The organism is Paenibacillus chibensis, from assembly GCF_004001045.1.
GTDB classification, from domain to species: domain Bacteria; phylum Bacillota; class Bacilli; order Paenibacillales; family Paenibacillaceae; genus Paenibacillus_AQ; species Paenibacillus_AQ chibensis.
The window spans coordinates 1-57,671 of sequence record NZ_BIMK01000003.1; the positions used below are offsets into that span (position 1 = coordinate 1).

56 protein-coding genes (1 of these 56 running past the window's edge) are annotated in these 57,671 nt (G+C 52.3%); 12 read left to right on the plus strand and 44 right to left on the minus strand.

Going from position 1 to position 57,671, the window contains the following annotated elements; genetic code table 11:
• The first annotated feature begins 100 nt into the window (after nt 1–100).
• Nucleotides 101–625 (plus strand): GNAT family N-acetyltransferase, encoded by a 525-nt coding sequence (locus PCH05_RS02425; protein WP_164766514.1) that lies wholly within the window; start codon nt 101–103, stop codon nt 623–625.
• Complete coding sequence (locus tag PCH05_RS02430; protein WP_127600317.1) at nt 607–1,731, plus strand: YheC/YheD family endospore coat-associated protein; 1,125 nt, start codon at nt 607–609, stop codon at nt 1,729–1,731. The genes PCH05_RS02425 and PCH05_RS02430 overlap by 19 nt, the downstream gene beginning before the upstream one ends.
• Nucleotides 1,732–1,779: 48 nt before the next feature.
• Here the strand turns inward: PCH05_RS02430 and PCH05_RS02435 are convergent, their stop codons facing one another.
• The 11 genes from PCH05_RS02435 to PCH05_RS02485 form a co-directional block, all read right to left on the minus strand.
• Nucleotides 1,780–2,469 (minus strand): HAD family hydrolase, encoded by a 690-nt coding sequence (locus PCH05_RS02435; protein WP_127600829.1) that lies wholly within the window; start codon nt 2,467–2,469, stop codon nt 1,780–1,782.
• 133 nt (nt 2,470–2,602) lie between these two features.
• The gene (locus tag PCH05_RS02440) at nt 2,603–3,172 is read right to left on the minus strand and encodes a manganese catalase family protein (RefSeq protein WP_127600319.1); all 570 of its coding nucleotides are present in this window, start codon (nt 3,170–3,172) and stop codon (nt 2,603–2,605) included.
• Between the two features lie 41 nt (nt 3,173–3,213).
• Entirely contained in the window at nt 3,214–3,483 is a 270-nt protein-coding gene (locus PCH05_RS02445) for a spore coat protein CotJB (RefSeq protein WP_127600831.1), read from the minus strand.
• Between the two features lie 164 nt (nt 3,484–3,647).
• Nucleotides 3,648–3,812: a spore coat associated protein CotJA gene (locus PCH05_RS02450; RefSeq protein ID WP_127600833.1), complete on the minus strand. Its 165-nt coding sequence runs from the start codon at nt 3,810–3,812 to the stop codon at nt 3,648–3,650.
• 248 nt (nt 3,813–4,060) lie between these two features.
• Nucleotides 4,061–5,092, minus strand: coding sequence for a sporulation integral membrane protein YtvI (ytvI, locus tag PCH05_RS02455; protein ID WP_127600321.1), 1,032 nt, complete (start codon nt 5,090–5,092; stop codon nt 4,061–4,063).
• Between the two features lie 11 nt (nt 5,093–5,103).
• Nucleotides 5,104–6,459 (minus strand): hemolysin family protein, encoded by a 1,356-nt coding sequence (locus PCH05_RS02460; RefSeq protein WP_127600323.1) that lies wholly within the window; start codon nt 6,457–6,459, stop codon nt 5,104–5,106.
• Between the two features lie 30 nt (nt 6,460–6,489).
• Nucleotides 6,490–7,599, minus strand: a complete 1,110-nt coding sequence (yfkAB, locus tag PCH05_RS02465) for a radical SAM/CxCxxxxC motif protein YfkAB (RefSeq protein WP_127600325.1) — start codon at nt 7,597–7,599, stop codon at nt 6,490–6,492.
• Nucleotides 7,600–7,779: 180 nt separating this feature from the next.
• Nucleotides 7,780–9,987, minus strand: a complete 2,208-nt coding sequence (locus PCH05_RS02470; protein WP_127600327.1) for an MMPL family transporter — start codon at nt 9,985–9,987, stop codon at nt 7,780–7,782.
• Nucleotides 9,988–10,000: 13 nt separating this feature from the next.
• Nucleotides 10,001–11,110: an HD-GYP domain-containing protein gene (locus PCH05_RS02475; protein WP_127600329.1), complete on the minus strand. Its 1,110-nt coding sequence runs from the start codon at nt 11,108–11,110 to the stop codon at nt 10,001–10,003.
• A gap of 139 nt (nt 11,111–11,249) precedes the next feature.
• A complete protein-coding gene (locus PCH05_RS02480; protein ID WP_127600331.1) occupies nt 11,250–12,077 on the minus strand; it encodes an undecaprenyl-diphosphate phosphatase in 828 nt (275 codons plus the stop codon).
• A gap of 21 nt (nt 12,078–12,098) precedes the next feature.
• Nucleotides 12,099–13,535, minus strand: a complete 1,437-nt coding sequence (locus PCH05_RS02485) for a bifunctional metallophosphatase/5'-nucleotidase (RefSeq protein WP_127600333.1) — start codon at nt 13,533–13,535, stop codon at nt 12,099–12,101.
• Nucleotides 13,536–13,667: 132 nt separating this feature from the next.
• Between PCH05_RS02485 and moaD the strand changes: the two genes are divergently transcribed.
• Nucleotides 13,668–14,390: a molybdopterin converting factor subunit 1 gene (gene moaD, locus PCH05_RS02490; protein WP_127600835.1), complete on the plus strand. Its 723-nt coding sequence runs from the start codon at nt 13,668–13,670 to the stop codon at nt 14,388–14,390.
• A gap of 93 nt (nt 14,391–14,483) precedes the next feature.
• A complete protein-coding gene (locus PCH05_RS02495; protein WP_127600335.1) occupies nt 14,484–15,533 on the plus strand; it encodes an HD-GYP domain-containing protein in 1,050 nt (349 codons plus the stop codon).
• 94 nt (nt 15,534–15,627) lie between these two features.
• On the opposite strand, the gene sufB is transcribed toward PCH05_RS02495, so the two are convergent.
• The 8 genes from sufB to PCH05_RS02535 all read right to left on the minus strand — a co-directional run bounded on the left by sufB (nt 15,628) and on the right by PCH05_RS02535 (nt 22,705).
• Entirely contained in the window at nt 15,628–17,025 is a 1,398-nt protein-coding gene (gene sufB, locus PCH05_RS02500) for a Fe-S cluster assembly protein SufB (protein WP_127600337.1), read from the minus strand.
• Nucleotides 17,026–17,042: 17 nt separating this feature from the next.
• Nucleotides 17,043–17,477 (minus strand): Fe-S cluster assembly sulfur transfer protein SufU, encoded by a 435-nt coding sequence (gene sufU, locus PCH05_RS02505; protein ID WP_127600339.1) that lies wholly within the window; start codon nt 17,475–17,477, stop codon nt 17,043–17,045.
• Entirely contained in the window at nt 17,477–18,688 is a 1,212-nt protein-coding gene (locus tag PCH05_RS02510; protein ID WP_127600341.1) for a cysteine desulfurase, read from the minus strand. Before PCH05_RS02510 ends, sufU begins: the two co-directional genes overlap by 1 nt.
• Nucleotides 18,685–19,986 carry a Fe-S cluster assembly protein SufD gene (gene sufD, locus PCH05_RS02515; RefSeq protein ID WP_127600343.1) on the minus strand — a complete coding sequence of 434 codons (1,302 nt, stop codon included), beginning with the start codon at nt 19,984–19,986 and terminating at the stop codon, nt 18,685–18,687. Before sufD ends, PCH05_RS02510 begins: the two co-directional genes overlap by 4 nt.
• A 24-nt stretch (nt 19,987–20,010) precedes the next feature.
• Nucleotides 20,011–20,793, minus strand: coding sequence for a Fe-S cluster assembly ATPase SufC (gene sufC, locus PCH05_RS02520; protein ID WP_127600345.1), 783 nt, complete (start codon nt 20,791–20,793; stop codon nt 20,011–20,013).
• A gap of 138 nt (nt 20,794–20,931) precedes the next feature.
• Nucleotides 20,932–21,216, minus strand: a complete 285-nt coding sequence (locus PCH05_RS02525) for a hypothetical protein (protein ID WP_127600347.1) — start codon at nt 21,214–21,216, stop codon at nt 20,932–20,934.
• Nucleotides 21,217–21,501: 285 nt separating this feature from the next.
• Nucleotides 21,502–21,963 (minus strand): Dps family protein, encoded by a 462-nt coding sequence (locus PCH05_RS02530; protein WP_127600349.1) that lies wholly within the window; start codon nt 21,961–21,963, stop codon nt 21,502–21,504.
• A 439-nt stretch (nt 21,964–22,402) separates the two neighbouring features.
• Nucleotides 22,403–22,705: a YunC family protein gene (locus tag PCH05_RS02535; RefSeq protein ID WP_127600351.1), complete on the minus strand. Its 303-nt coding sequence runs from the start codon at nt 22,703–22,705 to the stop codon at nt 22,403–22,405.
• A 213-nt stretch (nt 22,706–22,918) separates the two neighbouring features.
• Between PCH05_RS02535 and PCH05_RS02540 the strand changes: the two genes are divergently transcribed.
• A complete protein-coding gene (locus PCH05_RS02540) occupies nt 22,919–23,455 on the plus strand; it encodes a YolD-like family protein (protein WP_127600353.1) in 537 nt (178 codons plus the stop codon).
• Nucleotides 23,456–23,508: 53 nt separating this feature from the next.
• Here the strand turns inward: PCH05_RS02540 and PCH05_RS02545 are convergent, their stop codons facing one another.
• Nucleotides 23,509–23,889: a DUF423 domain-containing protein gene (locus PCH05_RS02545; protein WP_127600355.1), complete on the minus strand. Its 381-nt coding sequence runs from the start codon at nt 23,887–23,889 to the stop codon at nt 23,509–23,511.
• A 192-nt stretch (nt 23,890–24,081) separates the two neighbouring features.
• Between PCH05_RS02545 and PCH05_RS02550 the strand changes: the two genes are divergently transcribed.
• From PCH05_RS02550 to PCH05_RS02560, 3 genes are all read left to right on the plus strand, one after another.
• Complete coding sequence (locus PCH05_RS02550; RefSeq protein ID WP_127600357.1) at nt 24,082–24,465, plus strand: hypothetical protein; 384 nt, start codon at nt 24,082–24,084, stop codon at nt 24,463–24,465.
• Between the two features lie 3 nt (nt 24,466–24,468).
• The gene (locus PCH05_RS02555) at nt 24,469–25,320 is read left to right on the plus strand and encodes a DegV family protein (protein WP_127600359.1); all 852 of its coding nucleotides are present in this window, start codon (nt 24,469–24,471) and stop codon (nt 25,318–25,320) included.
• Between the two features lie 305 nt (nt 25,321–25,625).
• On the plus strand, nt 25,626–26,477 hold the full coding sequence (locus tag PCH05_RS02560) for a DegV family protein (RefSeq protein WP_127600361.1): 852 nt from the start codon (nt 25,626–25,628) through the stop codon (nt 26,475–26,477).
• 104 nt (nt 26,478–26,581) lie between these two features.
• Here the strand turns inward: PCH05_RS02560 and PCH05_RS02565 are convergent, their stop codons facing one another.
• The 5 genes from PCH05_RS02565 to PCH05_RS02585 form a co-directional block, all read right to left on the minus strand.
• Complete coding sequence (locus tag PCH05_RS02565) at nt 26,582–27,739, minus strand: phosphodiester glycosidase family protein (RefSeq protein WP_127600364.1); 1,158 nt, start codon at nt 27,737–27,739, stop codon at nt 26,582–26,584.
• Between the two features lie 118 nt (nt 27,740–27,857).
• On the minus strand, nt 27,858–28,382 hold the full coding sequence (locus PCH05_RS02570) for an undecaprenyl-diphosphatase (RefSeq protein ID WP_246049331.1): 525 nt from the start codon (nt 28,380–28,382) through the stop codon (nt 27,858–27,860).
• 235 nt (nt 28,383–28,617) lie between these two features.
• Nucleotides 28,618–29,763, minus strand: coding sequence for a family 10 glycosylhydrolase (locus PCH05_RS02575; RefSeq protein WP_127600368.1), 1,146 nt, complete (start codon nt 29,761–29,763; stop codon nt 28,618–28,620).
• Nucleotides 29,764–29,872: 109 nt separating this feature from the next.
• On the minus strand, nt 29,873–31,651 hold the full coding sequence (locus tag PCH05_RS02580) for a sensor histidine kinase (protein ID WP_127600370.1): 1,779 nt from the start codon (nt 31,649–31,651) through the stop codon (nt 29,873–29,875).
• 22 nt (nt 31,652–31,673) lie between these two features.
• Entirely contained in the window at nt 31,674–33,257 is a 1,584-nt protein-coding gene (locus PCH05_RS02585; protein ID WP_127600372.1) for a response regulator, read from the minus strand.
• Nucleotides 33,258–33,459: 202 nt separating this feature from the next.
• Between PCH05_RS02585 and PCH05_RS02590 the strand changes: the two genes are divergently transcribed.
• The 3 genes from PCH05_RS02590 to PCH05_RS02600 all read left to right on the plus strand — a co-directional run bounded on the left by PCH05_RS02590 (nt 33,460) and on the right by PCH05_RS02600 (nt 37,073).
• Nucleotides 33,460–34,410 (plus strand): ABC transporter permease, encoded by a 951-nt coding sequence (locus tag PCH05_RS02590; protein WP_246049332.1) that lies wholly within the window; start codon nt 33,460–33,462, stop codon nt 34,408–34,410.
• Between the two features lie 49 nt (nt 34,411–34,459).
• On the plus strand, nt 34,460–35,353 hold the full coding sequence (locus tag PCH05_RS02595) for a carbohydrate ABC transporter permease (protein WP_127600374.1): 894 nt from the start codon (nt 34,460–34,462) through the stop codon (nt 35,351–35,353).
• A 73-nt stretch (nt 35,354–35,426) separates the two neighbouring features.
• Nucleotides 35,427–37,073, plus strand: a complete 1,647-nt coding sequence (locus PCH05_RS02600) for an extracellular solute-binding protein (RefSeq protein WP_127600376.1) — start codon at nt 35,427–35,429, stop codon at nt 37,071–37,073.
• Between the two features lie 73 nt (nt 37,074–37,146).
• On the opposite strand, the gene pdaA is transcribed toward PCH05_RS02600, so the two are convergent.
• From pdaA to PCH05_RS02635, 7 genes are all read right to left on the minus strand, one after another.
• Nucleotides 37,147–37,920: a delta-lactam-biosynthetic de-N-acetylase gene (pdaA, locus tag PCH05_RS02605; RefSeq protein ID WP_127600378.1), complete on the minus strand. Its 774-nt coding sequence runs from the start codon at nt 37,918–37,920 to the stop codon at nt 37,147–37,149.
• A gap of 91 nt (nt 37,921–38,011) precedes the next feature.
• Nucleotides 38,012–39,763 carry a sodium:solute symporter family protein gene (locus tag PCH05_RS02610; protein WP_127600380.1) on the minus strand — a complete coding sequence of 584 codons (1,752 nt, stop codon included), beginning with the start codon at nt 39,761–39,763 and terminating at the stop codon, nt 38,012–38,014.
• The gene (locus PCH05_RS02615) at nt 39,764–40,630 is read right to left on the minus strand and encodes an alpha/beta fold hydrolase (protein ID WP_127600382.1); all 867 of its coding nucleotides are present in this window, start codon (nt 40,628–40,630) and stop codon (nt 39,764–39,766) included. It abuts the gene before it with no gap.
• A 221-nt stretch (nt 40,631–40,851) separates the two neighbouring features.
• On the minus strand, nt 40,852–41,253 hold the full coding sequence (locus PCH05_RS02620; RefSeq protein ID WP_164766515.1) for a response regulator: 402 nt from the start codon (nt 41,251–41,253) through the stop codon (nt 40,852–40,854).
• Nucleotides 41,254–41,399: 146 nt separating this feature from the next.
• Nucleotides 41,400–42,080 carry a Na-translocating system protein MpsC family protein gene (locus PCH05_RS02625; RefSeq protein WP_127600386.1) on the minus strand — a complete coding sequence of 227 codons (681 nt, stop codon included), beginning with the start codon at nt 42,078–42,080 and terminating at the stop codon, nt 41,400–41,402.
• A 169-nt stretch (nt 42,081–42,249) separates the two neighbouring features.
• Complete coding sequence (locus PCH05_RS02630) at nt 42,250–43,350, minus strand: DUF4349 domain-containing protein (RefSeq protein ID WP_127600388.1); 1,101 nt, start codon at nt 43,348–43,350, stop codon at nt 42,250–42,252.
• 127 nt (nt 43,351–43,477) lie between these two features.
• Nucleotides 43,478–44,230: an SDR family NAD(P)-dependent oxidoreductase gene (locus PCH05_RS02635; protein ID WP_127600390.1), complete on the minus strand. Its 753-nt coding sequence runs from the start codon at nt 44,228–44,230 to the stop codon at nt 43,478–43,480.
• A gap of 298 nt (nt 44,231–44,528) precedes the next feature.
• Between PCH05_RS02635 and PCH05_RS02640 the strand changes: the two genes are divergently transcribed.
• Nucleotides 44,529–45,185: a TetR/AcrR family transcriptional regulator gene (locus tag PCH05_RS02640; protein ID WP_127600392.1), complete on the plus strand. Its 657-nt coding sequence runs from the start codon at nt 44,529–44,531 to the stop codon at nt 45,183–45,185.
• 100 nt (nt 45,186–45,285) lie between these two features.
• On the opposite strand, the gene fba is transcribed toward PCH05_RS02640, so the two are convergent.
• From fba to PCH05_RS02700, 12 genes are all read right to left on the minus strand, one after another.
• Nucleotides 45,286–46,152 (minus strand): class II fructose-1,6-bisphosphate aldolase, encoded by an 867-nt coding sequence (gene fba / locus PCH05_RS02645; RefSeq protein ID WP_127600394.1) that lies wholly within the window; start codon nt 46,150–46,152, stop codon nt 45,286–45,288.
• Nucleotides 46,153–46,202: 50 nt separating this feature from the next.
• A complete protein-coding gene (locus PCH05_RS02650; protein WP_127600396.1) occupies nt 46,203–47,186 on the minus strand; it encodes an ROK family protein in 984 nt (327 codons plus the stop codon).
• 50 nt (nt 47,187–47,236) lie between these two features.
• Nucleotides 47,237–48,025 carry a DeoR/GlpR family DNA-binding transcription regulator gene (locus PCH05_RS02655; protein ID WP_127600398.1) on the minus strand — a complete coding sequence of 263 codons (789 nt, stop codon included), beginning with the start codon at nt 48,023–48,025 and terminating at the stop codon, nt 47,237–47,239.
• A 22-nt stretch (nt 48,026–48,047) separates the two neighbouring features.
• Complete coding sequence (locus PCH05_RS02660; protein ID WP_127600400.1) at nt 48,048–49,109, minus strand: SIS domain-containing protein; 1,062 nt, start codon at nt 49,107–49,109, stop codon at nt 48,048–48,050.
• A 209-nt stretch (nt 49,110–49,318) separates the two neighbouring features.
• Nucleotides 49,319–50,290 (minus strand): ROK family protein, encoded by a 972-nt coding sequence (locus PCH05_RS02665; protein WP_127600402.1) that lies wholly within the window; start codon nt 50,288–50,290, stop codon nt 49,319–49,321.
• A gap of 21 nt (nt 50,291–50,311) precedes the next feature.
• Nucleotides 50,312–51,019 carry a copper homeostasis protein CutC gene (locus tag PCH05_RS02670; protein ID WP_127600404.1) on the minus strand — a complete coding sequence of 236 codons (708 nt, stop codon included), beginning with the start codon at nt 51,017–51,019 and terminating at the stop codon, nt 50,312–50,314.
• Nucleotides 51,016–52,476: a M17 family metallopeptidase gene (locus PCH05_RS02675; RefSeq protein ID WP_246049333.1), complete on the minus strand. Its 1,461-nt coding sequence runs from the start codon at nt 52,474–52,476 to the stop codon at nt 51,016–51,018. Before PCH05_RS02675 ends, PCH05_RS02670 begins: the two co-directional genes overlap by 4 nt.
• Before the next feature lie 41 nt (nt 52,477–52,517).
• Entirely contained in the window at nt 52,518–53,945 is a 1,428-nt protein-coding gene (gene pepV, locus PCH05_RS02680) for a dipeptidase PepV (RefSeq protein WP_127600406.1), read from the minus strand.
• The gene (locus PCH05_RS02685; protein WP_127600408.1) at nt 53,932–54,966 is read right to left on the minus strand and encodes an ABC transporter ATP-binding protein; all 1,035 of its coding nucleotides are present in this window, start codon (nt 54,964–54,966) and stop codon (nt 53,932–53,934) included. Before PCH05_RS02685 ends, pepV begins: the two co-directional genes overlap by 14 nt.
• Nucleotides 54,966–55,973 carry an ABC transporter ATP-binding protein gene (locus PCH05_RS02690; protein WP_127600410.1) on the minus strand — a complete coding sequence of 336 codons (1,008 nt, stop codon included), beginning with the start codon at nt 55,971–55,973 and terminating at the stop codon, nt 54,966–54,968. Before PCH05_RS02690 ends, PCH05_RS02685 begins: the two co-directional genes overlap by 1 nt.
• A gap of 12 nt (nt 55,974–55,985) precedes the next feature.
• Nucleotides 55,986–56,912, minus strand: a complete 927-nt coding sequence (locus PCH05_RS02695) for an ABC transporter permease (RefSeq protein ID WP_127600412.1) — start codon at nt 56,910–56,912, stop codon at nt 55,986–55,988.
• A 4-nt stretch (nt 56,913–56,916) separates the two neighbouring features.
• A protein-coding gene (locus PCH05_RS02700) for an ABC transporter permease (protein ID WP_127600414.1) crosses the window boundary here: on the minus strand, nt 56,917–57,671 show its 3' portion. It continues 181 nt past the right edge of the window; 755 of the gene's 936 nt are visible here — the last part of the coding sequence; the start codon falls outside the window, past its right edge; the stop codon is at nt 56,917–56,919.

Genomic DNA, 57,671 nt, shown 5'->3' on the forward strand with positions numbered 1-57,671 from the left:
AGAAGACAGACCGCGATCAGCGGAAGTTTTTTTGCGAGATAAGGATGTTTTACCTCGAATGTCAGTACTTTCTTATCTCTTAAAGGAAGTGAATTCACCCATGCAAGTTGACTCCCTGCACGATTACCCCCGCAACGAATGGAGCCGCCAACAGGCCCGCGTCTTGCGGTTTATGTTCGAGCACGGCGGAAAGCGGGCTCTGCACGAAGATTATGTCAAGCTCGCCTGCGCGACTGAATCCATCCTGCAGCAGACCGGCACCTCTTTGCTTACGGCAACCGTACGCGGAGAGGCCGGCCCCTTTCTGATCGGAGCAAGCTATGCTCAGAATTTCGGAAGCGATGCTTTTCTGATTGCCGTCCATCCGCTTTACCGGCGGAGAGGGATTGGCTCACGGCTTATGACGGAACAGATGGCTCAGCTTGGACATATACAATGCAGCGCCGGTCTCAAACAGATACCGTTCCTCGGGATGTGCTTCCGGGCAGGACTTACTGCCTCCGCCATGGTTCAGGAGCAGCCGGGTAGATATGTCCTGAACCTCATAGGAGAAAACAACAATCCGGTTCGCCTTCAGGCGGTCCCGAGCGAAGAAGGTGAAACGATGTGCCGGTTCCCGTCTTAGGGATTTTGACGCTTTATTTGAACGATAAAAAGGTTTTGGAGGAAAAGGCTGTTTACCAGAAAATGATTATCGAAGGCCGCAAAATCGGCTTGGATGTTTATGTATTCACGCCGATGGATGTCAACGACAGCAAACGCAGAATTTTCGCTATGGAGTATGATGCCAAAAAAGGTACATGGGGACGCAGCTGGCGGCACTTCCCGGATATGATCTATGACCGATGCCGAATTCAAAAAGGATACCGTTTCTCGCAGCTGATTGAGTTTCGGCGCAGATACAGCCATCTTCTGTTTCTGAACAGGCCGCTCCGGAATAAATGGACGATCTACGAGGTGCTTTCCCGAAGGCCCGAATTCCGGAAATATCTTCCCGAAACCCATCTTTATCATGGACTGTCCGATGTACACCAGATGATGAAAAAAAAGCCTGTCGTTTATTTAAAACCTATCAACGGCACAGGCGGGCGCGGGATTTTACGGGTTGAGCGGCTCAAAGAACGTCATCAGTATTATATTCAGGGCCGGAATCAGGAACGGAAAATCATTACTCCGCAAAAAATCCACACCTCCCGGCTGGGTGCCATCCTGAACAGCTGGCATATGAAGGAACGTTATCTCGTGCAGGAAGGCATCCCGGTAGATCTGCCGGACGGACGCGTTCACGATTACCGGATGCTGGTGCAAAAAAACGGCGAGGGATATTGGCAGCTTACCGGCATCGCCGGCCGGGTCGGAGCACCCCGAAGCGTCACGTCCAATTTACACGGCGGTGGGCATGCCGTATCCATGAATGTCATCCTGGAGAAATGGATTGATAACGAGGAGAACCGTGCCAAAGTAAGGAGAAACTGCGAGGAGCTGGGAATCGGCGTCGCGGCGTATCTGGAAAGACAGTACGGCGCTTTGTGCGAGCTGGCTCTTGATCTGGCGATCAACCGAAAGGGAGAAATTTATTTGCTGGAGGTCAATCCCAAGCCCGCCAGAGAGGTATTCTCGCAAATCGGCGATGCCGAGCTGTACCGGCAGGCGATCGTAAGGCCTCTTGAATATGCCGCCTGGCTGTACAATCAAAAAAAAGAAGCTCCAAAAACCAACCAGCCGCAGTAACTCTGCGGCTGGTTGGTTTTTGGTTCGGAAATGTCATGCTATATGTACTTAGGAACCCGATTCCTCATACAGCTTCAATAAGTCGGAGAATGACGAGATCAGTACATCGGAACCCTTCAGTTCATCATGATTGCCAAAGCCGGCATACGCGCAGCCAATCACGCTAAGACCGTTTTTCTGCCCGGCCTCCACGTCCGAAGAACGGTCTCCCACCATCCAGGCGGATTTGACCTGCTCTTGTTCCAGCAGCAGCTTAACCAGGTCCACTTTGGTCAGGGTGCCGTTCTTGCCGGCGCTGTACAAACCGCTGAAAAGCGTTGAAAGCTCATGCGTATCCACAATGCCGCTGATATAATGCTCGAGCCCATTGCTCGCGACATACAGCTTAACGTCCTGCCGGTGCAGCGTCTCCAGCGTTTCCTTGACTTCGGGATACAGCAGCGTCTCTCCGCCCGCCAGCCCTTCCAGCTCCAGCTGGAGCAGCAGCTCGTTGGCACGGTTGTGAGCCTCAGGGCTTCCGTCAGGCATCACGACCTTCCAAATATCCTCCAAAAGCATGCCCAAACTGCCGAGCATCCGTTCTTCCGGAGGGGTGGGCGACGTATACAGACCTTCGCTGCGCAGGGTGTCAAACAGCTTATGATATGCGGGTAGCAGGACGGATTCCGTCTGAAACAGCGTGCCGTCCATATCAAAAATCATGGCCTCGGGCCGGGTTAACTTGCTTGAAGAATTCATCGTCAGCTTCGTCCCTTCTGTGACTTCGGTATCTTGCGTCATAGCCTATCATAAGGGAAGGCCCGGAGGATGTAAACCGCGCAAAACAGGCGTTCCCTCAAGGGAACGCCTGTCACTCCAACCATTGTCGCGGTCAAAATATTCTTTTTTGCATGCGATCATCCTTGATGATTTCGACGGCTTCCCTGAAGCGGGTGGCATGGACGATCTCACGTTCCCGCAGAAACTTGAGGCTATCCTGCAGATCCACGTCATCCGTCATGTCGATCAGCCATTGGTATGTAGCCCTGGCCTTTTCTTCAGCCGCAATATCTTCGTACAAGTCCGCCAGCGGGTCCCCTTTGGCCTGGATATAAGCCGCCGTCCAAGGTACGCCGGACGCATTCTCATAGAAGAGGGCCTTATCATGCGCAGCGTAATGGGCGCCGAGGCCTGCATTTTCCAGCTGTTCGACGGTGGCATCCTTGGTGAGCTTGTAAACCATCGTTGCGATCATTTCGAGATGGGCAAATTCTTCGGTGCCGATATCATTCAACAAACCGATGACTCTGTCGGGAATGGTGTAACGCTGATTCAAATATCTTAGGGCCGCGGCCAATTCGCCGTCAGCACCGCCATACTGCTCAAGCAAATACTTCGCCATTTTCGGATCACATTTACTGACGCGAACCGGATACTGGAGCTTCTTCTCATATACCCACATGCGCTTGAGACCGCCTCCTTCAAGAAAATGAATTTACACGCTCATACCTGCCATGGCCATGGCGTCTGCGGCCATTCAAAGGGAAACCTGGAATAGGCATGGCCGAAGTTCATCAAGGGCCCGTAGAGCTCCTGAAACTTTCTGACGAGCGGAATGCGCTCCTGGGCGAGCTGATTGTACTGCTCAACGCTTTTTAGATCATCGGGATGCGTATCCAGATATAAATTCAGCTCGACCAGTGCAAAATCAACAACCTGGATTCGCTCCAGCAGCTCGTAATAATGCTGATCGATCGCCGCTCCCTTCACCATTTCCGGTTTAACGCTAGATTTGTCCGGCTTCATGTGAGCGGGACCGACGTTGCTCGGCATCACGTTGGCCGGACTCACATTGCTCGGCATCACATTAGCCGGGTTCACATTGTTCGGCATCATGTGAGCAGGGCCCAAATTTCCTGAGTTTGCATTTTCCGACATTAGGATCCCCCTTCCTGTACATTGCGGTTGGGATGATACGGGCTGAACAAATTCGGCCATAGCGTTCCTCTCGTCAATGCTTCCTCCAGGCTGAACTGCGGCCAATTCAGCGGCTGAAAGGTAATATATTGGTTCGGGGGAACGACATAAGTCCGGTATAGCATTGGCGGGCATGGATCAAAAGGTCCGATAAAGGGCTTGTAGACGCGTACCTGGTTGCTGTTCACATTCACCCAAGGCTCCTCCTTTTACAACATGATATAAGACCGATGACACCAAGAGCCCATCAGCCTCTTCGTAACTAACATATGAGGCATTCGTGGAAACTGAACAAAAAATCGCAAAAAAAACAAAAGAACTCCCTCGAAACAAGCCGAAACTTGTCCAAAGAAGTTCATGGAATACCCTATAGCTAAAATTTGATTTTGATCTGAAATAATCCCGCTTTGCGGACAGCCGAATAGATGATGACAACCAGGGGCCCGATAAAGACGCCGATGACGCCGACCAGCTTGAAGCCGATATACATGCTCACCAGCGCCGAGAGCGCCCCGATGCCGACGGAATCGCCGATGACCTTGGGTTCGATGACCCGCCTTGCCACTGTGATGACAATAAACAAGAGGGACAGCCCGAAGCCGGTATAGGAATCGCCGACAATGAACAGATAGACCGCCCAGGGAATCAGGACCGATCCTACACCGAGGATCGGCAAAATGTCCACAAACATGATCAGCATGGCGATCGCCAGCGGGTAATTGATCTGCAGAATAAGGAGACCCGTCAACGTAACGATATACGTAAAAGCACTAAGGATCATCTGAGCTTGTATAAACCCGAATATCGACCTTTTCAGACTGGCGAGCACCTCCTGGATCTGTCCCTGCATCTCATCCTCAAACAGGGACAAAAGACCGGTGCGGAGTGCAGGCAGTCCAAAGCTGAACAGGTACAAGGCAACGAAAAAAACGACGAAAAAGATAAACATGCCGGGAATCCCTTTGGCAAAGTTCAAAAAAGCCGAAGATAATGAATTCACAAAGGATTCCGCATACTGCGTGACGTTGGACAGCAGAACGCGCAGGCTCTCAGCCAGGTCAGGCTGAATCCGGTCGAGCCACCCCCTGGCTTGTATCATCGTATTTTGCGCAAAATCGTTGGCGGCGGCAAAATACGATGGGGCGTTCTTCCAATACTCCACCAATTGACCGAATACCTGCAGCCCCATCATGTACACCAGGAGCAGAACGAGAAGCAAAAACAAGGTACATGTGAGGGAAGCGGCCGCGACCCGGTTCCATTTCAGCTTTTGCATCATCATGCCATGGATGGGCTCCAGCGAAATGGCCACCAGGGCAGCCAGCAAAAACGGCGCTCCTGCCGTAAACAGAATATACAGCAGCAGCAGCCCGATTCCGACGAGAAGCAGCTGTTTCCCTGACACAAGCTCCCCCCTTAATCCCCGTCTGCCGCACCTCCCTCTTCGGTGACCGTATCGGCTGCGGCAACGCGGTGGATGTTGACCCGGGTGATCCGGAGTCTCGTTGATTCCTCAACTTCAAATATGAAATTGTTCAGTTGAATCATTTTGCCTTTGACCGGATTGCCCTCCAGCTCTTTGAAAAGCCACCCTCCGATGGAATCGACCTCATCGTCCTCGATCACCACACCGGTAAGATCATTGACGTCTTCAATCAGCATGCGGCCATCCACGGAGATAAAATCCTCTTGAATTTCCACATCGGGCCGTTCATCCTCGAATTCGTCGTACAGCTCGCCGACGATCTCTTCCAGGATTTCTTCCGCGGTAAGCATTCCCGCCGTTCCCCCATACTCGTCCACGACCAGCGTGAGCTGCGCATGCTTTTTCTGCATCAAGCGCAGTACATGGCTGATTTCCATGGATTCCGGCACATTCAGGATCGGACGCACCAGCGTCGTAAGCTCTTTTTGATGTTCCTCGTCCGCCATCAGAAAATCGGTAATATGTACAAAGCCGAGAATCTGGTCCTTGTCCTCCACGGCAACGGGATAACGCGAGTGCTTCGTGTCGCTGATGATTTTGAGGTTCTCTTCCAGCGTGTTGTTCGTGTACAGACAATCCATGTCGGTACGGGGCAGCATAATTTCGCGTGCCAGCAGATCGGAGAATTCGAAGATGTTGTCCATCAGCTTCATCTCATCCTTGTCGATCACTCCGCTTTTGGCACTCTGATTCATTAATATGCGGATTTCCTCTTCAGAATGCGCAGCTTCTGATTCCGTGGCCGGCTGAACGCCTACCAGTCTCAAAATAACATTGGCGGATGCGTTCAGGAGCCATATGAACGGGAAAAATATTTTATAGAAAAGCATCAGCGGTGCGGACAGCAGCAGGGCTGCGCCTTCCGTTTTCTGAATCGCCAGCGACTTAGGAGCCAGCTCTCCCAGTACGATATGCAAAAACGTGATAATACAGAATCCCAGAATGACAGAAACCGTCGCAGTCAGCGTAGTGTCCGTGATTCCCGCTTTATACATGAGCGGCTGTACCAGGAGATGCGAGATGGCAGGCTCGCCAATCCAGCCGAGTCCCAGGGATGCCAGCGTAATACCGAACTGCGTTGCGGATAAATAGGCATCCAGCTTATTGTTTACTCTCAAAGCATAATTCGCCATGCGGTTGCCCTCGCTCACCAGCTGCGTCAGCCGGGACTGACGCATTTTGACGAGCGAAAACTCCGCCGCGACAAATACTCCGTTAAAGAATACAAGCAGCAAAACCAGGAAAAGGTTGAATAATAGCTTGCCTATTTCTAACTCGCCGTCCAAATGAAACGCCCCATTTCTTATGATTTCTGATTAGATGTTAGCTTGCCTGATGCTGAAATCGATATCTTTGTAGTACATATCCTTCACCAGCAGATTCGGTCCGCAGCAGCCTGCGGCGTCACAGTGGCAGTTGATCGTTTTATTCAGCGGATGATCCGTTTGCCATGCATTAAAAATATCGTCCAGCCGACTGCTTTGAATGTTCCCGAACGCGGGAACATCGGAAAAGTCAGTCACATAGACATCGCCGGAGAACAAATTGACATTCACGCGGTTTCTGCCGTCCGGATCATTGCGAACCGTTACGTTCGGTTCCGACGCAAGCCGGCGGATCAGTTTCATGTCATCCGAATGGTCGCTGCACGCAAAAAAAGGCAGCGTGCCGAACAGCATCCACATATCCGGATCACGGACATCGAGCAGCGAGTGAATGGCTGCACGGGTTTCATCAAGCGAAAGAACCGGCAGGGCAGTTGCGAAATTGGATGCGTACATCGGATGAACCTCATGGCGCTTGCATCCCATTTCCTGTATTAGTTTGTGAATTCCGGCCAGCTTTGTATGCGTACGATAATTAATCATCGATTCAGCCGATATAAACATGCCCGCTTCACTAAGCTTGATGGCATTTTCAATCATTTTGTCGTACATGCGGTAAGCCGTTTCTTTGGGAACCGGATGGTTGCTGTTGGCGAAGCCCACTTCATGGAAATCATCGCCGTTCAAATAGTTGAATGAAATATGCATCACATCCAAATACGGAAGCATCTTCTCGTATCGGCTGATATCCAAAGTCAAATTGGAGTTGATCTGCGTCCGCACGCCTCGTTCCTTCGCATACTTGAGCAGCGGTACAATGACCTCGTTCACGGTTTTTTCGCGGAAGGAAGGTTCTCCTCCAGTCAGGCTGATCGTCTGCAGATGCTCGACCTCATCCAGACGCTTCAGCATGAGCTCCAGCGGCAAAAACTCGGCTTCCTTCATGACGAGCATATCTCCTACAGCGCAGTGCTCACAGCGCATGTTGCATAAATGAGTGACTGTCATTTCCACGCTCGTCAGCACATGACTGCCGTAAGTACGGAGCGAGCCGATCGGATCCCAGGGATCATTCTTGGGCGACAGTTGTAATGTATTCATGTTTTTCCTCACCTTATTTCTTTATTTAAACCATCCAAGCAGGCATTCCGCCATACTGTCTGCGGTGATTCTCAGGGAATTTCCGGCTGAAAGTCACCGCATGGACAAGAGGCTTCCTTTTATCATACCATGAAGCAGGCAAAAACTCTCCCGCCAACCTTCATGCAAGCCATGTTCTCCTTAGCCTTCATCCCTTTCCGTCCTTGCCAAAAACGACATCCAGCGGGGAATCCACCAGTTGGCTCTGCCCATCAGCTTCATCAAAGCAGGAACCAGCAGAATGCGAACGACGGTCACATCAATCAGCACGGATGCGGTCAGCCCGAGCCCAAGCGCCTTCATCAGCTCATTATCCGTAAACATGAAAGCACCCGCGACAACGGCAAGAATCAGCGCCGCCCCAGTGATCATGCCTCCGGTTCTCTGCAATCCTATGGCCGTGCTGCGTTCATTATTCCTTTCATTATGATAAGCCTCCGAAATGCGCGAGAGCATCATCACTTCATAGTCCATCGAAATACCGAATACCACGCAAAAAATCAATACCGGCAGTACCGCGAACACGCTGCCTGTATAAGTAACATGAAGCCATTCGGCTCCGAATCCCCGCTGAAAAACGAGCGTGACTAACCCGAAGCTGGCTCCAAGGCTCAGCAGATTCATGACCACCGCTTTCAACGGCAGCAAGACGGAGCGGAAGGCAGCAAAAAGAATGATATAAGTCAGGATCAGAACGGTAGCGAGTACATAAGGAATACCGCTCTGAATCCGATCCATAATATCCAGCTTATAGGCCGGCGGACCTGTCACGTAAAAAGCATGTACGCCACCCGGCGGCTGCTGCCGAAGCTCCCGCACCAGCGTGACCGTTTCCGGATCTGTTTCTCCGCCCTCAGGCACGACGGCGATAAGCACCGCATGACCTTTCGCAGCATGACGCTGTTCGATCTCGCTGCGAAGCTCGTCGCTGACGACGGCATCATCCTCCTTCAGGAAGCTTGCATAGCTTTCAACCCGGTGGACTCCCGGGTGATTCCGCAGCGAAGACATATATGACTTGACCAGCTTGATCGAGGAGGAATCCTCATAGGGCCGATCCAGTTCGATCGCGATCGTGATGGCGCTTAGTTCTTTCATGTCGTAAGCCTTTTTCATCAGCTCCGATCCATAACGGGAAGCATACGTCGGGGGAAGCACTTCTGCTGAAGGAATCCCGAGCTTCATATGTAGAGCAGGCAGCATGGCTGCGAGCAGTGCAGCCACAACCATAACGGAGACGATCGCAGGCCGGGCCATGATAAGATCCGAGATGCGTACCCATGCCCGGCCGCTCTCTTCCCTTTTCACCTTGAGCCTGACCGGCCAGGCAAATATCCGGTGTCCCAAAATGGCAAGCAGCGCCGGCAGCAGCGTGCTGGCGGCCAGCACAGACACCAGGACGACCAGCATGCCGCCAAGCGCCAGCGACCTGAAAACGGGAAGCGGGATGAAATTCAGGGCCAGAAGTCCGGCCATGACGGCCCCTCCGGAATAAAGCACCGACCTGCCCGCAGTCCGGCATGCCGCATTCAGCGCTCCCTCTACTTCGCCCTTTTTCAGTTCCTCGCGAAAGCGGCTCACCATGAACAGCGCATAATCGATGCCTACGGCAAGGCCGAGCATCGTAACCATATTCGGCAGAAAATTACTCAGCGGCACGCCCCGGGCCGCTACAAAATAGAGACTGCCCAGGGTTACCGCCACACTGCCAAGCCCGACCGCTACCGGCAGCAACGCAGCCGGGAAACTGCCAAACAACAGCAGCAAAATCAAAAACGCCGCTGGAATCCCGAAGGATTCAGCGCGGAAAATATCTTGCCTTACCGCACTGCTCATATCGTGATACACCGCCAAGTTGCCGGTGATATAAGCACGGGTTCCGCTCACTTCGGGAACGGCTGCTTTGATCTCCTCAAAATGGCCCAGCGCATCACCGGATGGCTCATTGAGCAGGACGGTAAAGGCCGTAATGGAATCCTCGGCGGTCTGCCGTGACGCAATGCTTGCATACATGTCCCGGACAAACGGCTGGGCGCGCAGCGGGGCTAGTTCTTCCCACAGCCTTTTCTGCGCTGCGGATGTGGTCAAATTCTCTCCGTTCGTGCTCTCAAGCACGATCTCCAGCGAAGCGGCGGACATGCCCAGCTTATCCTCAAGAAAGGCAATCCCCCGCTCGGAGGAGCTTCCGGTCGGCGTAAAGCCGCTGTCCTGCAGCATCGAAGGCGTACGGACAGCGAAAAACCCGAGAAGACAAATCAAAAAGACCCATGCCAGAGCGACAGCCCAGCGGTAGCGGAACATGATGCTGCCCCACTGCCGGTTTGGTGCTTTGTTCTGTCGCTCCATCATGGGATCTGCCTCCTTAATACTCCAAAGAAACGGGCATGGCATCTGTTCCGTCCACATCCGTGATAATGACGGATAGCTTACGGGCCAAGTCCATTTCATACGGCGTCTGCAGCGTTTGACCTTCCGCGTCGCCGAATATTCGAATGACAGGCCGATGCGGCGTGCTCAGATGAATCTTTGATACGACGCCCGTTTCGCCCGTGCTCAGTTTTACGGTTAATCCCGGCGGATAGATCACGACCCTGTCCCGGAACAGCTCCAGCTTTTTCTGATCATATAACGTGCCCGAACCGGCGTACAGAACCTCCGCTGCCTGATGAGGAAGCATCGCCGGTCGATAAACCCGATGCGAGGTCATCGCATCATAGGAATCGGCAAGGGCTACCCACTGCGCGTATTCGTGGATATCGTTGCCTTTGATGCCGCGCGGATACCCGCTTCCATTCAGCCGTTCATGATGCTGGAAAGCACAGTGCGCCGCCAAGAGGGGGATGTTGGGCTCATCTTTTAATATTTTGTATCCAATCTCTGTGTGTGCCTGCATCATATGGAACTCTTCATCCGTCAGCTTCTGCGGCTTAAGCAGAATACGCTGCGGTATCTGGGTCTTGCCGATATCATGCAATAAAGCCCCCAGACCGAGCACCATCAGCTGATCCTCCGAGTAGCCGTTAGCGATCCCGAGAATGAGTGAATACACGCATACGTTAAGCGAATGCTTATACAGATAATGGTCTGCCGTATTCATATCCATTAGCAAAATCATCGATTCCTCTTGGGAACTGACATCCTTCAGGATGGATTCCATGACTTTGCTGAAGTCCTTTCCCAGGTGAAAATAGCTTTTGACCATCTTGGAGGTTTCCGACAAACGCTGAAAGTTTTTCCTTATGTTCTGAAGGGCGTTGCGGCGTGTCTCCTCTTGAAGCATCTCCGGAATGGCTATGCCCTCCGTCAAACTGTCTTCTATGTAAATATAACCGATGTCCAGCTCAATAAGCCGCCGAATCAGCTGAGCCGTCAACGTGACGCCATCTGCCAGAAGAATGACGCCCTCATCGCTATAGATCTTCTTGCCGATTCTCATTCCTTCCTGAAGCTTCCGAACGGGTACCAAACGCAAAGCATATCCTCTCCTGCCCTGAATAACGGACTAAAGGCGGCCAAGGCGCCGTTATTCGCTTATTCTGTATGAATCCCTATGAATTCCAGTGCCGATACCGTGATTCGTTTCCGCCTGCCTTGGCCAGGTAAAGGAAGAATCAGCGCATGATGAAGAGCCAAAAAACAATGGCCAAAAGGAAGCGGTACACCGCAAAATGGGTAAGCCGTATTTTTTGGATCAGTTTCATGAACACGATCACGACAATATAGGCAACCACAAAAGCAAGAATAAAACCGATCGCGAACAATCCCAGCGTATCCTTGGACAGATTCTTATAGGAATCCAGCATCTCATAACCGGAAGCCGCGACCATGATCGGAATCGCCATCAAGAACGAAAAATCAGCCGAAGCTTTATAGCTTGCCCCTGCAAGCATCCCCCCGGAAATCGTGGAGCCCGAGCGCGAAAAACCAGGCCATAATACGGACAGAATTTGATAAATGCCGATCATGAACACCTGCTTGTAAGACAAATCATCCATCGTTTCAGCCGTAATTCTGGCCTTAGACTTATTAAACCATTCTGCAAAGATCATAAACACACCGCCAGCGATCAATGCCCAAATCACGGTGCTGGCGCTGAACAGGCTTTTAATGAAATCACGCGCAAAAAAAGCGACGATTAGTGCCGGCGCAATGCCGATAATAACATGCAGCAGATTCAGACGCTTGCGCGGAACAAGGCTGCCTGCATCGTTATTCATTCTTTTGATGCCGAATAAATCGAGAATTCTCCGCCAATACACCAGTGCGATCGCGAGGATCGCCCCCAGCTGGATAACCACCTCGAACGTTTTCATCACCGGATCCTGATCATTGTAGCCAAGCAGCTTCGAGGTCAGAATCATGTGACCGGTAGAAGATACGGGAATAAATTCCGTGATGCCTTCCACGATACCTAAAATAATCGCCGTAATTGTATCCATTGCTTCCTCCCTCAGGAAATCTTAACGGGCCTGCACCCATCTCTTGTGCTCACATTCGCTCAGGCTGAGCGGCCGCTGAAGTTCAAGCCGCAGCAAATCGCGGAGAAAGTCGGGCAGCATAAATTCGGGATCCTGTCCCTTGGCAATATGTTCGTAGCCGATGCCGAATGTGAACATATCTAGCGTACCGACCTCATATTCTTGTTCGTCCTGCAGCGCTTCGCCCGAGAATGTAATTTGGACAATCCTATCATAAGGGATTCGGGCTGCATCATACAAGACTTCTAAACCGTCCACCGCAACATTCCCCAAAATTTCGCCACGGAAGCCGAATCCCCTGATTTCCCTGCTCCAGAATTCGGAGAGCAGGCTTTGCTCGAGCGTAAGCCGAATGTCCTTGCCTTTCAGCTTGACGATGCAAGCGTTAATCGGCGACGGACAAAGCGTATGCAGCATTCCGGCCGATATCTCCCCCTCTGGAAGCGGACCTAGCAGCTGGCCTGTATTGACCAGCGAAATGCCGGTTTTGGTGTAGCTGCGGACCGCTTGAGCCAGCAGGTTGCCAAAAGGGGATTCCGCCGTATGGTCCAGCGGCAATATGCGATCGGTTATCGCCACGGTCTCGCTTAATGTATCTTCGGCATGCATGCGGTGTTTGGCCAGGGCGTTTCCTACTGTTTCGTCCAGAATGTGTGAATCGACAGGCACACACCCTCCTTCCGTCACCCGATAGGTGCCATCCGGCTGTTCCTGCATCCGAATTCTGCCCACATAGCTCCCGAACTTTCCCGCCCCGCAGACCGTTGTATTGCCAATCTGAAGCGGTTTTTCAAGCAGGTGATGGGTATGTCCTCCCAGAATGACATCCAAGCCTTGAAGCTCCTCTGCGAGCCTCTGGTCCGTTGACAGCCCGAGATGGGACAACAGAATGACGATGTCCGCTTCGGCACGGAGCATCTCCACCTCACGTTGAATCGCCTCCTCCGGCTTCAGGGCGCGAAGACCCAACAGCTCGTAGAATGCCGAAAACGGAGCCGTTGCCCCTGTAATTCCCAGCTTAATGCCGCCTTTTTCAATGATCGTATGCTTTTTCATCCAGGAGGGCGGCTCCCCTGTAGCCTCCTCGACAATATTGCAGCATACCACCTGCGCGAGTAACCCGGCGTAGGCTCTGCCCAGATCCTCCGGCGTCAACGTCAGTCCCTCATTGTTTCCTATTGTAATAACGTCATATCCGGTCAAATTTATTATATCGACATTGGCTTGACCCATCGTGCCTTCGGTTTCCACCGCCATCCGGTCCATGTGATCCCCGATATCCACCAGCAGCAGAGGACTTCCTTTTTCCGCTTCACGCTGATTGGCAACGTAGGCAGCAATGGAGCTAACCTGTTCGAAATGGCTGTGTATATCGTTCGTATGCAGAATGGTAATGGTTTTAGGCTCGCTTTGTTGCATTGCTGTCGTCCTCCCTTTCTTTCCGGGTCCAGTCTGTCCTATCGTTTGCTGTCCTCTAGGGCATAAGCATAACATTTTCAAGGCGGATATGGTATATTGAAGACACTAACATCCTTGTTCGAGGTGAAAAATATGCTTCTTCGCATTCAATTATTCGCAGGTCTTGCAGAAAGACTGCAAACATCCTTTCTTACCTATTCCGTGCAAACATCCGAAATTACCGCCGATGCGTTGAAACTAGAGCTGTCCAAGTCCTATCCGGAGGCTGCTTCGCAGATCTCCGTTTCTTTTGTTGCCGTCAATCAGGAATATGCTCCGGGGGACTACCTTATTACGGAAGGCTCGGAAATCGCCCTCATTCCACCCGTCTCCGGCGGGGATGGACAAGCCCCGGTTCATGCCGAGTCACAGGACGGCCGCTACTGCATCACGGACCAACCGCTATCGGTGGACGAAGTAACCCGCAAAGTGCTTCATCCGGATCATGGCGCGGTCCTGTCCTTTGTCGGCACCACACGGGAAATGACAGGCGAGCAGCGTACCGTCCATCTTGAATATGAAGCCTACATCCCCATGGCACTCTCCCAGCTGGAGTCGATCGGAAAGGATATTGCCTCCCGCTGGCCGGGAACCCTGTGTGCCATTTCCCACCGCATAGGCAAAGTCGACATCATGGAAACCAGTGTCATCATCGCCGTGTCAACAGGACACCGGGATAACTGCTACGAAGCAAGCCGCTATGCAATAGAAAAATTGAAGCAGTCGGTCCCGATTTGGAAAAAGGAAATCTGGGAAGACGGTTCGGAATGGAAGGGCCATCAAAAAGGCCCGTGGGACCCCACCGCAAGTTTGTAAGTTCGGTAATATCAGCATTGTCAATCCATTTTTTTCTTGATATGATAGTTGATAACAGATGTCGAATTTTGAAGAAATGGAGTGACGGATTGCTTGAAAGTGCATGTCACAGACTTAAAACCAGGCGACAGACTGATGGAGGATACCTTCAATGAGTACGGCCTTCACGTGTTGCAAAAGGGCACAGAGCTGAATGAGGAAGAAATCAGAAAGCTGATGCAGCATGGCGTGAACTATGCGGACATTGACCCTGCTGTCCATCAGCCTGTGATCCCTATGATCCATCCGCAGCAGCATGAGCTCCTATTAAAAACCAAGCCCTTCATTGAGCAAGCGGTAGACGGATTCGAAAGCATGTACTTGGAAGCGTTAGCAACCGGACGCTTTAATGAAAACGTGGTAGACGACATCATGGAGCCTCTGGTCGACCAGTTGAAAGAGCATAAGGATGTTGTGTCTCTCATGCTCTGCTTTGACCAGAATGACGATTATACATACAACCACTCGATGCAGGTAGGCATCTTATCCTACTATATCGCCTCCTGGCTGGGATTCTCCAGAGAGGAAGCTTACGAAGCGGGCAGAGCCGGTTATCTGCACGACATCGGCAAATGCCAAATTCCGGGCAGCCTGCTGAACAAGCCAGGCAAGCTTACGCCTGAAGAATTTGAAATTATGAAGCAGCATACGACATACGGCTATGAAATCATTCGCAGCTCCACCGTTGATACGATCCCGGCACTGGTTGCGCTGCAGCATCATGAACGTGATGACGGAAGCGGATATCCCCATGCGATCGATAAAAAGGAGATCCATCCTTTCTCGCGGATTACCGCCGTGGCGGACGTATTCAGCGCCATGAGCATGAATCGCGTGTACCAGTCCAAGCAGGAGCTGCTAACGGTCATGCGGGAGCTGCACAGCATGAGCTTCGGTAAACTGAGTGCGAACGCTACCCAGGCCTTTATCCGCCATATGCTTCCCAATTTCATTGGCAAGCATGTCATTCTCACAACCGGAGAAACAGGTACTATCGTGATGACCAACCCGGCCGACTTCTTCCGGCCGCTCGTCAATACCGGGGACCGCTTTATCGACCTCTCCTCTGAACGTGATATCGGCATTGATCAAATCTTTTTATAAAAGCAAAAAAGGTGCCCGAGCGACTCTGAAGTCGCTGCGGGCACCTTTTCTATATTGTATTCGCAAAAGGCAACCGGTATCTGGCTTAGCCAGATTAGCCGATCGAGCCCTCCATCTCGAACTTGATCAAGCGGTTCATTTCTACCGCATATTCCATCGGCAGTTCCTTCGTGAACGGCTCGATGAAGCCCATAACGATCATCTGCGTCGCTTCCGCTTCCGTCAGACCGCGGCTCATGAGGTAGAACAACTGATCCTCAGACACCTTCGAAACCGTTGCTTCGTGTTCCAGAACGATGTTGTCGGTTTTGATCTCGTTGTACGGGATCGTATCCGAAGTGGACTCGTTATCCAGAATCAGCGTATCGCATTTAATGTTGGATTTGGCTCCGTCCGCGTTGCGACCGAAGGAAGCCAGACCGCGGTACGTTACTTTGCCGCCATGTTTACTGATCGATTTCGATACGATCGTGGACGTCGTATCCGGAGCCAAGTGGATCATTTTCGCACCGGCGTCCTGATGCTGGCCTTTGCCGGCAACCGCGATCGACAATACCATGCCTTTCGCGCCGCGTCCTTTCAGAAGGACCGCAGGATATTTCATCGTCAGTTTCGAGCCGATGTTGCCGTCAACCCATTCCATGGTTGCATTTTCTTCGGCAACGGCACGCTTGGTCACGAGGTTGTAAATGTTAGGTGCCCAGTTTTGGATCGTCGTGTAACGAACGCGGGCATCCTTTTTACAGATGATCTCTACGACCGCGCTGTGCAGCGAGTTCGTGCTGTAGATCGGAGCCGTACAGCCTTCAACATAGTGAACAAAGCTGCCTTCGTCAGCTATGATGAGCGTACGTTCGAATTGTCCCATGTTCTCGGAATTGATCCGGAAATAGGCCTGCAGCGGGATTTCGCATTTAACGCCTTTCGGAACGTAGATAAAGCTTCCTCCGGACCATACCGCGCTGTTCAGAGCCGCAAATTTGTTATCGGATGGCGGAACCACCGTCGCAAAATGCTCTCTCAAAATTTCAGGATGCTCTCTGAGCGCCGTATCGGTATCCATGAAGATAACGCCTTGGTCTTCGAGGTCCTTTTGCATATTGTGGTATACGACTTCGGATTCGTACTGGGCGGATACGCCAGCGAGGAACTTCTGTTCCGCTTCTGGAATACCCAGCTTGTCGAAGGTTTCCTTGATTTCGGAAGGAACCTCTTCCCAGGTCTTGCCTTGCTTTTCGGAAGGTCTTACATAGTACTGGATATCGTTAAAATCCAGCTCGTCGAGGTCGCCGCCCCATTTAGGCATCGGCATTTTCTCGAACTGCTCAAGGGATTTCAGACGAAACTCCAGCATCCATTCCGGTTCGTTTTTGATTTTGGAAATCTCGGTCACAATTTCACGGGTCAAACCTTTGCCTGTTTGAAATACCGCTTTATGTTCGTCACGGAACCCGTATTTGTACTCTTCTATTTCAGGGGCCTTTTTAGCCATGGGTTCGAACCTCCCTATCATTTATGATTATGCTGATCCTCGTCAATGCCTTTCCGCAGCGCATTCCACGCTAGCGTGGCGCATTTGATGCGGGCAGGAAACTTGTTAACTCCGGACAAAGCTTCAATATCCTCGTAATCGTCGAATTGGACGTCTTCCCCTTGCATGAGCGAGGAGAATCGGGTTGCCAGCTCCTTGGCCTCTTCAACCGATTTGCCTTTGACGGCTTCGGTCATCATCGAGGCGGAAGACATGCTGATGGAGCAGCCTTCGCCCGTATACTTGGCATCCTGAACGATTCCATCTTCCACTTTAAGCTGCAGTGAAATCTTGTCGCCGCAGGTCGGATTATTGAGATCTACCGTAACGGTTCCGTCTTCGAATTTACCCCGGTTGCGCGGATTTTTGTAATGATCCATAATCACGCGCCGGTACAAGTCATCAAGTTGCATTAGCCAAAATACTCCTTTGTCTGGATTAATGCGCTGATCAGACGGTCCACATCTTCTTTCGTATTATACAGATAAAAGCTTGCACGGGCCGTTGAACTGGCTTCCAGCCAGCGCATCAGCGGCTGGCAGCAGTGATGTCCCGCACGGATGGCAATACCGCTGGCATCCAGAACCGTCGCCACGTCATGCGGATGAACATCCCCCAGATTAAACGTCACCAGGCCGACTTTCCGCTCGCGCGGACCGTACAGCTTGAGTCCTTCAATCTCGGTCAAACGGTTGACCGCGTATGCAGCCAGCTCATGTTCATGTGCCTCTATGGCGTCCATGCCGATGCTCTCGAGGAAATCGATGGCTGCTCCGAGTCCGACGGCTCCGGCAATAATCGGAGTGCCGCCTTCGAATTTCCAAGGAAGCTCCTTCCATGTGGAGTCATACAGACCGACGTCATCGATCATTTCGCCACCGAATTCCACGGGTTCCATGGATTCGAGCAGCTCCTTCTTGCCATACAGCGCGCCGATACCGGTTGGACCGCACATTTTATGGCCGGAAAGCGCGTAGAAATCACAATCCAGATCCTGTACATCCACCTTCATATGCGGCGTGCTTTGCGCTCCGTCAACAACCATGATGGCACCGTGCTTGTGTGCGAGCGCCGCGATTTCCTTCACCGGATTGATGACGCCCATCACGTTCGAAACGTAAGCCATAGCCACAATTTTGGTTTTGTCCGTTACGACCTTCTCGACCTCGGACAACGTTACCGAACCGTCTTCTTGTAGTTTAACATATTTGAGCACGGCACCGGTTGCTTTTGCCACCTGCTGCCATGGAATAAGATTGCTGTGATGCTCCATCGGCGTCAGGACGATTTCATCGCCTTCGCCGAGAACCGAGCGCGCGTATGACGAAGCGACCATATTCAAGGACGTCGTCGTACCGCGGGTAAAAATGATTTCCTTCGTGCTTTTGGCGTGAATGAACTTCGCCACCTTTTCGCGTGCGCCTTCATAAGCATCGGTAGCACGGCTGCCGAGCGTATGCACTCCACGGTGCACGTTCGCATTATCATATTCATAATAATGCCGCAGCGCTTCAATCACGGCCAGCGGCTTCTGGGAAGTCGCTGCACTGTCAAGATAAACCAGCGGATGGCCGTTAATCTCCTGCTTCAGAATCGGGAACTGCTCGCGAATGGCGTTGTTCATTGTCCCAACTTCCCTTCAATGACAGCCTGCAGTTGCTTTTGAAGGCTCTCAAGCGGAATTTGGGAAACGACAGGAGCCAGGAAGCCGTAGATGATCAGGGACTCGGCAACCTCGCGGGAAATACCGCGGGACATCAGGTAGTAGATTTGCTCCTGATTGACTTGACCTACGGATGCCGCGTGCCCTGCTTTCACATCATCCTCGTCGATGAGCAGAATCGGGTTCGCGTCGCCACGGGCTTTAGGGCTCAGCATGAGCACTTTTTCCGTTTGTTGACCGTCGGATTTCGTCGCGCCATGCTCGATCTTCGTGATGCCGTTGATGATCGCCTGAGCTTCTTCGCGCATGACGGCGCGGGTGATCATTTGGCTTTCGGAAGATTTGCCGAAATGGTTGGCGCGCGTTGTATAGTTCAGCTTCTGGGAACCGGAACCGACCGCGATGATCTTCGAATCGGACGTCGAACCGTTTCCTTTCAGAACCGAATGCGTGTCGCTCATCGTGTCGCCGTTGTTCATTTCGCCGACGATCCATTCCATGGATGCGTCATTGTCAACGATCGCGCGGCGGTAGCTCAGATCCGTTACGTTCGTACCCATTTGGTGAATGGTAGCGTAACGCACCTTCGCGCCGGATTTGGCAAAAATCTCAACTGCACCGTTATGGGTAACAGCCTTCGAGCCCTCGGATACGTAGTTGTCTACATAGGTTACCGAGCTGTTCGTGTCGGCGATGATGAGTACATGCGGCGCAAACGTCGCTTCCTCATTATCCGTCAGCAGCACGGCCTGCAGCGGCGACGATACCTCCACGTTCTTCGGTACATAGAGGAAAACGCCACCGTTCCAAAGTGCCGCATGCAGTGCGGATACGGAATGCTCATCCGCGGTTACGGCGGTGTGCAGGTGAGCTTTCACGAGGTCTCCATGTTCTTTGATTGCTGTTTGCAGATCCGTGAAAATAACGCCCTGTGCCGCCAGCTCAGACGACAGCTTGGTGTATACCACACCGGAGTTGCGCTGGATAATCAGGCTTCCGGACTCCTGATCTTTGACCAGCTCTTGAATGGAAGCAGGCGCTTCGGCCAGGGAAGCAATGCTTCCGCTCTCCTTGCTGCTTCCGTAGTTTTGAATATCCCAGCGCTCAATGCGCATTTTTTCGAGTTTTGGCAGTTCCAGCGTTGCCGCCAGCTCCAATGCCTTGAGGCGATTTTCCGTAAGCCAGGTTGGTTCTTGTCTTTGCTCCGACAATTGACGCAAGCCTTCAGCGTTAACCGGAAGAATGGTTTGTGTTGTCATTTGGGTGTTCCTCCTTCCGTTTTTTTACGCTTCTTGACCTACAGTCTCGTCTTCAATGCCAAGCTCTTCCTTAACCCAATCGTAACCTTCGGCTTCCAGTCGCTCAGCCAGCTCAGGACCGCCGGACTTCACGATACGGCCTTGCATCATGACATGGACGAAGTCCGGTTTAACGTAGTTCAGCAGGCGTTGGTAGTGGGTAATGATCAGGAAACCGCGATCGTCGCTGCGCATAGCGTTTACGCCGCTTGCTACGATTTTCAGGGCATCGATGTCGAGACCGGAGTCGATTTCGTCCAATACGACGATGCTAGGCTCGATCATCATCATCTGCAGAATTTCGTTACGCTTCTTCTCACCGCCGGAGAAGCCTTCGTTCAAATAACGATGCGCAAATTCAGGGTTCATGTCGAGCTCTTTCATTTTTGCTTCCAATTGGCGGATAAAACGGATCAAGGAAATTTCCTGACCTTCTTCGCGGCGGGCGTTGATGGCACTACGCAAAAAGTCGGAATTCGTTACGCCTGTGATTTCGCTTGGATACTGCATAGCCAGGAACAGGCCCGCACGAGCGCGCTCGTCAACAGCCATGTCCAATACGTCTTCTCCGTTCAGCGTTACGCTGCCGTCCGTTACTTCATATTTGGGATGGCCCATAAGCGCCGATGCAAGGGTACTTTTACCGGTTCCGTTAGGTCCCATGATGGCGTGAATTTCTCCGCCTTTCATCTCCAGGTTAATGCCTTTGAGAATTTCTTTGCCTTCAATTTCCGCTTTGAGTCCTTCGATCTTAAAGTGAGTAGCCATATACGTTATTCCCTCCGTTAAATGTTTTACCGAAATCAGAAAGTCTATTTAAACAGGGATGACCTACCCTGATTTCAAGCAATCATAATTATCAATTTAAAATAAATCTAAATTGATTCTCAGTGATTATCACTAATTTTATAATAAACTCAGGTTCATATCAACCGCCCGGCCCTGAAAGGTTGAAATAATTACAGAAAGCAGGCTCAGCTTACGAAAAGCCAAGCCTGCTTCTATATTTGCGTACTTATATTCCCATAACTGCCCATACTTGCTGAAACGGCACCATTCTGGGGATATTTGCGCAGCATCCGGCACCGGCATTTCTCTGCTCGTCACCGGATGGCTAATCATATCCCAGCGTGCTGATGGCTGCTGAAGCAGCCATTTAAAGGAAGAATCCCGTGATGATTTATGCAGCAATCATGGGAATGGATCCTTCATAACCGGCGAAGGCGCTCGGCATAAGGAATGAAACCCGAGTCATAGACTCCATATTCCTTTTATGTATCGGAATAATGATGAGGAATGGATCCTTTTTCCTGCTACCGTACATGATGCCGATTCTTGCCTCTGTCTTCTTTTCTTGAGAAGCACCGGTGTCAAATCAAGCCTCAAGGAAGGCGCCAAAAGGGTGCTCCGGTGAATTTTTTCGTCCGGGCACCCCAGTGGGGATCCTTTTCAGCTGTCCGGTAAGGATGCAGGTTCTTATCCGAGATAAGAGCGCAGCATCCACATATGTTTTTCTAGATCGTTTTTAATTTTGATGAACAAGTCGCCTGTCGGATGATCTCCGGCTTCTTCCGCCAGATGGATACCCTCGTGCATTTCCTCGGAGACGGTGGCGAAGTCCTCGATCAGCGTTTGCACCATTTTGCGTGCATCCTCTTTGCCGGAGGCCTCTTGCACCGTTGCAAGCTCCAGGTATTCCTTCATCGTAGCCGCAGGGCTGCCTTTAATGGTCAGCAGGCGCTCAGCTACCTCGTCCATTTTCAGCGTGATGTCATTGTAGAGCTCTTCAAATTTTACGTGCAGCGTAAAGAAATGCTCTCCTTTGACATACCAGTGGAAATTATGGATTTTCACATACAAAACGTTCAGGTTTGCAACCTGTTGGTTCAATATTTGTTCGAGTGTTGCAGTTTTGGATTTGGATGTTGTTTTGGCCATGTTTAATCCCTTCCTTTTCGGTAATAGTTAAAGTACGGCCTGCCGCTGTTTCGTTGGCCGCTCTGTAATATGTGCTGTTTAAATCGCTTCATTCGGCGGCGATTCACCGCCTCAGGGGCTCTGTTTATATTTTACCCTGCATGCACTGGCGCGAAACAAAAACACGATTTTATCCGGCACCCGAATTCCATCCAATCTGCACAGCCCTGCCGCTGAAATAATAACTGCTGTCCTCCGGCTACCCGTGCTAACGGATTTTATTTTAGTATTCCATCATCCAGCCCATAACGTCTGTGATAAAATTATCATGATCCAACAGCCTTTACCTTATGCGATGAATAATTTGCAGCAGCAAAAAAACCGGCCCGCAAAGGGTCCGGTTTTTGTTTTTTGTTCTAAAGCAGGTTCAAACATGGGTTTTCAGGCATATAGAACCCGGCTACAGCATCATTAGAAGCGCTTCATGTCCGGCCATACCCGGACTGATGCCAAGGGCGGCCGCTTCCGAGGTAACAGATTCGAGCGGCGCTTCAAGAAGCTCCTTCAGCGTTTTGACTCCAACCGCCCTGCCTGCAATAATTTTGCGATCGCCCAGGCGTTCATTCAAAAGTCCTACATCGAGTGCCCCGCACATGATATATCCGCGTGCGGTGCTGATCGTCAGCAAGGTCGTTTTTGGCAGCTTAACCTCTACGCCGACCAGAGTGTGTTCTCCTATTGAAATGGGCTCCATCGTCACCATGGGCTCTCACCTCCCTCTTTGGATAAAGTGATCAACATATGTGTATGCTCAGGATTATCACGATGTGTATCTAATGGAGGATAAAACCTGATTTCCGTCTAGGAAGAAAGGTATGCCTCACTCCGACATTAGGACTACCCAGTCTTACGTGTTCATGATATGATTTAAACAGTTCAAGACTTATTTTTGCACTTGGTATAGGCTGGGGGATTTATGGAAAACAAACAATGCATTGAAGATTCAGGATATTTGTTTAATGTGGATATTCTGATCAAAAGCCGCTCGAACGCGCTAGCTTTGCAGGCTATGATTGAACTGCTGAACAACAGTGACAACATCGCAGATTTTCGGATCAAATCCGGAATGGAACTCGGACATCTGATCGAGTCCATGCTTCAAGACAAACGGAAATCACTACTTAACAAATCGGGTGCTGCAGCGGCAACGCCTTTGCCTGACAACCGCACCAAACCGAAGGCAAAGACCGAGCCACCGGCCAAAAAACCCAGCTCCCCCGCTGATCACAAGATAAACGGCTCAGAATACAGCTCTCAACTGCATGAATGGATTATGGAATGCATTCAAGACAACAGGCTGATCCGGCTGACCGCGAACCGCGGCGGACAACCGTCCAGCATGCCCTGCCGCATTTTGAACTTTGACGAGGCCAATCAGCTGCTGAACGTGTATCATGTAGATGAAAAGCAGGTATATGCATTTAAGCTTAATGAAATCATTGAGGTCGTCTAACTTACATTAAAGCCCTTGCCGTCCATATCGGACAGACAAGGGCTTTTTTACGTTTATTTTTTCTTGTTCGAAACCGCCTCGGCCATGAGGCAGATCCAGCCGATGATGAAAGCGACGCCGCCAAACGGGGTAATAATGCCCAAAGGCTTGATTCCCGTAATCGCGATCAGGTACAAGCTTCCCGAGAACAGGATGATGCCGATAAACAAAAGCCATCCCGCCCAGGCCAGCTTGCGCGATTCCCCCCAGAAACCGGCTGCGACCGCAATGAGTATAATTCCGAGTGCATGCACCATATGGTACTGGACTCCGGTTTCATATACTTTCATTGCAGACTCGCCGACTATAGGCTCAAGCAAATGGGCTCCAAAGGCACCGATGACTACCGAAAGCATCGCCATCAGCGCGCCGATAAACATGAATTTACGCTGCAAAACTCTCCAACTCCTTGTCCGATGAAATGATAAGCAATCTGTCATTCATATTACCCTATACAGTATATCATTTTCCACCGTGAACGCTCTGTGAACGCTTTATGAAGCGCTAAACCCGGCTTGATTTTTGGCTCATTATATGGAAGAGTAATAACCATACATATTTTATTTTGGTAAGGAGAGACATGAACCATGGAATCACAGCAGCCTCCCCAGCACCCGCCGCAGTTGAAACGACACTCCGGTCCCGGGATTGCTTCATTTATTATCAGTCTTATATCGATGCTGGCTTATATCGTAAGCGTAGGTGCCATGGGAGCTATTTTTTCATCGAGCCTGAACGGAGAAGGCCTATCCTGGTCTGACAGCTCCACGACGGGCGTGACGGTCATCACGATTATTCTGATCGGACTGTTCGCAGCGAATCTAATTGGCATTGTTTTGGGTATTGTCGGTCTCGTTCTCCGCAACCGCAAAAAAATCTTCGCCATTCTGGGACTGTCTTTGAATACAATCATCATTTTAAGTTTTGGCCTGATGTTTGTCATTCTGATGCTTCGGGCCGGAAGGGGATAAATCATGTCACAAGTTAAAATTTTTGCCGACAGCACCTGCGATCTGCCACGGGAGTGGCTGCAAAAATACGATATCGGCTTGATTCCCTTATATGTAACGTTCGGAGATCAGACTTTCAAGGATGGGGTGGACATCACGACCCAGCAGCTTTACGCGAAGGTGAGCGAGACAGGCAGCCTGCCCAAAACGGCTGCGCCTTCACCGGCGGACTTCATTCAGGCTTTCTCCCCATCTATAGAAGAAGGTCGGGAGATCGTTTATATCAGCCTCTCGTCGGAGCTTTCCTCCACGTATCAAAATGCCGTCATTGCAGCGGATGAGTTCCCGGAGGGGAAAGTCACGGTCATCGATTCGCTGAACCTGTCCACAGGCATCGGACTCCAGGTCATGAAAGCGGTCAAAGCCGCCGAGCAGGGCAAGACGCCTGGTGAGATCGCTGAGATCATTGCGAGGGTCAAGCCTCGCGTCGAAACGGAATTCGTAATCGATTCCCTTGACTATCTGTATAAAGGCGGCCGCTGCTCCGGCATGCAGAACCTCGTCGGCAGCCTTCTTAAAATCCGGCCGGTCATCAAAGTGATCGACGGCAAAATGACCCCGGCGTACAAGGTCCGCGGCAAGCGGGAGAAGGCTCTGGAGCAAATGCTGAGCAACGCTCTGGAGCAGCGGGATCACATGGACAATGATTTGATCTTTGTGACCCATTCCCTGGCGGAAGAGGACGCGCTGGAGCTGAAACGCATTCTTGAAGAAAAGACCGATGCACGCGAGGTTGCCGTATCCGATGCCGGCTGCGTCATCTCCTCCCACTGCGGAGCGAAAACAATCGGTATATTGTACGTGAAAAAGGAGTAGCATTCCTGTCCATAAGCCCCAATGACATCAGCCCGTTAGAAGCCATCCTCCAGTATCCTGTGAGAAGGCTTCCTGCGGGCTGTTTGACATGCTCCCTCGCAAGCTCCAACGTCTGTCGGACAGGGACGGACGCTTTTGGGGATCCGCTGAACGATCCCCGCAGGCAAGATCTGTTGAATCATTGGCAGCAGGCAGCATTCCCCTCGTTCTTACCCGCTTGTCAGAACGTCAAATATCCATTAAAGTTATATCCAATCAGAATTTCTGATACCGTTGAAAGAAGCATATTTTTAAGGGAGATGTTCATGCCAAATCTTAAAATTTTTACGGACAGCACCAGCGACCTGCCGAAAGTGTGGGTGGAACAGCATGATATCGGGATCATTCCGCTATATGTCGTATTTGGGGACGAGGAGTTGCGCGACGGGGTCGATATTACACCGGCCGAGCTGTACGAGCGGGTAGCCCGGAACGGGAACCTGCCGAAGACCGCCGCCCCCTCCCCTGCGGATTTCATGTCTGCATTCGAACCATACGTCAATCAGGGGGATGCGATCCTGTACATCAGCCTCTCCTCCGAGCTTTCCGCCACCTATCAGAATGCGCTCATTGCTGCGGCCGAATATCCGGATGCCTCCATTCGCGTCGTCGATTCCCGTAACCTCTCCAGCGCCATAGGCCTGCTTGTGATGAAGGCCGTGCATGCCGCCGCGGAAGGCAAGAGCCTCGATGAAATCGTTCGGATGCTCGAAGCGGTGCGCCCGGAGATCGAAACCGAGTTCGTGATCGATACCCTCGAATACCTCTATAAAGGCGGCCGCTGTTCCGGCGTTCAAAACCTGCTCGGAAGTCTTCTGAATATCCGTCCGGTCATCAAGGTCATCGACGGCAAGATGACGCCTGCGTATAAGGTCAGAGGCAAAAAAGAAAAGGCCATGAATCAAATGCTCCAGAATGCTTTGGAGAAAAACGACCGGATGGACAATGATCTCATCCTCGTCGTCCATTCCTTCGCCGAGGAAGAAGCCCGATATCTCCAGCGGGTGCTTCAGGAAAAGACCCGGGCCCGCGAAGTAGCGATATCTACCGCCGGCTGCGTCATTTCCAGTCACTGCGGTCCGAAGACGATCGGAATTATGTACAGCAAAAAGGTGTAACGCGATTATCGCTGCAATTCATTCCGTCATACTGAGGTCTCTATATGGAGCTCATCATATATGCAACAAAAACAAGGACAGCCCTTAGGGCTGTCCTTGCTGCTTTATTTCTTCTTACCCGGATCGATGTCCTTCGGATTCAGACCAGCCCAAATGTTCGGAATGTTCACGTCCTCAGGATGCTCAAAAACGAGAAATGCCGTCGGCAGATAACGCTCGCCATACTCGGAGGAAGGCTTATTCACGATTTCATTATCCTTGACCAGCACGGTCGACGATCCTCCATCCAGATTGGCAGCGATCACCGCGCCATGCTTCAGCATGATTTGCTGCACATCATACAGGTTCGCACCGATGCTGTACGTCGGCTGCCGGCCGTCAATCACCACAAAAATGATCGCGCCGTCCGCCCGTTGTCCCATCGCCGTACGCGGGGCGATGCCCCAGCCCTCTTTGGCATTCTTGATCAGGCCTTTGCCATTGACGATGATACGCGGCTGAAACGTAACGGCTTCCTGAACGCCCATGTTGCTAAGTTCCTTCAGTGAATAGTTACCGGCGATCATTTTACCGGTCTTGTCGATGCCAACCACCTGCGTGGAGGAAGCGCCGGCCAAGCCGTTATAATACAGCTTGCCTTGGGAAATGACGATGCCGATCGGCTTAAAGCCGTTCCCCTTCCAGTTCGGATCGGCAAAACCGCCGGCGTTGACGCCGGCGATAGCCCCCGTCCGCTTGACCATACTGGAGACTTTCTCGCCCTTGCCCCGCGCCTGCGGAACACCTAAGCGGATTTTGGTCGGATCATTAACAGTCATGACATAACCATGGTAGCCCGTGCCCGAAATCTCTTCCACTTCCACTAGCGGCTTCTTCTCGTTCTCTTGGCCGGCCGACGTCTGCTGCGGAGCCGGAAGGTGAATCTGATGATTATCCTTTTCCACTCCCATGGACTCAAATCGGTTGTTGTAATCTGCCACCCTCTTGTCGAGCTCAGCCTGACCAATGATGTATTTCGCAAGATAACGGTGCTGCGTCGTAATCAGCGTGTCCGCCACCAGGAAACGGTATTCATTGCCCCACGGCGTCAGGAAAAACCAGCCCGCCCCCAGCATCACCAGGATCAGCAAGGTCCAGAACACGCGCGACATAAACCGAATGAAGCCTGATTTACGTTTTTTGCGCTTTTTCTTATATTTGACGGCTTGATTTTGTTGTTGCTGCCTTACCGTGGATCTTTTTGGCAGTGAAGCTTGGTCCATCGTCCGTTTCCCCCATGTCTGTCAAAATCCTAGCGTGAATTGCTTTCGTAGAATAGACGTTTTACAGGAATTAAATGTTTCAAATTTCCAGATAAAAAGACAAATCAAGCGATTCAACTTAGGATTTTCGCCAAATGCGGAACTCTACGCTCTCATACAAATTGATGGCGCCGGAGAGACATTTGCGCGGCCATGCCACCTTCGTGAACAGTTGATAGACCATCACGGAAGCCAATATCCCCAAGATTGCCCCGCTCAGAAAGTCGCCGGGATAATGAACGCCGTTCCAGATTCGTGAAAAAGCGATCAGTGCCGCAAGCAGCATCCAGCAGATCCCGTCCTTTTTGCGGAAGAGGAAAATCGAGAATGCGATCACGAAGGAACCGATCGAGTGGCCACTCGGAAACGAAGCGTTGGCTGCATGCTCAATCATCTGGTGCACTTGGTGGGTCACAAACGGGCGATCCCTGTAGAACAGATGACTGAGAATGGTTCCAATTCCAAAGGCGAGACAGGCGGAGGCCAGAGCCAGCGCAACCATCTTCCGGTTCTCCCTCTTCCGGGTAAACCAATACACAATAACGGCAAGATAAAACAAATATTCGGCATCCTCGGACAAGAAGCGCATCACCGCATCGATCAACGGATGATTGCCCGCTGCGTTATTAATCCAGCTGAATACCGAGTAATCCCAAGATGTAAAAGATATGACGATCTACTCCTTCCCTGCTGTACTTGCTCTTCGATGTCTAAGTTTATAGCAAATGCTCCGGGTACGATGTCCAGTATAATAGATTTGTGCATCCGCGTTCAAATGCTGCTCTGCTCTCGCCGCAAAAAAGCCCGCCCCATAAGGGCGGACCTCATTATCAATTCTTCTACCAGCTGGCGCGGTCATTGATTTTTTTCATTTCGTTGTCCGTCCACTTGCCATAGAGGAAAAACGACAGATTCGATATGTCAGGGAAGTTGGTCCGGATGCCCTGCTGCACGTTATGATACTGCGCATTCGTCCAATCGGTATCCAGCGCGGCAATGATTTCGGTATTACCGATTTTTTGGCGCGTCTGGCTGAGAATGCCGTTCTGATCATAAACCCAGGTCTGCGGGAACTCCCAATCGTCGAAGTAGGCCATCGGTGAGATAAAATTCATGTACGGCATGAATTTGGCGATATCCTGTCCACATTCCACAAACTCGGGCGGCAGAATGTAAGCCCCGAAGAAGAGCCCCGGTGTGACGCTTTCAAGATCGCTTCTGACATCACGCACGTACTCTCCAAGTTTCGTCGTTCTCCACTCATTCCATTGCTTACGCTTGGCATTGTCCGTGTTGAAGTTGATGGTAATGGGATCATAGCCATAGGTGTTTTTATACTGCGTCCGGGTGTAATCCCCCATATCCATGTTGTAATCGTCAAAACGGATCCAGTCCAGGACTACGCCATCGATATCGTAGTTCGCCGCAACCTCTTTAATAATCGAACGTTCGTAAGCCTGCACACCCGGGTGGAGCGGGTTGACGAAATATTCGCTGCCATTTGAACCTGTAAACGGCTTGACCTGGCCATTCACCAGGGAGCGCATCTGCCAGTCACTGTTCTTGTCAAAAGCGGCACGGTCGTGGAACTGCGGGATCCATGCGCGCACCTGAATGTTCTTTTTATGCGCTTCTGCAATGACATCTTTGACGGCATCAAAGCTGCTGTAGCCCGAGGCGATCGGCGCGATGCTGCTCTTATAAAATACATAACCCGAAGGAACCTCGTCGTCCTCATCCTGCTTCACGGCCAGATTGATGACCGATATGCTGCGCTTGGACGCATTGCTCACAAAGCTGACCACATCGTTGTGATTTTTAAAGTTGGCGACTGTCCGCACGATGATTTCGGACACGAAGGGACCGCTTTGCGCCGATGTCGTCTGTGCGGGCACGGACAGCATCAAGCTCATCAGCAGGGCTGGGAGAGCCAGCAGGAGAGCGCGTTTGCTTTTCCTATTACTTTTGCTTTTACTTTTACTCATCGATTCATCCGCCTTTCGAAATTGGGAATATGCTTCGGCAAGCCGGGGCTCTCACGCCCCATGTATCCTCCTCCTTCACGGCCGCGTTCGCAGGCTTATCGAAAGCCCGTCATCCCTGTAAACGGCCGGTTGTTGCATCCGCGGAATCTGTATGATGAAAATAAGGGATGATCAATTGAACGGTGGTTCCGATCCCGAGCCTGCTGAACAGCTTGACGCCATAGGCATCACCAAACTGCAGCTTGATGCGTTGATCGACATTGCGAATACCGTACCCTACTTTGATGCCGCTCGGAGAAAATATTTGCCGGATCGTTTCGGCAGTCATGCCAATGCCGTCATCGATGACTTTGAAAGCAATCCCGCGCTCCAGCGCCTCGGCCGTAATCCGGATATGGATCGAATCCCCGTAAAAGGCGTGTTCCAGAATGTTCTCCACGAAAGGCTGGAGGATCAGCTTGACGGTATCGAACCCCAGCACGTTATCGTCAATGTCGATATTGAACGTAAGCCTGTCCTCGTATTTGATCTTCTGGATCTCAATATAGGTCTGTACCTGCTGGAGCTCCTTCTCGACCGGAATCATCATTCTGCCTTCGTTCAGCGTCAACCGGTAAAATTTCGCGAGCCCGCTGACCATGGAACGGATTTTACCGATCTCGCCGAACTGCGCCAGCCGGTTGATCGACGAGAACGAATTGTACAGAAAATGCGGATTGATCTGGGCTTGCAGGATTTCGAGCTCGGCTTCTTTTTTTTGAAGATTGGACAGATACACTTCCTGAATCAGACGATTCATGTTCTCGCCCATATCATTGAGCGCAAGCGCGATCTGATTGAATTCGTCCTGGCCGCCGTACCGCAGCCTTTTATGTAAATCTCCCTCCTGAAAGGAACGGAGAACGGACACGATTTTTACGACACGCCTGGAAAAATACCTGGAAAGCAGCCAGCCTGCCGCGGAAAAAAGGGCAATCATGACAAGGCAGACGATGATCGTGACGCTTTTGACCTTCTGAATGTCCTGCTCCATCACCCGGTTTGGAATATTAGCGGCCAATGTCCAGTTCAGTCCATCGATCGGCACCTTGATTTGCAGGTAGTCCTTGCTTTCCATCACCGGTATCTGATCCGGCCGCATGCTTTTGTCCGCCGAGGAAACATAGATCATGTCATTCTGTTCGTTCTCGATGTACAAGGTGCTTCCGTTCCGGAATTTGTCTTCGTTCACACTCTCCAACATGTCAGCGATCTTGACGGTAATCCGCACGAATCCGAAGGGCTTGGGGGCAGTGGGCTCATACGTGTCCATCAATCTGCGGAGAAGCGATATGTTGCCGAAGGTTCCGTCCTCCTCAATCTGCCGCCATTCCATCGTCAAGCCGTACTGCTCCCTTGGAAAGTCTTGAAACCAGGGCTTGTTCACAATCCGTTTCTGGTGGAACAGCTCGTAAAATCTGCCCTTGCTGAGCGGATCCGTGCCTTCGTAGGAGTAATACACCTCCGGGATGGTGTCATTCTGGATATAAACCGACAGCGCGATATTCCGGTTCGTTGCGTGAATTGTGTTCTGCAGCGTCGGCATCAGGTAGCTTTGCAGCGTTTCGAAGCTGTACCAGCCGTCATCATACCGCCTGAGCGAGTCCGCAAGCGTCCGGTCATAATACAGCAAATCCGTCAGCCGCTGGATGTCCTCCACCTTGTAATGAATATTGTCCTGAATCTGCTGCAGCGTGCCGCGAATGTTCGCCTTTGTTTGTTTGCGGATGGATTCCACGGAGGTGTTATAAGCAAACATGCCCACGAAAGCGACGGGGACGATCAACAGCGCGATATAAGAGATCATCAGCTTGTAGCCAAATGACAGAAACCGTTTCTTCCGCTTCATGGAAATTCCCGCTCTCCTTCGGTCAGCACTGCTTGCGGTAGTCGCCTGGCGTCATGCCGTATTTGTCTTTGAACTGCCTGCTGAAATAGGTCAGGTTTTTGTAGCCCACTTGTCCGGCAACCTCGAATATTTTATACGCGGGATCCCGGAGCAGCCTGCATGCCTTCTCCATCCTCCGTTCTACCACGTAATCGCTGAAATTGACGCCGGTCCCCTGCTTGAACAGGACCCCAAGATGGTTCGGGGAAAAGGAAAATAAATTGCTCACGTCCCTGAGCGCAATATTTTGATCCAGATGCTCCTCCACATATGCGCATACCGATTCAAGCAGCTTATTGTTCTTTTTCTGCTTCTTCAAATGCAGCATTTCGGAAATCTCGAATACCCTGCGGCGCAGCCAGGACTGGATATCATCCATCGTTTCGAATTTGAACAGGATATCGAGATTCTCCATCCGCATGCCGAGCATCTGGAACAGATTCTCGTGCAAGCCCGCCAGATAGGCATCCAGCCGGGAAATAATCTGAATGGCGAAATTATAAACCGTGGATCTGGATTTCATCCGGCGGATCAGGGTGAAGACGTTCTCCAGCTCGTCATGAAGCTGGACCAGCCTGTAATTCGCCATTTCGGCAAACAGAGCGTCCAGCCGCATCTCCAGGCTTTGCACCTCTTCCACACCGCCGGATTCCAGCTCGGCATAGCGGATAAGCCGGCTCTTGCCGGCCAGCATTTTATAATCCAAAGCTTGCTTTGCTTGTTGATGGGCATTCTGCGCGGATTCCAGGGAAGCCCCCTCCTCGCTCAAGCCGATGGTGATCGTGACGGGAAACCGCAATTCTACCTCCTGTATCAAGCTCCCCAGGATCGCTTCGTGCGCTACCATCGGTTCCCCTTGCAATATGATGGCAAACTGGCGGCTCGTCAGCCTGCACAGCGATTGGATTCCGTACGCTTCACAGTGGTCCGCTACCATCTGCTGCAGCCGGCCAACGATTTGCCTGGCTTCGGTTTCGCTGTATGCATTCAGCTTCCAGGCGACATCGTCAATTTCGATCACGGCGGCTAGATGCGGAGCTGAAGGGATCAATCCGCACTGCTCCAGCAGAATACCGTCACGATAGATGCCCTCATCCCCCGAATGCCCTTCCAGCCAATCGACCAGCCTGTCATTTTTCAGCATCGGGAGCGTTTTGTAGTAATCCGATTCAAGCCTGGACTGCTGCGCCTCATGATCCAGCTGTCGCTTCACCTTATGCAGGACCTCGATCATTTCCTCATCCTGGACCGGCTTCAGCACATAGCTTTGAGCGCTGAGCTCCATCGCCTGCTTCGCATAGTGGAAATCCTCGTATCCGCTCACGAAAATGATTTTCAGCTGCGGGAGCAGCTGCAGCGCTTCGCGGGACAGCTCCAAACCGGACATGATCGGCATCCGTATATCCGTGATCAGAATATCAACCCTATGCTGCCGGATGTAATCCAGCGCGGCGAAGCCGCTGCTCACGACCGACGCCACATTCATCCCGAGCCCGTCCCATGGAATGAAGCGCTCCATTCCTCTGAGATCCAGCACCTCGTCATCTGCCAGCAATACGTTATACATGCATGCTCTTCCTCCCGGACATCCGCAAGTTGAAATCTCGCATTTCTGATGATCCCATCATATAACATTTCAATTTTCTCGTGTTGAAAAGGAAACAACATCATTGCAGAAGTCTATAAATCGTTGTTCAAGTCAGTGTTTTTGCCGGAACGCCTCCTTTACCATAAATTTCAGCAGAGTAAACCGCAAAGGACGTGTTCACATGAAAAAAAGCATCTCATCTGCCCCGCTTGCCGGAAACCGCCATTCCTTCTGGGTTCGGTTCGCCAAGCAGCTGGACCTCCAGCTGATGGTCATTCCCGCCATGATACTCATCCTGATGTTCTCGTACCTGCCGATGTACGGCGTGCTGATGGCATTTCAGGATTACGACATTTTCAAGGGATTCCTGCACAGCCCCTGGGTGGGCTTAAAGCATTTCCGGACCTTCTTCGAAGCCCCCGAATTCTGGACCGTTATGCGCAACACATTCGTCATCAGCGTTCTCAGGCTTCTCATCGGATTTCCGGCACCGATCCTGCTTGCGCTCATATTGAACGAGGTCATCCACCTGCGCTTCAAGCGGATCATCCAAACCGTGAGCTACCTGCCGCACTTCCTGTCCTGGGTCATCGTCTCCGGCTTCGTGGCCTCCATGCTTGCAACAGACAACGGCAGCTTGAACATGCTGCTGCAGAAGCTGCATCTGATCGGTGAGCCGGTCAACTTCCTGTCCATCCCCGGTTATTTCTGGGCGATCTTGATCGGGACGGGTGTCTGGAAGGAGATCGGGTTTTCCGCCATCGTCTATCTGGCCGCCATTGCCGGGATCAATCCCGAGATTTACGAAGCAGCGTCCATGGACGGCGCTAACCGGCTGAAAAAAATGTGGTACATCACCTTGCCCGGCATCTCCGGCGTCATCACGATATTCATGATTCTTGCGGTTGGCGACATCCTGAGCGCAGGCTTTGAGGATATACTGCTTCTTGCCAAAAATCCCGTGCTGCAGGACGTATCCGATGTCATTGATACCTACGTATACCGCGTCGGCATCCGCAATTCCCTGTTCTCCTATGCCGCTGCGGTCGGCCTGTTCAAATCCGGGATTAGCGTCATTCTTCTGACAGCTGCCAATATGATGGCCCGCAAGCTGGGAAGAAGCTTATGGTAGCACTCCGCCCAAACCGCAATTACATTACGGAAACGCAGGTGATCACGATATGAAAAACAGCTTCGCCGACCGTCTTTTTCTAAGCCTGATTTATGCTTTGCTCATCCTGATGGCTTTTGTCATGCTGTACCCGTTCTGGAATTCCATCGTCATTTCCTTTAATGCGGGATCGGATACGACCCTTGGAGGCATTACCTTTTGGCCAAGACAGTTCACGCTGGAAAACTACAGTGTGGTTTTTCAGGATAAACGGTTAATGACAGGCTTTCTCATCTCTGTATTGCGCACAGTGATCGGTACCGTTCTCTCCATCGTTTGTACGGCCGTTTTCGCCTACGGCATGTCCAAAAAACAGCTCATGGGCCGGAAATGGTACATGATCCTCTGCATCGTGACGATGTATTTCAGCGGCGGGCTCATTCCTTCTTTTCTGATAAACCGTGAGCTCGGCCTGATGGACAGCTTCTGGGTCATGATCGTGCCGAACATCATCAGCGTCTGGAACATGATCATTTTCCGCACGTTTTTTCTGGAGCTCCCGGAGGGACTCGAGGAATCCGCCAAAATCGACGGCTGCGGCCATTGGGGCACCTTTTTCAAAATTGTCGTTCCGATTTCGGGACCGGTCATTGCGACTCTTTCCTTGTTTTCCGCTGTATGGCATTGGAACGACTGGTTTACAGCCAGCATTTACATCACGTCCGAGCATTTCCTGCCGATTCAAACGCTTCTCCAGCAAATCCTGAGCTCCAACATTATGTCCGAGCAGATGATGCAGACGAACGCGGCTGCACGCAGCCATATGTCGCAGCTGCAAAGCGTCACGACCAAATCGCTTACCATGTCCACGATGCTGGTGGCGACCATTCCGATCCTGCTCGTCTATCCGTTTTTGCAAAAATATTTTACCAAGGGCGTCATGATCGGTTCCATTAAGGAATGAGGCCGGATATGATCGATGTAAAAGCCTTTTCAGGCTTGTACATATAAAAGAACAATCTGATGGGGGTATGAAGATGTCAGCCACAAAAAAGTCAATGATGCTGCTCGTCTGTTTGCTCGGTTTGAGCATGATGCTGGCAGCCTGCGGCGGAAGCGGCGGCGGGGATGCAACGAAGCCTGAAACGAAGGATACGGCCGGGACGGACCCGTCTAAGCCGTTCGTGCTGGGCGAAACGCCGCTCACCTTTTCCTTTTACGGAAATTACGACTGGTATACCATGAATCCTTGGGGTCAGGATCCGGCAACCCGATGGATACAAGATAACAAAAAAGTCACCGTACAGGCGATCCAGTCCGGCGGTGCGGCGCTGCAGAAATTCAACACGATGATCGCTTCCGGCCAACTGCCCGATGTCATCTGGGGAGATCGCGGAACGGATGTGGAGAAGCTGAGAAAAGCCGGCAAGCTCGTCGCGCTGGACCCTTATCTCGAAAAATACCCGAATCTCAAAAAATGGGCCGGCGAAAAAACGCTCAACATGCTCCGCTCCGAGGACGGCAAGCTGTACCAGTTCCCGAACTGGTACACGAAAAAACCGATGGGTAACGGCGGTTATGCCGTGAACAATAAAATTTACAAAGAGCTCGGTTCGCCGAAGCTCGAAACCTTCGATGACCTGTACGCCTATCTCAAGCTCGTCAAAGAAAAATATCCGGACATCGTACCGTTCGAGGTTGGCCTGCTGGGACAGGGCATCGACTTCCTCTATGCCGGCATGGCCGAGAACCGCAATGTCGGTCAGGTATCCCTGCGCGCCGTTCCGGACGGAAACGAGCTGAAATCCCTTTTCAGCGATCCGGTGTACCGGGAATCCATGGTGTTCGCCAACAAGCTGTTCCGGGAAAAGCTTATTACCCAGGACGCCATCACGCAAACCCGTGACCAGGTGAAAGAAAAGGTGAATAACGGACGCGTCGCGATCTATGGCGATTTCGATACCACCGTTCTGGGCACGGAAGCCAACAGCATGCTTCGGGCTAAGGATCCTGAAGGCGGATATACCATGATTTGGCCTTTGCACAAAGCCGGCGTCGACCCGAAGAAAGTCTGGGTCAACGAATTCGACTCCCTTGGCTGGAACGTCAGCGTCATCACGACGTCTGCGAAAAATCCGGAAGGCATATTCGCTTACCTGGACTGGCTGACGGGAGAAGAAGGCGAGCGCATTATTTTCTGGGGACCTGAAGGCATGTACTGGCAGGGCACCAATGATAAAGGAGCGCCTATCTATACGGATACTTATAAAAACGAAGTCGAAGAGCGCTCCAAGCTGATGGCCATTTGGGATACGTTCCAGTGGGCAGGCAATACCGCCTTCATTGACGGCTCCAAAGCCGAAAATGAAATGGAGCTGCCTGAGGACAAACGCGACTGGGCCACGGTTTCCCAAACGAACGTTGCCTGGAAGACCTCCTTCGACGCGACGGAATTCGGCAATATCCAGCCGCTGCCGGATTCCGATGAGGGTATGATTCTGCAGCGCGTATCCGATATTGCCGACAAGGTTCGGGCGAAAGCCTTGTTCGCCAAGGATGAGCAGGAAGTCATCGCCCTTCTGGACAAGGCCGAGCAGGATGCCCAAAAAGCGGGCTATGACAAGCTGCTCCAATTCGAAACTGCCAAATGGCAGGAAAATTTGAAAAAAATCCACGGCAGCTAAACCGGCCACCATGCGAAAAAAGGCATCTCCTTGACGGAGATGCCTTTTTCATGATGCCGCGGCGTTCGCGGTTTCAGTAGGTTTTCACTTGTAAAGCATCCAGACTCTTGAACTCATAGCCCTGCTGCCTTGCCCCATCGATGATGCGTCCAAGCGCTTCCGTATTGTCCCTGGAGATCGAATGCAGAAGAATGACCGCTCCCGGGTGCAGCTGCGCCATCACCTGTCTATACGCATAATCGGCTCCCCGCTGGTCGTTGACGTCCCAATCCTTGTATGCGATCGACCAGAATACGCTCGTATAACCTTCGGCGCGGCTGACGGCGAGAGAACGATCGTTGAATATGCCCCGCGGCGGCCGCACGAAGCTCATGACCTGCTGCCTCGTCGTTCCCAATACGGCCTCCTTCACCCTGGACAGCTCTTTCTTCAGCTCCTCATTAGAGATCTGCGTCATATCGGGATGAGACCAGGAATGGTTGCCGACGAGATGCCCCTCCGTCACCATCCGCGTCACAAGCTCGGGCTTGTCCTTTACGTAATGGCCCGTAAGAAAGAAAATGGCGGGTACCTTCTTTTCTTTCAGCACATCGAGTATTTTTGGCGTGAACCCGTTCTCATAACCGTTATCAAACGTCAGATACAGCTCCTTGCGGGTCGTATCTCCCAAAAATATCGCATCATTTTTCTGCAGAACGTTTTTAAAGCCTTCCTCGTTAATGGATGGAAGCTGACCGTTCTTGCTTTTCTTGAAGCCGAAATGGTAAGGACCGTCCGCAGATGCCACCTGCTGGTAACCGCAGCACAGGAGCAGTACCGCAGTCAATGCGATCACAAAGCGCTTCATGTGGATATCACCCCTCCATCTGAATTCACAAACTAGAGGTAATATGCCACAGCGCAGGCAAAGTTATGTGTGTTTTGTTTGCTTGCCTGCATTAATTATTGCGCATATGCCTGTATACGCGGTACGTCAGGAAGATGCAAAGGCCTGCGGTAAAGAGGCTCATCGCGTAAAAGACGCCGTTCGTGATCCAAGCGCCGCTGCCGCTAAGCGGCGGAAAGGCCGTTTTGGAGCCGGACATCTTTTTGTAGATGCCGATGGCTGCCAGCACGCCCCAAATGATGGCGAACACCAGCAGATCCTTATGCGAGGACAGCTTGTTCTTCTGCTCGAACATGGCCTTGCACTCCGGCGACATGACATCGCGTTTTTCCGGCCGGATCAGACTCACGCCGACGTACAGCACCAAAGCTAGCGCGATACTCCAGAAAATGACCGGGATGCCGAAGTAGCCCGCTCCGCCGCTTGCCGCGTAAGGGCCGCCAACGTTAATCATCATGAACAGCGTAACGGCCGAGGTAATGATGCAGCCCCAGAATGCTGCGGCTTCGGTCGTTTTTCTCCAGTACAGCGCCAGCAGCACGAGCGGCGTCAATGCAGAAATCATGATGATCTGCATGGCGACAGCCGCCATGACGATGCCGTTGTTCGAGATGAACGGCGTAAAACCGAGAGCGAGCAGGCCGATGGCTACGGTAATGAGGCGCGTCAGCCGGAGCTCCATTTTGGTGCCGATATTCGGCTTGATTCTCAGGATAATGTTTTTAACGATAATGCCACTGCCTGCGTTCAAGTACACGGAGATGGTGGACATCGCCGCGGATACGACAGCCGTTACCACCAGCGCCGCTCCGATCAGCGGAAGAATCTCCCGTGCGAGACGGATTACGACTTCGTCGGTATTGATCAGACCCGGCAGCAGAATGGCGCCGAAGCCGCCGAGCAGGACGAGAATCCACGCGTTAAACCAGTCGACCAATGCATAGAAATAAACGCTCTTGCGTCCGTCCTTGAGCGTCTTGGCCGCAAGGGAGCGCTGAATGAAGCCCAGGTCGATCGGAATCCAGAAGGAAGTCGCCATAATAAAAGCGATCAGTCCCATGATCGTCTGCCCTGGAGGAAGCGTAAACAAGTCGGTAAAGCCCGGGAACAGCGTCAAGCCTTTGCTTGCATCCGTCAGGTTGAAGCCGGTATCCCCGACATATTTGGACAAGAAGTCGGTAAAAAGGCCGTATTTGGCCGTAATCATAAAGAACAGGAGTCCCACGCCCAGCACGATGATCAGCATTTGCGCCGCATCGGTTATGACAACCGCGCGCAATCCGCCGGACATCGTATACAGGATGGTAATGATAGCAATCGGCGCGATCGTATACTGCCATGGAATTCCGAGGATGACTTCCAGCACGAGCGACACGCCGAACAGGGACATGCCCACAATGAAAATTCCCCATACGACCTGCCAGAGCGAGAGAACGATTTCAAGTCTGCGGCTGTTGCCGAAACGAGCATTCGCCAAATCACTGATGGTCGTCAGGTTCATCGAGCGCAGCCGCACGCCGATCCGCGACAGAAGCAGCACGGAAATCGTCTCGGACGACAAGCTGGACCAGAATACGTAAGTAAAGCCGATCGAATAAGCAAAGCCCGGCTGGCCCATAACGGTCGCTGTATTTGCTACGGCTGCCGCAAAAGTGAGGGAAAGCACGTACCAGGGCAAATTGCGTCCGGCCAGAATATAATCATCTAATGTCTTGATCTGCTTGGACATTCGGAAGCCGATGAGGAGCAGACCCGCAATATAGACGATCATAACGATCATAATTACAAGCGTTTCGTTGCTCAATTAAACCTCGCCCTCACTTGTCAGAAAATGGGATGTGACTTTAATAAAATCATCCTGCTCTTCAATGAACGGCATATGTCCGCTATGCTCAAAAACATACAGCTCGCTATTGGGGAGCAAGCGGTTCATCTCTGACGCCTGGGAAAGCGGTGTCACCCAGTCGTACCGGGCTCCGATAATCAGCGTTGGCACGTGACAGGATGGTAGCAGCGGACGAACGTCGTACTCGGGTATAAAATGCTTAAACGTGTAGTTGGCTACGTCCAGCGCACCGTTCGGGCGATTTCCCGTCTCCCGCATGATTTGCTCGTCCTTATGGTGGAAATACAGCGGGAAGCAAAGATCCCACCACTCGGTTAGATGGGCTTCATCGCGGATGCGTCCCTTGAACAGCTCGGGAATGACCTTGAGCTGCTCCTCGCTCGCGCTCTTCGCGGCAAATTCCAGTGCAGCCGGATAAAATTCCCGGCTTGGTGCCGTACACAACAGCACGAGCTTATTCAGCGATGCCGGGTAACTCGTGGCGTACACCTGTGCTACCATGCCTCCAAAGGAGTGGCCCATCAAATGGATTCGGCCAAGCCCCAGATACTTGCGCAGTTCCTCGATGTCATCGGCAAGCTGCTCCAGCGTGCATGTGTCCGGGTCTACGCGTTCGGACTGGCCGTTGGCGCGCTGATCCAAATATACAAGCTGAACGGATTCCGAAAGCGGTGTCAGCCACGGCTTGAAATCGGAGTGATCGCTTCCCGGTCCTCCATGAACGACAAAGCATACCGGTTTCGCAACCATGCGCTCTCCGGCAGGCACGTAACCGGATCCCTCCACATCGAAGTAAATTTTTACTCCGTTGATTTGTGCAAACATTTTTTCACTTCGCTTTCACCTAAAATTCGTGTTATGACGACTGAATTCGACAGTATTCTCATAGGAATAAAATAAATGTTATTCGTGTCCCGGTTTATTGTCAACAAGTAAGTTACAAATAAACCGTCATCTAAACCCAAAAGGGCATATCTTCGCCTGTCCGCGAAAACATGCCCTTATATCAAGTACGCTTGCTCTATTGTTATAGGAAAATAAAATGATTATAACTCCCGGGTTGCAGCGACTTCCAGCATAAGCTCCTTGACAATACTTAGGAAAAGTTTTAAATCAATCGGCTTGGTGATATATTCAGCAAAGCCTGCTTCCCGCCCGCGGGCAATATCCGATTCCATCGCATAGGAGCTGACGGCGATGACCGGAATATGCCGCGTATCTTCTCTCTGCTTCAAGTATTCCAGCGCTTCATATCCGTCCATGCCTGGAAGCTGAATGTCCATAATGATCAAATCCGGTATTTCTTCTCCCAAGATTTCAATCGCTTGTTCGGCTGATTCTGCTTTTAATAGTCGAATTTGGGAGTATTTTTTGAAAATATGATGCATAAGAGCCATATTGATCGGATTGTCCTCGACGCAAAGTATGACACAATGATCTCTTTTCATCATTCCCCTCCTCCCCATTAGAAAAACGGTGTAACTTAAAGCCACCTATACCGACGGCCATAAAAAAAGCCAAAGAAAGAGCTGACGGCTCTCTCTTTGGCTTATGTTCAGCTCATGCACCAGCATGTCTGATTCATTTCTGCCAATTACGGATCCTTAAATATGCACACGATGACACTTTTATTACGGTCAAAATCCCAATCCACATAGATCTCCGACAGCTTGCGGCCGACAGCCGTGCTGATGGATGCTTCTTCCTCAAAATATCTCTTCTCCAGCTTCCGCTTCGTGGTGCGCAGCACTTCATCATAACCGAGCTGAATCATTTCCTTTTCGAGCAGAATCAGCAGCCCTTCACGAACCACAATCAACGTCTTTGGGTTCACCCACCAGGAATACACCCTCTCAGGCTTTTTCTGGACGATGCTGGTCACCCGCTTGATTTGATTATGTACTTCGTCTCTTCCATTATAAGTCTCCGATGAACGCGAATGATTGGCGAAGAGTCCTACGATGATCCCGGATGCGTCATGCAATCCCCAGTCATAATAAAGATCATCAATCTTCATATCCATTTCTTGTTCCAGGTAGGCTTCCAATTCAGGTAGCAGCGACTGCATCATCAGTTCCCGGGTGTAACGGAAAACCTGTTCTTCCTTTTGATTAAGCAGAAATTGCTCTACTGGGCCGATAAAGTTCCGCAGATGAAGCATGACGCATTGTTTGTTTGCGGACACATGAATGGATTCGGGGCCTTTTCCGAATCGGTCGCGGAGGAGCTTGGCGGTATAGGATGCAATTTGGTTGGTGCGGTCTGTTGTATACATAACTTCATCTCTCCTTCTAATAATAGTGCAATAAAGTTGCTAAAGCAATTGAATTCGAAGGATCCTCCGCTTCTATAGCGTGCTCCATCTCTAGACGTATATACCCAAAAAATAACCGCACACAATCATATTGTGTGCGGTTATTACAATATAGGAGTTGGAAATGCCCTTATTCCCGCTTATCTTCCGTCTCATCACTTAGGGTCGCATCGTTTAGGGTCTTTTCACCAGATGTCTCTATCTTTGAACCATGATTCATTTCCTTGCGCTTTCTTGCTGCCTCCTCGCGTGCCTTCGCGTTCGATCTTCTGACCAGCCATACGATAAGCAGGATGATCACCGCGATGACGAGAAGAGGCAGCGAGCCGGAGAGGATGACCACAATCCACTGGAATACCAGCGTGATCACGTCTACACTGCCCTGAAATGCGCTCGAAGCTCTTTTTCCAAGTGGTGCTTGGAGGGTATCTTCTTTTTTCTTCAGCGGCTCCTTTATCTCTTCATAGAGACGGACTTCCACGGTTGAATAGGAAACGTTTTGATTGATATAACGCATACGGCCTTTAATCTGTTCGATTTCAGATTGTATGCGTTCCAGCTCATTGGCAAAAGCGACGAGATCATTCGTCTTGGTCGCTTTTTTCATGAACGCGACGTACTGCTCCTCCATTAATTGCTTTGCCTTCAGTCTCGAATCGAGATCGACGTACTCCTCCGTCACATCCTGTCCTTCGATACTTCGCTGCAGGTCATCATGCTTGATGTTCTCCAGGCTGGCCAGGAACGGCGAAAAACCGGACGAAGGAACCTTAATGACAAAGGTGCCGCCTTTTTCGCTGGCTGACTGCGTTTCATTGAAGTTCATGATATAACCGCCCGCCAGGGTAACCTTATTGCGAATGTCCGACTGCCCTTTTCCGTAATCCTCGACCTTCATCACGATGTTCGCCTTATAAATCAGCTTTTTGTTCAGCGCGCCGGAGAGATCCTGGGCGTTGAAGCCCACAGCCCCTTCCGAGGTTTGCGCCGATGAATCGGGAAGGCTTGCATCCCCGCCGGCAGGTGTCTCTTGCTTGCTTTTGTCCGCGGCTTTGTCACTGCTGCTGGCTGCTGTACTATCCGCCGTGCTGGTCACTTGATTGGATAATGACGCCTCGGCTGACTTCGATTCCGTACCGTCGCTTTTGTCCTGCGATCCTGACGAGCAGCCGCTCACCAGCATAACGATGAGCAATAGTACAGCCATCCATGACCCCCATTTTTTTATCACAGATAGCCCCCCTGATATCAATATTCAAATCTTATATTTACTAACGAATCCATCATTTGGAAGGTTGCAGCCATACAAAAAAAGCCCCCCGGGAAATTCCCGGGGAGCCTTGTTTTACAAAAATATATTATCTTGCCGATACGCCGCCGTCGATCGCAAGCTCGGCGCCTGTGATAAAGGAGGATTCATCGGAAGCCAGGAACAATACGCCCTGCGCGATGTTTTCCGGTTTGCCCAAGCGAGGAAGCGGGGTGTTGGACATGAACCATTTTGTCATGTTTTCATCCGCGAGAAGGTCTTTGGTCATCGGTGTTTCAATATATCCAGGGTGAATCGAATTGCAGCGGATGTTGTCCTTGCCATAATCGATCGCAACAGCCTTGGTCAACATGCGAACCGCGCCTTTGCTTGCCGTGTAAGGGCCAGCGCCGTTGCTGCCTGTGAGGCCTGCGATGGAAGAAATGTTGATGATGGAACCGCCGCCATTCTTTTGCATTACGGGAATCACATGCTTCAATCCGAAAAATCCGCCAGTCAGGTTGATCGACATTACCTTGTCCCAATCCTGCGCTGTCGTATCGATGAGCGCTTTAGCCAGAGAAATTCCGGCATTATTGACGAGAACGTCGATTTTACCCCATTTTTTCACGGTTTCGTCCACGATATGCTGCCATTCTTCTTCGGAAGTGACATTATGACGGAACCCTATCGCTTCGCCACCGTTATGGTTGATTTCCGCAACAACTTCGTTGACCTTATCTTCCTGAATATCAGTAACGACGACTTTCGCTCCTTCTTGAGCCAAAAGAATGGCGTCTGCCTTACCCATACCGCCTGCAGCGCCTGTCACGATTGCAACCTTGCCGGATACTCGACCCATGATCAAAAACTCCCTTCAATAATAAAAATGATTTTGGTGTAGAATGCCGAAACACTCCGGAATATTTGTACAAATTTTAAGGATCTGGGCATACTATGCCGGAGTCGTGATATAATGACTATCATTATGATATCGATTATATCACCACTCATTTTCATTCGCAATGACTTACATCACAGCAAAATAGGATGGATTGACTTTCCGCAACCCGTCTGATAGCATTCTACAATCGAGCTTACACTGGTGGTATCATACAACAGTAATATAAGAATTTTTTCTAAAAGGTCGTGAACATGTTATGGATCCAAAAAGCAGATGGGAGCTGGAACGGCAGGAAGCCAAGCAGCAGCGGGAAATCAGCATTATCGAGGCGGCTGAGCGGGTTTTCATAAAAAAAGGCTATGACAAAGCGACCATGCGCGACATTGCCGCAGAGGATAATGTGGGCATTGCCACCGTGTTCCGATATTTTCCGAAAAAGGACCGGATCGTCGTTGCCGTGGCATCGAGAATCATCGGAGCGGAGTTCGAGGCTTTCAAAACCATTTCCGAGCAGCCGGAAACGGGCATCCGCAAAATAGAGATGCTCTTCGACCACTTCATCGCGGATACCTCCTCTGCCTATATGAACCGCAACAAGCTGATAGAAGCTTTCGAGAGCTATGCCGCGCAGCAGGCCGAGCCGCTCGACGGAATCGAGGAATACAACGAGGTTACGCGCAAGGTGTACGGCATCTTTAAGCACATTATTCAAGACTGTATTGACGACGGCTCTATCCGATCCGATATTCCCGTCCACGAGACGCTGGCCACCCTTGTGAATGCTCTCGGCATCTTCTCCAAAAAGCTGTCGCTGCAGAGCCACATCGTCATGTTCGAGGCCGATCCGGATATGCTTGTCCAGCTTACGATCGTCAAAGAAATATTTTTAGAGTACCTGAAGCCGAAAGCATAGCGAAGAGCTACATCCTGTGTTCAAAAAAAAAACCTGCCCCACCCTGATGTTCGGTCAGGATAGGACAGGCTTTTTCGGTTGCTGCGGGATGTTTCACGGTTTAACGGAAGTCGCTTGCACGTCCGGCGCAGCCGCACAGCTGCATTTTTTCCATCGCAGCCTTTTTCAATGCTTGCTTCGCAGGCACCATGTATTTGCGCGGATCGTTTTCCTCCGGATTGGCCGCAAACACCGCTTTAATGGCATCGGAGAAAATGATGCGCAGCTCGGTAGCCACGTTCATTTTGGCCATGCCGAGCGACACGGCGCGTTTCACCTGATCCTCCGGAATGCCGGAGCCTCCGTGCAGGACGAGCGGTACGCTGACTACGTCGGCGATGCGCTTGATGCGGTCGAAGTCGATGTTCGGATCGCCTTTGTAAATGCCGTGTGCTGTTCCGATGGCCGGTGCCAGCGTGTGCACGCCCGTACGTTCCACGAATTCGGCGCATTCTGCCGGGTCGGCAAGCAGCGCGTCCCGTTCATCTACGACGATATCGTCTTCGACGCCGCCCACTTTGCCAAGCTCCGCTTCGACATTGATGCCGATGGCGTTGGCTGCCTCCACGACCTTTTTCGTAATCGCCACATTCTCCTCGAAAGGCGAATGGGAGGCATCGATCATCACGGACGTATATCCCGCCCGGATGCACTTCATAATGATGTCAAATTCAGAGCAGTGGTCCAGATGCAGGGCGATCGGAACACTGGAGCGGTTGGCGGCAACGGTGGCTGCGGCGGCAATGTAATCCGGTCCCAGGTGTTTCACGGTTCCCACCGTGGATTGAATGATCAGAGGCGACTGGGCTTCCTCCGCCGCTTCCACGACGGCCTGCAGCATTTCAAGCGTATGCACGTTGAACGCGCCGATCGCGTATTTATTTTGTCTTGCTGTTTGCAATAAAGAAGTAGAAGAAACGAGTGCCATGGTAATTTCCCCTTCATGTTTGAATTGGTTGCCTTTAATGACAGGACGGCTTATACCGATGCGCCGATATGCTTCTGCTTGGCGTACATGGCGCTGCCGGTCACCCCGGCGTCGTCGTTATACAGTGCCGTGACCACCTTCAGCTGCTCCCGGTAATCCGGCAGGATGCGGCTGTACAATTCCCTCTTCAAAGGCTCCAGCAACCGGTCACCCGCCAAGGCACCACCACCGCCGATAATCACCAGCTCCGGGCTGACGAGCGGAACGGCATATGACAAGGCGCGGCCAAGCAGGGCTCCAGCCTGTTCCATCAAGCTGATGGCGTATGGATCGCCCTGGTCGTAAGCTCGCGATAGATCGGCTGCGGACAGCTCCTCCAGCCGCTCTTCCGGAAACCAGCTCTGCAGGATGGACGCCTCTCCGCTGCGAAGCGCTTTTTTCGCCTGCCGCACCATGCCGGAGGCCGAGGCGAACGTTTCAAGGCAGCCGTTCAGCCCGCACGGGCAAGGATCGGACAGGCCTTCCATTACGATGTGCCCCAGCTCGCCCGACATATTGCGGAAGCCGTAATACAGCTTTCCGTCATTGACCATCGCGGAGGCAATGCCGGTGCCTACGGTAATCCCGAGCACGTCCTTGAAGCCCTTGCCCGCTCCGTACATCGCTTCCCCGTAAACATACGTTCGTACATCGTTATCGATATAAACCGGCAGATTGAGCCTGGCCTGCAGCCGCTGTACGGCCGGCAGGTTCCTCCAGCCCAGATTGCCCGCAAACCGGGCGATGCCTTCGTCCGGATCGACGAAGCCCGGCAGACCGATACCGGCTGCAACGACCGCGATATCCGTGCCAGACTGCTCGGCATAGCCCACTGCGGCCTCCTCGATCATCGCCGCGATTTTTTCCAGAACCGCATCCGGACCCTTCGCAGCTTCCGTTGCGCGTTTGATTCGATGCATGACCTTGCCGGAGGAGTCGACCAACCCGCAAACGATGTTGGTCCCCCCAACATCCACGCCAGCATATACTTCCATCTTCACACCCGCCCTGGATTTCATTCATTTTTTCAATTCATAAGCCCATATCACTCAGGCGTCACAAAAACCTTGACCTGCTCCGAAGCCAGGCGACCGCGGAGCTCTTCTCCGGGATCCTCATCCGTAATGATCCCGTAAAGCGACGTCACCGGAGCCACCTGAAACAGGGAGTTGCGTCCCGCTTTCGTATGGTCGAATACCGCGATCGTCCGTTCCGTCCGCTTCATCATCATTTTCGCCGTATTCGCTTCAAGCTCCGAGTACGTGCTGACACCCTGTTCCACGGAAAAGCCGTCAATGCCCATGAACATCGTGTGGATATTCAGTGCTTCCAGCGTCCGTTCCGCAAGCGGACCGCACAGCTCGAAGTTCTTGCTGCGGAGCATGCCGCCCGTCAGCACAACCTGAACATCCTCGTTCTCCGACAGCTCCATCGCGATGTTCACCGCATTGGTGACGACGGTAATATTCCGACGGTTTTTAAGCGCCCGAGCGATCAGATAGGTTGTCGTGCCGCCCGTCAGTCCGATGACATCCCCTTCTTGCACCAGGGACGCCGCCAGCTGGGCGATGTTCTCTTTTTCCCGGTAGAGCCTGTTCTGCTTTTCGTGAAATGGAATCTCCCTTCCGGAGACCAGTCCGGCCGGCTTGGCTCCGCCGCCCATAGTCCGGATAACCTTGCCCGCCTTTTCCAAGGCTTCAAGATCCCGTCTGGCCGTCGCCTCCGAGCATTCAAACTGCTGGACCACCTCCTGCAGGGAAATAGAACCGTGCTGCTGGACATAGTCCAGTATTTGTTCCTGACGTTCTTCTTTCGATCCATTTCGTTCACGCAAAGCTGATTCGCTCCTTTTGAGATTAGATTTTGACCACCTGGGTCAAATTCCGCGGGCTGTCAGGATTTCTGCCTTCCCGCAGCGCCGTGTAGTAACCGATATATTGAACCAGCGGCATATTAAGCGCCGATCTGGCTTCATCGCTGAGATGACTTCCGCCTGTGGTAAAGACGAGATCCGCAAAGGCGGTATCTTCTCCCGCTTCCGCCGTCACGATCACCACGAATGCGCCGTATTCCTTCATTTCCTTCGCGACCTTCACTTCATAGGCTCTGGCATTTTCGGAAAGGAACAGGCATACCATCGTACCTGGCTCCACGACCGATTTCGGACCATGCCGGAATTCCATTGTACCAAAGCTTTCCGTCCACACACAGGACATTTCCTTCAATTTCAGACAAGCCTCGTGAGCAAGGCCGACATATGCGCCCATGCCGAGGTAGATAAATTTGTTCAGCTCCGGATGCCCGTCGATCACCGCTTTAGCCGCTGCGTCTCCTTGAGGCACGATCTCTTTGCTTAGCTCCATGACTTCCTTCAATTCAGCGACATGCGCTTCGCTTCCGGCCGCTTGAGCCATGGCCGCCTGGAGCATAAAGGTCATGCTGCTGAAGGATTTCGTCATTACGGTGCTTTTTTCCTTGCCGAGCGGGGACACAAGACATGGCACGTTTTTCGCCATCGTGCTTTCCTCATCACAAGTCATACCGCAGGTCGTCCAGCCGGACAGGTCCTTCACGGAATCCAGCGCCAGAATGACTTCGGAGGATTCACCGGATCGGGAAATGCCGACGAGAAGCACTTCTTTTTTCGAAGCCACAGCCTGCTCTCTAAACAGATAGATCTCGGATGAAGGATGCGCGCTAGCGTTCTTTCCTGTCCATTTGCGGAACGTGCTTGCCGCGGTTAAAGCAAGATAATACGATGTCCCAGATCCGATGAAAACGACCTCGTCGTATTTGTCGCTCATAAAATACTTCTCCACCCAATCCTGCTGCTGCTCCAGCTGCTTCCATGCGGCAGCAAGCGCTTCGCTTTGCCCGCCGATTTCCGGATACGTCAATACGCCATACTGTTCTGACATGCAATATCCACCCCAGTCGTTAATAATGTAATGATGAATCGTTATGTTGATAGTATATTTCACTACAATGAAATATTCAATCATATTTATGATAATTTTTTGCAAAATATGATACCTGATGCACAAAAAAAGGATACTGCAAAGCGCGATAGCGATCCTTTGCAGCATCCTTTATATAATACAAACACGATTTTATTAAAAAAAACGGATTATGGATGCCCAACGAACAGCGCCCCGGCACCAATAATCCCCACGTCATCCTTCAGTTCGGCCGGTTTAATGGCAAATGTGCCCCGGTAAGGTTCCATGACCAGTTCCTCGGTCTTCTTCAGGAGAGGTTCAAAAAAATCCGCCCCTGCTCTGCTGACGCCGCCACCGATCACGATGCAATCCGGATTGAAGCTGTGAATGATGTTCATGAGTCCGAGACCGGTGTAATGAACAATCTGCTCCAGCACTTCGCCAGCCATCGCATCCCCCTTGCCTGCTGCCTGAAACACATGCTTGGCACGAACGGGAACGCCTTCCTCATCTGCCAGCAAGGTCATCTGCGTGGCGGCAGCCGACTTCGCTATCGCTTCATGGGCTATTCGGGCAATCGCGGTTCCCGATGCAAAGGTTTCCCAGCACCCCCGCTGACCGCAACCGCATAACGCACCATGAGGATCCACAACCGTATGCCCCAGTTCTCCGGCAAAAGAGCTTGCTCCGAGAAATAATCTGCCGTCCAGCACCAGACCCGAGCCGATGCCCGTGCTCAGCGTGACGTATACCATGCTTTGCGATCCGCGTCCGGCTCCGTATATGTATTCTCCCCATGCGGCGGCATTGGCATCGTTAATCAATCGGACCGAAATGCCGAGCCGCTCCTCCAGTTCCGATTGCAGGGAAATGCCATCCCAATCGGGCAAATTGACTCCGTTCAGAATGATGCCGTTCTTGCTGTCCACCATGCCCGGCGATGCCACGCCGATCCCGCCAATGTCGCGCTGACCGCGAACCTCGTTTATCGTCTCCACGATCGTTGCAATGACTTCTTGGGAGCTTCGGAGTCCAGCGGTCGCCTTCTGGCTGCGTGCCAGCAGGCGGCCAGAAGGATCCAGCAGGCCCGTCGCGATTTTCGTTCCTCCCAAATCTACACCGATCACTGCTCTCTTTTCTTTTTCCAATGTTGTATTCACCACAGTAGTCATCATTTTTTGTTATCCTGTCATTCCTTGAAGTATGTCGTTCAAGATCTTCTTCGCGGCTTGGACCCGTCCGGGATCCACGGCCTGCAGATTGTCGCCGCCGCGCCGCAGGGCGGAACCGAAGTGAACTTCCCGTACCCCTGTCGCAAGCTGGAATTCCTGAAGCACCGGCACGGAAAGTCCATATCCGGCCAGAATGCCGATGCCGGTGCCGGCGGCCGCTTCAACCAGTTTCTTGATCTGGGGTGCGGATTGCGGCGCAGGCGAAGGGCCTCCGGAAGTCAGGATCCGGTTGATCTGCGGATAGGCAGACAGCACCTTCAAGGCCGACAGCTGATCCTCGATTTCGTCAAAAGCCCTGTGAAAGGTGACGTTCAGTCCCGCCGTATCACCCAGAAGCAGATCTAACGCCGCCGTATCCACCGCACCCGATGGCGTCAATGCGCCAAGCACGATGCCTGCCGCTCCGCTCTGCTTGATAAAGGCGATATCCTCCCGCATGGTCTGCAGATCATGCTCGTCGTAGACGAAGGATTGGCTGTGCGGACGAACCATGACATGCACAGGAATCTTCAGCCGATGGACCGTTTCCCGGATCAGTCCGGGTCCCGGGGTGAGTCCGCCCTCCAAAATACCGGTGACGAGCTCGATCCGGTCCGCTCCGCCTTGCTCGGCGAGAAGCGCGTCCGTCAGGTTGGTGGCAATGACCTCCAGCTTCATGAAATCCCTCCTCTATCCTTGGCGGCAATACGTTCGCAGACAAAATCGGCAAGCAGCCTTACCCCGTAGCCCGTGGCTCCCGTCACTTTATACCCGCGCGTGGAAGGAACCTGAACCGTGTTGGCCATGTCGATATGGCACCAGCGCGCTTTCGAATCCACGAAGCGGCGCAGGAACAGCGCGGCCATATTCGCGCCTCCGTAAGGATTGGAGGCTAGATTCGCCATATCGGCATAAGGGCTGCCGAGCAGCTCCTCATCTTCGTCCACCAGCGGCAGCTGCCAAATCCGGTCGCCGCTCTGTTCGCCGATCCTCATGAATTGCTCCGCAAATTCCGCGTCTCCCCAGATGCCGGCAACCTTCAAACCAAGCGCGTGTCCCACGGCCCCGGTCAGCGTCGCCACATCAATGATTTGGCTGGCACCGCTGCGGATGGCATGCAGGATGGCGTCGGCCAGGATCAGGCGTCCTTCGGCATCCGTGTTCACCACCTGCACGCTGAGTCCATTCGGATACCGGATCACGTCCGAGGGCAGGAAGGACCCGCCGTCCGGCACGTTGTCCGCAATCGGAATGATGGCGCTGATCCGCGCCTTGACCCCGAGTCTCGTCAGCATGTCCATGGCGCCGACGACGGCAGCCGCGCCGCCCATATCAAAGCGGGCATCGCTTAAATCGCGGGCGTTCTTGAGATTCATGCCGCCCATATCGAAGGTAATGCCTTTGCCGATCAGAGCCAGATGCTCCGCATCCGGATCGCCGGCATACATAATTTCGACCATGGCCGGCGGATGCTTGCTGCCTGCCCCCACGGCCAGCAGCCCGTTCATCTGCCGCTGCTTCAGCTCCTCGCCCTCGTAGACATGAATCTTGACGTTCCGGTTCGCAAAAATATGCCGGATACGGGCCACGAAAGCGGCTGGATGCAGATCGCCCGCAGCCTCGTTGCACAGATCTCTTGCCAAGGCTGTCGACGCGGCGCGGACTTGACCGAGCTCCGCCGCGGCGGCGTCCTCCTCCCTGGAATGCGGGCTGAGCTGCAACCACTCCACCGTCTGCTGCGGATCAGCCGCTCTATATTTGTTGAAGGTGTACGTTCCAAGCTCCCAGCCCTCAACCCAGGCCGTAACCGCTTCTTGAGGCCAAACGACTGAGCCGAAAAGCTCGCTTAAGCAAGCCGGATTCACCGCGGCCGTTGCCTTTCCGATTTCCTGGATCGCACGGCCGGCACTCCCGGCAGCTTCGCGTAAAATTTCCATGCTGAACCGGGCGCGGGCGCCGAGCCCGATGATCAGTATATCCTGTTCCCCGGAGCTTCGGCCGTAAAACCAGGCCAGAGCTCCGCGCTCTTTCATTTTTGCCGAGACCGGAAGTTCGGGTGCGTATCCTCCATCACTGAATACCAGTTCAATCAGCACGTTTGCATGCTGTTCTGTTCCCGTTTTGAGTTCCATCATTCCATGCATCCCTTTGCAAAAAGATTTGTTCGTTTCCCGTTTTAGAGCACCAGATTTCCCAGTTCATAGACAGCCCTTGCATAAATCGCCGTGGATTGCACCAAAAGCTCGACTTCCATGTATTCATTGGGCTGATGCGCCGTCGACTCCATTCCCGGCAGCAGCGGCCCGAAGGCCACCCCCATTGGAAAATGGGCAGCGTACGTGCCCCCTCCCGTGGACAAAAGCTCCGGCTTTTGCCCGGTTTCGGCCGTGTAGGCGTCCTGCAATGCCCGGATCATCGGATGATCCTCCGGCACGTGATGCGGCTTCTTCAAGCTTGGAGGTTCGATCTCGAGCGAATAGGCCGCAATGCTTGCCCGAATGACGTCCAAAATATCGTCATAGTTGCCGCAGATCGGAAATCTCAGATTAATATGAAAGAAGGTCTCCCCTTGCGGCTCATACTGGAGAAGGCCGCTATTCACCGTCAGCGGTCCGCTGATGGCGTCCTCCATCGCAATACCAAGCGCATGGCCATAAACGTCATCGTACAGCAGCGTATCGACGGTATTCAGATAATGACCGGCACCGCCGTTCCATGCATAATCCTTCAGAAAATGAATCAGCTTCAGACCCGCATTGACCCCCAACTGAGGTTCCATGCCATGGGCTGCTTTTCCTGCCAGCTGCAGCGTTATATTTTGATCGCCATGCGATACGCTCCCGCGGAGGCCGATATCGCTGCAATAAGCTTGATATGCAAGCTCAAGCGCCATTAAACGATCCTTATCTCCGGCCACGACCGCTTCAGCCGCTTCCGGAACCATGTTCGCCACCACGCCGGCATGAAACGTCACCAGCTCGAATTTCCCGGCCACTTGCGGCTGCTCCGGCCCGGAAGGGAACAGGATCCGCGTGTTGATCTGCCCCTTCTCGGCGCAGACGATCGGAAACTCCGCGTCCGGCGTAAAGCCGCATGCAGGCAACGGCTCAAGCTTCTTGTAATGCTCCATGCACTGGTGGGTCCTTTCTTCATCGGTTCCGAAGATCAGACGGATGCGGTGCTTTAGTGGCAGCCCCAGATCCTTGACGATTTTCAGCGCGTAAAAGGAGGCCATGGCCGGCCCTTTGTCGTCGATCGCTCCGCGAGCATAGATCCTGCCGTCACGGATGTCCGGCTCAAACGGAGGCGTCACCCAATCGCCGGATACGGGAACGACGTCCAGATGGCTGAGGACGGCAATATAATGCTCGGCATCTTCCGGGCCGTATTCGGCGTATCCGACGTATCCATCATGATTGCAGATCCGGAAGCCTTCGGCCCTGCAAAGATTCAGCATATAATGGAGCGCCTCCGCAATACCTGCACCCATCGGCTTCCCCGGTCCCGCCGTTTCCGCATCATGGATGCTCTTAATGGCGAGCAATCCCTTCAAATTCCCCAGCATCTCAGCCTTCCGGCTGACGGTCTGCTCAATCCAATCCATGTACCTCAGCTCCTTGCGTGTCCGGAATCGAAGCTACTGCTTGCTGCTGTCCATCGTAAAGATGACAGGCTACGTAATGTCCCTTGGCAGCCTCCTGCCACTTCGGCGCTTCTTGCGCACATACCTCCATGGCAAAAGGGCATCGCGTACGGAAACGGCAACCGCTCGGCGGGTCGATCGGGCTTGGCAGGTCTCCCTGCAGCACCATGCGTTCCCGGCTGCGTTCCAGCTTCGGATCCGGCAGCGGTATCGCCGACAGCAGCGTTTGCGTATACGGATGGAGCGGGTTATCGAACATCTCGTCGCTTTCGCATAATTCAACCATGCCGCCCAAATACATGACGCCGATGCGGTCACTGATATGCTTGACCATCGACAAGTCATGCGCGATAAACAGATAGGTAAGCCCGCGCTCGCGCTGCAGCTTCTTCATCAGATTGACGACCTGTGCCTGGATCGACACATCCAGCGCGGAAATCGGCTCGTCGGCGATGATAAAGCTCGGATTCACGGCAAGCGCCCGGGCAATGCCGATCCGCTGCCGTTGTCCCCCGGAGAATTCATGGGGAAAACGCTCCGCGTGGCTGCGGTTCAGCCCCACCGTATCCAGCAGCGCATGCACCATGTCGAGTCTCTCTTTGCGGTTCTTCGCAAGACCATGGGCATCAATGCCCTCTGCAATAATATCGGTCACCGTCATCCGTTGGTTCAGCGATGCATAAGGATCCTGAAAAATCATCTGGATTTCCCGTCTCAGCTGCTTCATCTCGGACTTCGACTTGTTTCCGTGAATCGAGCTTCCTTTAAAGGTAGCGCTGCCCGAGGTCGCATCGTAAAGCCGGATCAGCGTACGCCCCAGCGTGGATTTGCCGCAGCCGGATTCGCCGACGAGGCCGAAGGTTTCCCCCGGATAGATATCGAAGCTGACATCGTCCACGGCCTTCAGAATTTGTCCTCTTCCGACGTCGAAATAACGTTTGAGATGGCTGACTTCCACCAGCGGCTTCTTCTCCGTCTGCATTACCGTTCACCCCCTGCGATCGGACGCTCCACCTTCGGCGCACGGCTGTCCTGCAGCCAGCAAGCAGCCTGGTGGGTTCCTGTATGTTCTGTATAGGCCGGCATTTGTTCATAGCATATTTCCATCGTATAAGGACAGCGGGCGGCGAATGGACACCCCTTCGGCGGATCGCTCAAATCCGGCGGCGTCCCCGGTATGGCCAGAAGCTCATCGGTTTTCTCGTGCAGCTTCGGCATGGAGGCGAGCAGTCCCCACGTATACGGATGCTTCGATTCGTAAAAGATTTCGTCCACGGTACCGGTTTCGACGATTTTCCCCGCATACATGACCGCGACGCGTGATGCCATGTTCGCTACGACGCCCAAATCGTGGGTGATCAGAATGATGGACGTGCTCAGCTCCTGCTGCAGCTTGTTCATCAGCTCCAGAATTTGCGCCTGAATGGTGACGTCCAGTGCGGTTGTCGGTTCATCCGCAATAATGACTTTGGGATTGCAGGCCAGCGCGATCGCGATCACGACACGCTGCCGCATGCCGCCGGATAGCTGGTGCGGGTACTGCTTCAGCCGTTTTTCCGGATTCGGTATGCCCACCTGATTCAGCAGCTCGACCGCTCGTTTCGCGGCATCCATCCTTCCCATATTCCGGTGTTTGCGCAGCACCTCCGTGATCTGTTTTCCAATGGTCATGGTCGGATTGAGCGAGGTCATCGGATCCTGAAAAATCATGGAGATATCTTTTCCGCGAATGTTCTGCATCTGTTTCTCGGGCAGGGAAGCAAGCTCCCGATCCTCGAACCGGATCGAGCCGGTTTTGATTTTCGCCGATTTGGCCAGCAGCCGCATAATGCTTTTCGAGGTGACCGATTTACCGGAACCCGATTCGCCTACAATCGCCAGTGTTTCTCCTTTGCCGAGGGAAAAGCTGACGTCACGCACCGCCTGAACCTCGCCGGCATATGTGTAAAAGCTTACCTGCAAATCCTTCACTTCCAGCAAGCTGTTCATGGTGTTCCCCTCCTATTTCCGCATTCTCGGATCAAGCGCATCCCGCAAACCGTCACCCAAAATATTAAATGTCACCATAATCAGGACAATGACGATGGATGGATACAGCAGCAAGTATGGCTGGGTATTGAGCGATGAGAAGCCGTCGTTGATCAGCACGCCGAGTGACGACATCGGGGACTGGAGCCCTAGACCGATGAAGCTCAGGAATGCCTCCGTGAATATCGCCGACGGAATGGTGAACATCGTATTAATGACAATAATGCCGATCGTATTCGGAATCAGGTGCTTCCATATAATGCGGGAAGTCGGCGTTCCGAGCGTACGCGCGGCCAGCACGAACTCCTGGGATTTCAGCTTCATGATATGGGCCCGCACAAGGCGCGCCATATTGACCCAGCCCGTGATGGACATGGCGATCATGATCGTAACGATTCCGGGCTTCATAACCATCATGAGCAGGATGATAATGATCAAGCTCGGAATGCCGGTCAGAATTTCGATGATGCGCTGCATCACATTGTCTGTCCGTCCTCCAAGCAGTGCGGAAACCGCGCCATAGGCTACGCCAATGACTAAATCCAGCGCGGCGGCAAGCACGGCAATGAGAAGGGATATCCGCGTCCCCTGCCAGATTCTTGCCCACTGGTCCCGTCCGAATTTATCGGTACCGAACCAATGCTCCGCGTTTGGCTTCTGATAGACCGCTCCATAATCCGTCGAATAATAATTATGATGGCCGATCCATGGTCCGGCGATGGCGAGCAGCAGCATGACAATCAGTATGACGAGGCTGATAATCGCAGCCTTGTTTTGTCTGAGACGTCTCCAGCTGTCCTGGAATGCCGAGAGGGATTTCTTGGAGATTTTCTCCTGATCCCCCGGCCGGGCCGCAGCCGGTTTGAATAGCGCATCGATGTTATGTGTGTCCTGCGGCATAAGCTTACCCCTTTCCTGAAGCCAGACGGATCCGCGGATCGACAAGGCCGTATAGCAAATCGACGACGAGCATGACGAGTACGTAGAAGGCGCTGTAGAACAGCGTAATACCCATAATCGTCGAGTAATCGTTCATTTTAATGGAATCGACGAACAGGCTGCCGATGCCGGGAATGCCGAAAATATTCTCAATGACGAGCGAGCCCGTCAGCAAATTGACGACGATCGGGCCCAGAATGGTGATCACGGAGATCAGGGAGTTGCGGATCACATGCTGAAACATGATTCGTATGGTACCCAGCCCTTTGGCCTTGGCCGTCGTGACGTAATCCTGATCCAGCACTTCGAGCATTTCCGTCCGCACGAAGCGGGCAATCAGGGCGATGACGCCAACGCACAAAGCAACGGAGGGCAGAATCGAGCTCGGGTAGCTTTCCCAGAAAGCCACGGGCAGCAGCCCCCATTTGAGACCGACATAATACTGCAGCAGCGCGGCCAGCACGAAGTTCGGGATCGAGACGCCGAGAACCGCAATGATCATCGTCGCGTAATCCCAGCCGGTATTATGCCTGTAGGCGGCGACAATGCCCAGGATCAGGCCTACGGCAAGTCCGAGCAGCACGGCCTGAAGACCGATCAGCGCCGAAGGGAACAGCCGGCCGGAAATGATGTCGGTCACTTTTTGCCCCGTATAGAAGAACGAGGTTCCCAAGTCGCCTTGCGCGACATTTTTAATATAATTGACGTACTGCGTGAACA

Coding starts and splice junctions, on each gene's coding strand:
- PCH05_RS02600 (WP_127600376.1), top strand. CDS start 35,427: ATGTCAGCCACAAAAAAGTCAATGATGCTGCTCGTCTGTTTGCTCGGT.
- yfkAB (WP_127600325.1), bottom strand. CDS start 7,599: ATGAATACATTACAACTGTCGCCCAAGAATGATCCCTGGGATCCGATC.
- PCH05_RS02620 (WP_164766515.1), bottom strand. CDS start 41,253: ATGAAAAGAGATCATTGTGTCATACTTTGCGTCGAGGACAATCCGATC.
- PCH05_RS02695 (WP_127600412.1), bottom strand. CDS start 56,912: ATGCCGCAGGACACACATAACATCGATGCGCTATTCAAACCGGCTGCG.
- PCH05_RS02540 (WP_127600353.1), top strand. CDS start 22,919: ATGGAAAACAAACAATGCATTGAAGATTCAGGATATTTGTTTAATGTG.
- PCH05_RS02690 (WP_127600410.1), bottom strand. CDS start 55,973: ATGAACAGCTTGCTGGAAGTGAAGGATTTGCAGGTAAGCTTTTACACA.
- PCH05_RS02685 (WP_127600408.1), bottom strand. CDS start 54,966: ATGCAGACGGAGAAGAAGCCGCTGGTGGAAGTCAGCCATCTCAAACGT.
- sufB (WP_127600337.1), bottom strand. CDS start 17,025: ATGGCTAAAAAGGCCCCTGAAATAGAAGAGTACAAATACGGGTTCCGT.
- moaD (WP_127600835.1), top strand. CDS start 13,668: ATGCTTCTTCGCATTCAATTATTCGCAGGTCTTGCAGAAAGACTGCAA.
- PCH05_RS02565 (WP_127600364.1), bottom strand. CDS start 27,739: ATGGACCAAGCTTCACTGCCAAAAAGATCCACGGTAAGGCAGCAACAA.
- PCH05_RS02585 (WP_127600372.1), bottom strand. CDS start 33,257: ATGTATAACGTATTGCTGGCAGATGACGAGGTGCTGGATCTCAGAGGA.
- PCH05_RS02595 (WP_127600374.1), top strand. CDS start 34,460: ATGAAAAACAGCTTCGCCGACCGTCTTTTTCTAAGCCTGATTTATGCT.
- PCH05_RS02615 (WP_127600382.1), bottom strand. CDS start 40,630: ATGTTTGCACAAATCAACGGAGTAAAAATTTACTTCGATGTGGAGGGA.
- PCH05_RS02485 (WP_127600333.1), bottom strand. CDS start 13,535: ATGCAACAAAGCGAGCCTAAAACCATTACCATTCTGCATACGAACGAT.
- PCH05_RS02535 (WP_127600351.1), bottom strand. CDS start 22,705: ATGGTGACGATGGAGCCCATTTCAATAGGAGAACACACTCTGGTCGGC.
- sufD (WP_127600343.1), bottom strand. CDS start 19,986: ATGACAACACAAACCATTCTTCCGGTTAACGCTGAAGGCTTGCGTCAA.
- PCH05_RS02675 (WP_246049333.1), bottom strand. CDS start 52,476: ATGATGGAACTCAAAACGGGAACAGAACAGCATGCAAACGTGCTGATT.
- PCH05_RS02530 (WP_127600349.1), bottom strand. CDS start 21,963: ATGGCCAAAACAACATCCAAATCCAAAACTGCAACACTCGAACAAATA.
- PCH05_RS02580 (WP_127600370.1), bottom strand. CDS start 31,651: ATGAAGCGGAAGAAACGGTTTCTGTCATTTGGCTACAAGCTGATGATC.
- PCH05_RS02450 (WP_127600833.1), bottom strand. CDS start 3,812: ATGCTATACCGGACTTATGTCGTTCCCCCGAACCAATATATTACCTTT.
- PCH05_RS02470 (WP_127600327.1), bottom strand. CDS start 9,987: ATGATGGAGCGACAGAACAAAGCACCAAACCGGCAGTGGGGCAGCATC.
- PCH05_RS02425 (WP_164766514.1), top strand. CDS start 101: ATGCAAGTTGACTCCCTGCACGATTACCCCCGCAACGAATGGAGCCGC.
- pdaA (WP_127600378.1), bottom strand. CDS start 37,920: ATGAAGCGCTTTGTGATCGCATTGACTGCGGTACTGCTCCTGTGCTGC.
- PCH05_RS02650 (WP_127600396.1), bottom strand. CDS start 47,186: ATGGAAGTATATGCTGGCGTGGATGTTGGGGGGACCAACATCGTTTGC.
- PCH05_RS02435 (WP_127600829.1), bottom strand. CDS start 2,469: ATGAATTCTTCAAGCAAGTTAACCCGGCCCGAGGCCATGATTTTTGAT.
- sufU (WP_127600339.1), bottom strand. CDS start 17,477: ATGCAACTTGATGACTTGTACCGGCGCGTGATTATGGATCATTACAAA.
- PCH05_RS02575 (WP_127600368.1), bottom strand. CDS start 29,763: ATGAGTAAAAGTAAAAGCAAAAGTAATAGGAAAAGCAAACGCGCTCTC.
- PCH05_RS02510 (WP_127600341.1), bottom strand. CDS start 18,688: ATGAACAACGCCATTCGCGAGCAGTTCCCGATTCTGAAGCAGGAGATT.
- PCH05_RS02635 (WP_127600390.1), bottom strand. CDS start 44,230: ATGGGTCGAGTATCCGGCAAGGTTGCAATCGTGACAGGCGCTGCAGGC.
- PCH05_RS02590 (WP_246049332.1), top strand. CDS start 33,460: ATGAAAAAAAGCATCTCATCTGCCCCGCTTGCCGGAAACCGCCATTCC.
- PCH05_RS02640 (WP_127600392.1), top strand. CDS start 44,529: ATGGATCCAAAAAGCAGATGGGAGCTGGAACGGCAGGAAGCCAAGCAG.
- PCH05_RS02670 (WP_127600404.1), bottom strand. CDS start 51,019: ATGAAGCTGGAGGTCATTGCCACCAACCTGACGGACGCGCTTCTCGCC.
- PCH05_RS02555 (WP_127600359.1), top strand. CDS start 24,469: ATGTCACAAGTTAAAATTTTTGCCGACAGCACCTGCGATCTGCCACGG.
- PCH05_RS02445 (WP_127600831.1), bottom strand. CDS start 3,483: ATGGTGAAGGGAGCGGCGATCGATCAGCATTATTACGAGCTGCTGGAG.
- PCH05_RS02550 (WP_127600357.1), top strand. CDS start 24,082: ATGGAATCACAGCAGCCTCCCCAGCACCCGCCGCAGTTGAAACGACAC.
- PCH05_RS02480 (WP_127600331.1), bottom strand. CDS start 12,077: ATGGATACAATTACGGCGATTATTTTAGGTATCGTGGAAGGCATCACG.
- fba (WP_127600394.1), bottom strand. CDS start 46,152: ATGGCACTCGTTTCTTCTACTTCTTTATTGCAAACAGCAAGACAAAAT.
- sufC (WP_127600345.1), bottom strand. CDS start 20,793: ATGGCTACTCACTTTAAGATCGAAGGACTCAAAGCGGAAATTGAAGGC.
- pepV (WP_127600406.1), bottom strand. CDS start 53,945: ATGGATTGGATTGAGCAGACCGTCAGCCGGAAGGCTGAGATGCTGGGG.
- PCH05_RS02660 (WP_127600400.1), bottom strand. CDS start 49,109: ATGTCAGAACAGTATGGCGTATTGACGTATCCGGAAATCGGCGGGCAA.
- PCH05_RS02560 (WP_127600361.1), top strand. CDS start 25,626: ATGCCAAATCTTAAAATTTTTACGGACAGCACCAGCGACCTGCCGAAA.
- PCH05_RS02440 (WP_127600319.1), bottom strand. CDS start 3,172: ATGTGGGTATATGAGAAGAAGCTCCAGTATCCGGTTCGCGTCAGTAAA.
- PCH05_RS02625 (WP_127600386.1), bottom strand. CDS start 42,080: ATGTATACAACAGACCGCACCAACCAAATTGCATCCTATACCGCCAAG.